Raw genomic sequence first — 54,960 nt, forward strand, 5'->3', positions numbered from 1 at the left:
GAGCGTGAAGAGGACGTGAACGGCAACCTGGCAGCGGACGTCGCGGAAGCCGAAGGCGACAACGCGAGCGCAACCGACGAAGCGCCGGTGCGCACGGCGCATCAGCCGGTCGAGCGCAAGCCGGAAGTCGCCGCGGCGAAGGACGTGACGCCGGTGGAAGTGGTGGTCGCTGCTGTCGCGACTGAAACCGCCGTGGTGACCGAACTGCACGCCGCAACCGAAACACCGGCACTGGCCGTCGAAAAGGCTGCAAAGACGGAAACGGTGGTACCGGTCGCGGAAGCGCCGGTTGCGCCGGCAGCCGTCGAGCCGGTCGCCGAAACGCCGGTGGCGCAAGCCGCTGTCGAGCCGGTCGAAGCGGCGCAAGCCGCGCCGGCCGCTAGCGAAACGGTTTCGCTGGTTGAACCGGTCGCACGTGTTGAGGCCCCGGCTCAAGCGCAGGTCGAGGCACCGGCAGTTGCGCCTGTTGTCGAAGCGCAAGCCGCTGCGCCGGCTCCGGTCGAAACCGTGGCTCCGGCTACGGTGGTTGAAGCGCCGGCCGTTCAGCCTGCACCGCAAGCTGAGATCGTCGAACCGCAGCCGGTCGTGGCAGCGGTGGCACCGGCAGCCGAGCCGGCGGCGATCGAACCGGCGCCTGTCGCCGTTGCACCGCAAGCACCGCAACAAGCGCCCCGTCATAGCGGCGTGTCGGCGGAAGCCCTGAAGCCGGTACTGGAACAAGCCGGTCTCGTCTGGGTGAATACCGACGCCGACAAGCTGCGCGCGGCTCAGGAAGCTGCTGCGCAGACCGTCAAGCCGGCTCGCGTGGTGCGCGAACGCAAACCGCTGCCGCCTGCCGACAGCGCGCCGATGCAACAGGTGGAAACAGGCCGGCACCCGCAGTAAGCCGCCCTGCCGCACTCGAAAAGCCCGCCCTTACCGGCGGGCTTTTTGTTTTCATGGGCCGTGCTCCAGCCCAAACTCGCAGCGCTATGCCACTCCCCGTATACCCCGACACGGCCAGGGGTGCCGCTGCCCCCGGAAGCATTTCCGATAGAATGAATATCTAGCTTTAATTTCAAGCACTAACCGACGCCATTCATCGAAGCAATTCATGTCCCGACGCATCATCCCTGTTGCCGATCTCAGTGCCGTGCCGGTCATCGCCGGCCCCGTGCAGACGCCCAGCGGCGCGCTGCACGACACGCTTGCGCGCCCGCTGCGCGACCTGCGCATTTCGGTCACGGATCGCTGCAATTTTCGGTGCGTGTACTGCATGCCTCGCGCGGTGTTCGACAAGGACTACACGTTTTTGCCGCATAGCGCCTTGCTGAGCTTCGAGGAAATCGAACGGCTGGCGCGGCTGTTCGTCGCACACGGCGTCGAAAAAATCCGTCTGACGGGCGGCGAACCGCTGTTACGCAAGAATCTGGAATTCCTGATCGAACGGCTCGCGCAACTGACCACGCCGGCGGGCCGCCCGCTCGATCTGACGCTGACCACCAACGGTTCGCTGCTGGAACGCAAGGCGCGCAGCCTGAAAGACGCCGGTTTGAGCCGCGTCACGGTGAGTCTCGACGCGCTCGACGACACGCTGTTTCGCCGCATGAACGACGCCGACTTCGCCGTCGGCGACGTGCTGGACGGCATTGCCGCGGCGCACGCGGTGGGCCTCGCGCCGGTCAAGGTCAACATGGTCGTCAAGCGCGGCACCAACGACAGCGAAATCGTGCCGATGGCGCGTCATTTCAAAGGCTCGGGCGCGGTGCTGCGCTTTATCGAATACATGGACGTCGGCACGTCGAACGGCTGGAACATGACTGAAGTGCTGCCGTCCGCCGACGTCGTCACGCGCATCGCCGAGCACTTCCCGCTCGCGCCGCTCGAAGCGCACAGCGCCGCCGAGACCGCGCAGCGCTGGGGTTACGCGGACGGCAGCGGCGAGATCGGCGTGATTTCGAGCGTGACACGCGCGTTTTGCGGCAGTTGCACGCGAGCGCGTCTGTCGACCGAAGGCAAGCTCTACTTGTGCCTGTTCGCGTCGTCGGGTCACGATCTGCGCGCGCTGGTGCGCAACGGAGCGAGCGACGCCGACATCGCCACCGCCATCGCCGAAATCTGGCAGGACCGCGGCGACCGCTATTCGCAATTGCGCGGCAGCGCCTCGGCCGATTCGGGCGCGCGGGATGGCCGCCGCGTCGAAATGTCGTACATCGGCGGCTGAGCGGCGGCGCATGAAGCCGACGCGCGAACACATTACCGGTTTGTTGCTCGCGGGCGGGCGCGGCATGCGCATGGGCGGCGCCGACAAGGGCCTGCAACTGCTGCACGATGAGCCGCTCGCCGCCCACGTGCTCAAGCGCCTCGCGCCACAAACCGGCGCCCTCCTGATCAGCGCCAATCGTCACCCTGAGGCTTACAGCGCACTCGGCGCGCCGTTCGGCGCCACGGTGGTGGCGGACACCCTGGCCGGATTTCCGGGCCCGCTGGCGGGCCTGCTCGCCGGGTTGCGCGCAGCCGGCACCGCCTATGTACTCAGTGCACCCTGCGACTCGCCGTGGCTGCCTGACGACCTCGCCGAGCGCCTCGCGCACGCGCTGGACTCGAACGGGGCCGATATCGCCACGGTCACCACCACCGACGCGCACGGCCAAATGTCCCTGCATCCCGTCTTCGCGCTCTTGCGCACGAGTCTCGCGGACGATCTCTCGGCTTTCCTGGCAGCCGGCGAGCGTAAAGTTCGCGCGTGGTACGCGCGCCACAAGACGGTGGAAGTCGTCTTTACCGACGAGCGCGCGTTTTACAATATCAATTCGCTACAAGAACTCGCCGACCTCCAGCGTGATTGAGGCCCCGGTTGAAATCCCGCTCCGGCCGCACGGCAACCGCCGCTCCCGCCTTCGGTCGCGACGCCCAGCCCTTCATGACCACGCTTAACGAATTTTCCCGCTGCGTCGCGCAGTACGATCCTCACGCGCTACCTGTGCCGGCCGCTCAGGCGATTGTTCGTCAGTGGGCCGCGCCGATCACGGCCGTTGAACGCGTGGCCTTGCGCGACGCGCTCGACCGCGTGCTCGCGGCCGATATCGTGTCGCCGATCGACGTCCCTTCGCACGACAACTCCGCCATGGACGGCTACGCGTTCAACCGCGCGGCACTCGCCACCGGCGCGACCACCGTCGAACTGGCGGTCGTCGGCAAGGCGCTGGCCGGGCATCCGTTCGCGGGCCGCGTCGAGGCCACGCAATGCGCGCGTGTCATGACCGGCGCCTGCATGCCGGCCGACTGCGACACGGTCGTGCCGCAGGAACTCGTCGAGCGCGGCGCCGATTCCGTTTCGATCCGCTTCGCGGCCAACGCCGTGGCGGGCGGCGCAAACCGGCGCCTCGCCGGCGAAGACCTCGCGCGCGGTCATGCCGCGCTGCGGGCGGGCCGCATCATGCGCGCGTCGGACCTCGGCTTGCTGGCGTCGCTCGGCATCGGCGAAGTCAATGTCAGGCGGCGTTTGCGCGTCGCCTTCTTCTCGACCGGCGACGAATTGCGCTCGCTCGGCGAACCGCTCGATCCGGGTTGCGTGTACGACAGCAACCGCTACACGCTCTTTGCCATGCTGCGGCGCCTGAACGTCGACACGCTCGACCTCGGCGTGGTGCGCGACGAGCCCGCCGCGATGGAAGCCGCCTTGCGCAGCGCCGCGGCGAGCGCGGACGTGGTGCTGACCTCGGGCGGCGTCTCGGTCGGCGAGGCGGATTTCACCAAGCAACTGCTGCAAACTTTCGGCGACGTCGCGTTCTGGAGTCTCGCCATGCGCCCGGGCCGCCCGCTTGCATTCGGCCGCGTCTGGTCCGGCGAGCGGCCGGGTGTCGGGCTTCCCGCGTTATTCTTCGGGTTGCCGGGCAATCCGGTCGCCGTGATGGTGGCGTTCTATCAGATCGTGCGAGAAGTGCTGCTGCTGATGTCGGGCGCCACGCCGCAACCGCTGCCGGTCATTCACGCCATGAGCCGCCGGGCCATCCGCAAACGCGCCGGGCGCACCGAATTCCAGCGCGGCGTAGCCGAACAGGATGCGCGCGGACAATGGCACGTCACGCCGACCGGATCGCAAAGCTCCGGCGTGCTGAGTTCGATGAGCGAAGCGAATTGCTTCATCGTGCTCGGGCACGATGAAGGCGAGATCGCCGAAGGAGAGCGCGTCGCTATCATGCTGTTCGACGGTCTCATCTGACGGCTGACGCACGGCTGAGGCAACGTACCCGCCGGCGTTGACTTGCAGCTTTACCCATTACCACTACGACACACGGGTTTGACTTACATGAAAAAACAGATCTCGTTCATTGCACCGGGACAGACGGCCAAAGCACTGATCCTTGTGTACCTGACGTTTTCGGTGCCGATCGTGCTGCTGGGCGTGCTGGTCGCGTTCGTGCGCTATGGTTCGGTGGAACTGAGCACGGTGTTCAGCGCGCTGCTGCTGAACGCGATTCTCGGTTTCATCCTGCTGTGGATCGCATGTCATGCGTACAACTGGGTGGCGTCGCGCTTCGGCGGCATTGAAATCCAATTGACCGACGCGCCGGAAGAGGCGTAATGCCCGCGACGATCCGCGCCGCCGCGCCCGCGGACACCGGCGCCATCTTTGCGCTGATGTACGAACTCGCGCAATTCGAAAGCCTCACGCATGTCTTCGTCGCGACCGAAGACGGTTTGCGCGACGCGCTGTTCGGCGCGCGGCCTTCGATCGAGGCACTGGTAGCGGAGAATGAAGGACGCATCGTCGGCTATGCGCTGTTCTTCCACAATTACTCGAGTTTCGTCGGCAAGCGCGGGCTGTATCTCGAAGACGTCTATGTGCAACCCTCGCAACGGGGTAGCGGTCTCGGCACCGCGCTGTTGCAACGCCTCGCCGCATTGGCGGTGGAACGGCAATGCGGGCGGTTCGAATGGACCGTGCTGGATTGGAACCAGCAGGCCATCAGCTTCTATGAAAAGATGGGCGCCTCTGTCATGCCGGATTGGCGCGTGGTGCGTCTGGCGGGTGAGGCGCTTGAACGGTTGGCGGCTGCAAGCGCCTGAATCGGCGCTGCGACCAAACCGCTAGCCCCACTCTGTTATTGCTCGTCAGGATCCACGCCCGACAGCGCATCGCCGAGCAACCCGCTCGCCTCCTCCCCTGGCAATGCCTCGACATCGCGCAATCTGCGGCTCATGACGCGCGTGCGCGTCTCCGCCGCTTCGATAGAGCGCGTGACGGTTTCCAGTTGCGCCTTGGTCTTGGCCAGCACATCGCCGAATTTGCCGAACTCCGTTTTCACGGCGCCGAGGACCTGCCACACCTCGCTCGACCGCTTCTCGATCGCGAGCGTGCGGAAACCCATCTGCAAGCTATTGAGCAATGCGGTGAGCGTAGTCGGCCCTGCAATCGTCACGCGATAGTCGCGTTGCAGCAGGTCCGTCAGGCCTGGCCGGCGCAACACTTCCGCATACAGGCCTTCGGTTGGCAGGAACAGCAGCGCGAAGTCGGTGGTGTGCGGCGGCGACACGTACTTTTCCGCAATCGTGCGTGCCTCCGCGCGAATCCGCGCTTCGAGCGCGCGTGATGCTTCTTCCACCGCGACCGGGTCGGCGCGCTCCTGCGCTTCGATCAGACGCTCGTAATCCTCGCGCGGAAACTTGGCGTCGATGGGCAGCCAGACAGGCGTGGCCGCAGCGCCTTGCTCCGCGCGGCCCGGCAGCTTGATCGCAAACTCGACGCGCTCCGCGCTTCTTGGCACCGTCGCAATGTTCTTCGCGTACTGGTCGGCAGTGAGCAGTTGCTCCAGCAGCGCTTCCAACTGCACTTCGCCCCACGTGCCACGCGTCTTCACGTTGGTGAGCACCTTCTTCAGATCGCCGACGCCGGCCGCCAGCGTCTGCATCTCACCCAGGCCGCGGTGCACCTGTTCGAGCCGGTCGGAAACCAGCTTGAACGATTCGCCCAGCCGCTGTTCGAGCGTGGCATGCAGTTTTTCGTCGACGGTGCGGCGCATTTCGTCGAGCTTGACCGAGTTGTTCGCCTCGATATCTTTGAGCCGCTGTTCGATGGTCGCGCGCACTTCGGCGAAACGGCGGTCGTTCGCCTCGGTGAGTTGCCCCAGTTGCAGGCTCAGCGTATCGCCGAACTGTTTGAGCGAGCGGCCCTGCTCCTCGCGCGCCTGCTGGGCCTGCGCCTGCAGACTGTGACGCACGGCGTCGAGTTGCTGCGCGAAACCGTCGATCTTGCCGCCCTGCACCGTCGTCATGCTGCTGAACTGCGCGGCCAGCGTCTGCTGAAAATGCGCAAAGCCGCCGCTCTGTTCGATACGCGACACGCGCGCCGTCTCGGTGATGTCGTTGCGCAGTTGCCGCTCAAGCCGTTCGTAAGCGTGGGCTTGCGCGTCGGCCGTGGCGTCCATGCGTTCGTTGAGCAACTCGAACTGCTCGTTGTCCTCCGCGCGGCCATGAGCGCGCATCAGCAAAACCAAAGCGATAACCAATGCGACCGCCAGCACGGCGACGGCCGCCACCAGATACATTGTCATGAACGCGCCTTGCCGATGACGTCGGGGTTGACCGGATTCAGCGGCCGGCCCGCGCGCGGACCTTCACCCAGGCCCGCGATCAGATTGTCCGCGGCGAGATTCGCCATGGCGCGGCGCGTGGCTTCGGTCGCGCTGGCAATGTGCGGCGTGAGCACGACATTCGGCACGCTGAGTAGATCCTGATTCAGATTCGGCTCGCCTTCGAACACATCGAGACCGGCCGCTGCAATCTGCTTCGAGCGCAACGCCTCGACGAGCGCGACGTCGTCGACGATGCCGCCACGCGCGATATTCGTGAGCGTCGCAGTCGGCTTCATCAACGCGAGTTCGGCCGCGCCGATCGTGTGATGGTTCTCCTTCGTGTACGGCAGAACGAGCACGACGTGATCGGCACGCCGCAACAGGTCCTGCTTCGATGCATACTCGGCGTTCAGCTCGGCCTCGATCTCGGGCGCGACGCGCGAACGATTGTGATAAATCACCTGCATGTTGAAGCCCTTCGCGCGACGTGCGAGCGCCTGGCCGATGCGGCCCATGCCGATCACGCCGAGCGTCGAGCCGTGCAGATCGCTGCCGAGAAACGCGTCATACGCCCACTTCTGCCATTGGCCCGCGCGCAGCCAGTGTTCCGATTCGGTGATGCGGCGCGCCGCCGCCATCATCAGCGCCCAGCCGAAGTCCGCGGTCGATTCGTTCAGCACGTCCGGCGTATTGGTGCCTAGCACGCTAGCCGCGTTGAAGGCGGCCATGTCGAAGTTGTTGTAGCCCACCGCCATATTCGCCACCACGCGCAGACGCGGCGCCGCCGCGAGTTCGGCCGCGCCGACCGGGTCGCCCGCGGTCAGCGCGCCGTCCTTATCCGCGAGACGGCGCGTCAGTTCGTCAGCGGACAATACGTCGCCCTGATTCCAGTCGACGTCGAAATACTGTTTGAGCCGTTCGATCACATCGGGAAAGATCGGACGGGCGACGAGGATCTTCTGCATTGCAATTCTCCGTATAGCGCGTCGAGTTCGATTGCCTCGGCGTCAAAAAAAGAGCCAGCCGGTGACGAGAAAAAGCGGCAACAACACCACGGCGGACCAGCCCAGATAGGCGAAAAAGCCCGGCATGCGAACGCCGCGCGATTCCGCGATTGCCTTCACCATGAAGTTCGGCGCATTGCCGATATACGTGTTCGCGCCCATGAACACGGCGCCGGCCGAGATCGCCGCGAGCGTGGTGGCGCCGGTGGTCATGAGCGTCTGCGCGTCGCCGCCGGCCAGGTTGAAGAACACCAGGTAGGTCGGCGCGTTGTCGAGAAACGAAGATAGCAGCCCGGTCGCCCAGAAGTACATCAGATCGTGCGGCTGGCCCGACGCGTCGTTGACCAGATGGACGATGCCCGCGAACGCACCCGCCTCGCCGGCGCGCAGAATCGTGATGACCGGCGCGATCGTCACGAAGATGCCGGCGAACAGTTTGGCGACCTCTTCGATCGGCGCCCAGTTGAAGTCGTTGCCCGCGCGAGCCGCGCGCGGCGTGAGCGCCAACGAGAGTAAGGTGACGCCGATCAGCGCGGCATCGCGCACGGCATTTTGCAAAGCCACGTGCGTGCCGAACACGTCGAACTCCACGCCCGGTTTCCACAGCCCGCTCATCAGCACGAGCGCGATCACGGCGGCGAGCAATACGAAATTGATCTTGCCATCGATGCCGAGCGGCGGCGTGTCGGGCGTCGGATCGAGAAAGCGCGAGCGTTCTTCCTCGCGCCGATGAAAGTAGTACGAGTCCAGCGCATAGAACGCGATCAGTAGCACGCCGCAGACGAACAGCATCGGCAGCGCGAGATGCGTGGTGGTCCAGAAGAAACTCACACCCTGCAGAAAGCCGAGAAAGAGTGGCGGGTCGCCCAGCGGCGAAAGCGAGCCGCCCGCGTTGGCCACCAGGAAGATGAAAAAAACCACCACATGAACGACGTGCTTGCGATTGTCGTTGGCACGCAGCAACGGACGGATTAGCAACATGGCCGCGCCGGTCGTGCCCATGATGCTCGCGAGCAACGTGCCGAGGGCGAGGATCGCCGTGTTCAGGCGCGGCGTGCCATGCAGATTGCCGCGCACGCAGATGCCGCCTGCCACCGTGTAGAGCGCCATCAGTAACACGATGAACGGAACGTATTCTTCGAGCATCGCATGAACGAGCGTGCCAAATGCGACGCCGCTACCGTAGCTCAGCGCGAACGGCACGAGAAATACGAGCGCCCAGGCCGCCGCAATCTTGCCGAAGTGGTGATGCCAGAACGCCGGCGCGATCAGCGGAAATACCGCGATCGACAGCAGCACGCCCGCGAACGGCAGCCCCCACAGCGCCGACAAAGTTGCGCCGTCGAGCGTGGCGGCCGACGCAAATTGCGGCCAGCCGGCCAGCGTCAATGCAGCCGCGAGCCCCATGCCAGTACAAACGGCACGTCCTTTCATAGAATTGAAGTCCTTGTTATTGCCCGCAGCCGCGCATCGGAGCAAGCGTCCCGATGCACCGCCGAGCCGCGCTTGCCGCTCAGGCGCCCTGCACGACGATCACATGCACCCGATAAGGCCCATGCGCGCCGAGCACGATGGTCTGTTCGATATCTCCGGTACGCGAAGGCCCGGAGACGAAATTGACTGCGCGCGGCAGTTCGCCGCGCTCCTTGCGGATCAGTGCGAATGCCTCTTCATGACCCGAGACGATGCGCGAAGCCGGCACAATGGCAATGTGCGTTTCCGGCAGCAGACCGGCCGACGCATACGTTTCCGGCCCGGACAGCAGCACTAGCGTGCCGGTCTCGGCGGTCGCGCAGAAGCAGCCAGTGAGACCGACCACGTCGCCGTCTTGCGGCTTGCGAAATTCGACAATGAGGCCGGCTTCGGCCCATTGCAGATCCTGCAGCGTTTGCCAGGCGATGGCCTGCAGCGGCAACGCGTGTTGCGCGAGGTAGCGATGCGCCGCGGCCGGCACGTCGCTCAGTGCTTGCACCGAGTCGACCGTGGTGGCCAATTTCTGCGCTTCTTCGATGAAGCGCGCGACGAGGTCGACTGGCATCTCCGGCCGCGGGCCAGCAGGATGGCGCGCCAGGTAGTCCGCGGCGGCCTCGCGCTCGGAAACGGACGGCTCGGGTTCACGCCCTTGCGCCGCGCGGATACGCGCCAGGATGTTGCGGCGGGCAATCGATGTGTCCATGTGCGAAATCCTCGTGTCGACAGCCGTGCGATATGGTGAGAATTATACCGGCCGCCCTGCGCGCGAACACCCTGGCCGAACGGGCTATTGCCGCGTGTCGAACACGGGCCTTACGCTATAGCCAGCTACGAACCGCATTACTTCGCCGCCTCTTCCTCGGGCTGCGCAATGCCGAACACTTGACGCAGATATGCGAGGTAAGCCTTGTCTTCGCACATGTTCTTGCCCGGCGAGTCCGACAGCTTCGCCACCGGCTGACCATTGCAGCGAACCATCTTGATGACGATCTGCAGCGGGTTGTAGCCGAGGTCGTTGGTCAGATTCGTGCCCACGCCGAACGCGAGCTTGCAGCGGCCACGGAAGCGCTCATAGAGTTGCAGCACCTTGGGAATGTCGAGCGCGTCGGAGAACACGAGGATCTTGGTGCGCGGGTCGCAGCGGTTCGCTTCGTAGTGCTTGAGCAGGCGTTCGCCCCAGTCGAACGGATCGCCGGAATCGTGGCGCGCGCCGTCGAACAGCTTGCAGAAGTACATGTCGAAGTCGCGCAGGAACGCTTCCATGCCGTAGACGTCCGAGAGCGCGATACCCAAGTCGCCGCGGTATTCCTTGGCCCACATTTCGAAGCCGAAGATCTGCGAGTCGCGCAACCGCGGACCGAGCGCCTGGCACGCCTGCAGGTATTCGTGCGCCATCGTGCCGAGCGGCGTGAGGCTGTGCTTCATCGCGTAGAAGACGTTGCTGGTGCCGGCGAACTGCTCGCCGAGGCCTTCTTTGAGCTTGAGGATCACTTCCTCGTGCCATTGCTTCGAGAAGCGCCGGCGCGTGCCGTAGTCGGCGATCTTGCAGTCGGCGAATTCCGGACGCGCGCCGAGCAGCTTGATCTTATCGACGAGACGGCCGCGTCCTTCGCTGTAGTCCGGCTTCTGCTGGGTGTTGCGGAAGTAGACTTCGTTGACGATCGCGAGCATCGGAATCTCGAACAGGATCGTATGCAGCCACGGACCCTTGATCTCGATGTCGATTTCGCCATTGCCCTTCGGCGACGGTTCGATCGAAATGTATTTTTCGTTCAGATGGAACAGCGCCAGAAACTCGATGAAGTCGCCCTTGATGAAGCGCATGCGCCGCAGGTAGTCGAGCTCGTCGTCGGTGAAGCGCAGCTTGCAGAGCTTGCGCACTTCGTCGCGAATCTCGCCGATATACGGCACGAGATCGACATTCGGCGTACGGCAGCGGAAGCGATACTCCACATTCGCCGCGGGAAAGTGATGCAACACCACTTGCATCATCGTGAACTTGTACAGATCGGTGTCGAGCAGCGAAGTAATAATCATGATGGTGCGAACTGGACTGCGGAAAACGGAAGGTCTGACACGAAAGGCCCGACTCACCCATGCGCGTACGGCACGCCCCGTGCGCGCCGACCTGACGCATGTTACCCGAATGCGCCGGCGTTCAGCGCGCCGGCGGACGCCCGCGCAGCGCGCCCCAAGGACGTCCCAATGCGGACGCCATAAACTAATCACGAAAACGTATAAACGGTCTTGTGCGATGCTGCATGCGCCTCTTGACGTTACGATACAATAGCGCTTTTGGCGTTTCCGCCTCCCCAGATACCGCATGCAGGAGCTGCCTGAATGACTCACGTTGTGACCGAAAGCTGCATCAAGTGCCGCTATACCGACTGTGTCGATGTGTGCCCGGTGGACTGCTTTCGCGAAGGTCCCAACTTCCTCGCGATCGACCCCGATGAATGCATCGACTGCGCCGTATGCGTGGCCGAGTGCCCGGTGAACGCCATTTATGCCGAGGAAGACGTGCCGGGCGACCAGCAGAACTTCATCGAACTGAATGCCGATCTCGCGAAGAACTGGCCGAGCATCACCAAGACCAAGGCGCCGCTGCCGGAGGCCGACGAGTTCAAGGACGTGAAGGAAAAGCTCGAGTTGCTCGTACGCTGAGCCTCGCTGTCTGCCGCGTGCGCAGCCGAATTCGAATGAAATCGAGATGAGCACAAGGTATTGACAGGCGCTTAAGCTCCTCCTACAATTTCGTTTCTCTGCTGTTGTTGTTCTGTTCCTCGATAGCTCAGTCGGTAGAGCGCCGGACTGTTAATCCGTAGGTCCCTGGTTCGAGCCCAGGTCGAGGAGCCAAGAATTGCAAAGGCCCGTTAACCAAGACGGGCTTTTTTATGTAGATCAAGTTGTAGTTAATCAAGCTGTACTGCTGTTCCTCGATAGCTCAGTCGGTAGAGCGCCGGACTGTTAATCCGTAGGTCCCTGGTTCGAGCCCAGGTCGAGGAGCCAAAAAATTTGAAAGGCCCGCATCCGTGCGGGCCTTTTTCTTTTTGCGCGCCGCACGGTGCCGAGCCATGCCACCGTGGTCGATACCAAGCTCGCGCCGTTCCAGCGAACCTGTCGCCCGGGAGCATCGGCCCTCTCACCCACCGGCCGTTATACGATGACGATTTCCTGGCGCACGTCTTGCGCTCAACCCAGGCGCTCAATTTCCGGCAATCCCATCCCATGAAACCCACTTTGTTGCGTATCGCGCTTGCGGCGGCCGCCGCCCTCCTGCTGCCTTCGGCACACAGCGAAGAAGTCGGCAGCGTCAATACCAATTTTCGCGTCACGGGCTCCGATCGCGTAGTCGTCGAGGCCTATGACGATCCCGTGGTTCAAGGCGTGACCTGCTACGTGTCGCGGGCGCGTACCGGCGGCGTCAAGGGTACGCTCGGCATCGCGGAAGACCCCACGGAGGCGTCGATCGCCTGTCGTCAGGTGGGCGAAATCCACTTCACGGGCCCGGTGAAGAAACAGGCTGACGTGTTCTCGGTGAGCATGTCGTTCATCTTCAAGTCGCTGCATGTGGTGCGGGTGGTCGACGCGAAACGCAACTCGCTGGTGTATCTCACCTATAGCGACCGGGTGGTCAGCGGCAGCGCGAAGAACAGCGTGAGCGCCGTGCCGGTGCCGGCCGGAACAACGATCCCGGTCAAGTAGGCGCCGCCCTACGGCAAAACGCAGCCGGCCGACTCATCAGCGCATGAGGCGGCACCGGTCGCGACGCGTTACACTGACCGGTCCAGCCGGACCTTCGCCATGACCGCCTCCCATCGTTTCCAGGATTCCGCCCGCTACTGGCGCACGCCGCTTCTGCCCGGCGCGGACCTGCTCACGGCCGAATATCACGATCACGAGTTCACACCGCATTGGCACGACGCGTACACGATTCCGGTGATCGTGGCGGGCGCCGAGGGTTACCGGTATCTCGGTTCCGACTATGTCGCCGAGGCCGGCAGCGTGCCGATCATCAATCCCGGCGAGTTGCACACCGGCTCGAAGGCGGTCGAGGCGGGCTGGCGGTATCGCGTGATGTATGCGCCGGTGGACTTCATCCACGCTCTCGCCGACGAAGTCAGCGGCAAGCCGCAGGCCTTGCCGTGGTTCGCGCCCGGCGTGATCCGCGACCCGGATCTGGCCGCGCGGCTGGCGCGCGCGCATCGTCTGCTGGAAGCGGGCAACGACGCGCTCGCTGCCGAGGCCGCCATGCTCGACGCCTTGTCCACGCTGCTGGTGCGCTACGCGCAAACGCAGCCGGCGCATTCGCGCCTCGCCCCCGACGACACTCGCGTGGCGATCATGCAGGAGCGCCTGACGGGCGACCTCGTCGAGCCGGTCACGCTCGCTGAAGTTGCCCAGGCGGCGGGACTCTCGCCGTTCCACGCAGCGCGTCTTTTCACCCAAACGACTGGTCTGCCGCCCCACGCGTGGCGCAACCAGGTGCGCTTGCAGCGCGCGCTCGCGCCACTGCGCGCTGGCGTTTCCGTCACGGATGTCGCCGCCGCCAGCGGCTTCACCGACCAGAGCCATTTCACGCGACACTTCCGGCGCATGTTCGGCGTGCCGCCGGGACGCTGGCAAGGCGTCTGACACCGGCGCTGGGGCGCGGCTTGCTGGCAACCTCTGCGTGCCACGCTACGTGCTCATTCCGGCGCAAGATACGGCCTCGCGCCCACGCTCCCGCATCAAACCACCCCCATCCGCAAGAACGTACAAGCCCCGCCCGGCCGCCGCCGCTATGCTTCCCGAATCAAGGAGGCTAGATTGACCCATTCCACCGCAGGCCAGCCCACGAGCTCAGGCCATTTCAAAGAGTTCACCGCCGGCGCGCGCGACATCATTCCGATGATGGTCGGCGCGGCGCCTTTCGGCGTCATTTTCGGCACCCTCGTCGCATCCGGCCCGCTGCATCTATGGCACGGCCAGTTGATGTCGCTCGTCGTGTTCGCCGGCTCCGCGCAGTTCATCGCGCTCGGCCTGATCGCCGGACACGCGAGTTTCGCCGTGATCTGGGCGACCACGCTCGTCGTCAATTTGCGGCACGTGCTGTACAGCGCGACGCTCGCACCGCACGTCGCGCATCTGCCGACACGCTGGCGCTGGGTGCTCGGCGCGCTGCTCACGGACGAAGTCTTCGCCGTCGCGTGGGAGCACTACCGGCATCGGGAACCCGGCACGGTCGGCCCGCACTACTTCTTCGGCGCCGGCTTGGCCATGTACCTGAACTGGCAGCTCTGGACCGTCGCCGGCCTGCTGTTCGGCGCGGCTTTTCCGGGCCTGCAATCGCTCGGCCTCGATTTCGCCATGGTCGCCACCTTCATCGCGATCGTCGTGCCGCAACTCGTCGCGCTGCGCTATATCGCGGCGGCCGTCACCGCGGGCACGCTGGCCTTCTTCTGGCAGGCGTGGCCATACAAGCTCGGGTTGCTCGGCGCGGTGTTCGCCGGCGTGGCGATCGGCGTGCTGCTATCGACGTCGCGGCCCAACCTGCGCGGCACGGGCAAAACCGCGGAGGCGTCGCGATGAACTACGTCGTCCTGATTCTCGGCATGGCGGCCATCACGTGGGTGATTCGCGCCGCCGTCTTTGTGCTCGGCGACCGGTTGGTGTTTCCGCCGCTCGTGCGCACCGCCCTCGGCTTCGTGCCGGTCACCGTGCTGACCGCGATCATCGTGCCAATGGCGGTTTCGCCGCACGGCAGCGACGCCGAGCTGACGTGGCGCAATCCGCAACTGGTCGGCGCGCTGGCTGCGGTGTTTGTCAGCGCGTTGACGCGGCGGCCGCTTCTGACCATCGCCGTCGGCCTGACCGTGTTTTTTGTCTGGCAATGCGTCGTGCTCAAATAGGCGCACGCCGCTTTCATGCCGGCATCGGCGTCGTCCGGCTCGCGCCACCCGCGCGCAAGCACGGCGACGCTTCCCTCTAAAGCGGGCGCCCCGCCCCGTACTCCCTTAAGTTTCCCGTCAATCCGCCGTTATGCAGTCGAGGTCCGCTCGTCGGGATACGTCCCGCTGGTTACGCGGCATCAGGCAGGAATCAAGCGCGCCGGCATCGAACGCCGCGCCTCCCAGGGCCCGCGTGGCCGGGCGGCGTGGCGAGGCCGCGCGGCAGGACCAAACGGGATAACACATGGGTCAAATCACCCTCACGCTCAAAGACGAGACCATCGCGACACTGCGCAAGGATTTCGACGCTTTTCTGCGGGTATCGCTGAAGCTCGATCCGCAGTTCGCGACGCCGTCGTTTGAGGATTTCTTGCGCGCCAAGCTGCTCGACAATATGGTGCCGCTGACCGAACACGCGGTTCAGCGGATGTTGCAGGGCGGCCAGTACGCCTGGGCTAAACGCACGCTGGACAAGGAGTTTCCGGATGTCGTCGCGATTCTGATGCGGCAGGCGGGCGAGTTCGGCTTCGGCTTCGCGGCCCGCTCGGAATGGACGCCGGAAGAACTCGCCAAGCAGTGCCGCGACTGGGCGGCGGCGATCGTCAAGGAAGCGGAAGGCGACGCCGTGCTGATCGACCCGCTCGCGGCGCAGATCAAGAGCGCGGCGCAGGACATTCAGGCGCTCGAGGAAGTCATGCAGACGCCGGCGTGGCGGCTGGTGGAATCGTTGCGTCAGCGCGTCTACGAGGCCAAGGTGGCGTGCGAAACGAGCGTGGGTAGCACCGCGCGCGAAAAGCTCGGCGAACTGCGCGGGCTGCTGCGGCTCGGCATTTCGCACGGCTCGTTCCAGAAGCAGGAAGCGCAGCAGATCATGGAGTTCCTGCGCCTGCTCAAGCCGGAGATTTTCGTGGAAGAGCCGTACGACGTGTTTTCGCGGATGGCGGCCTGGCTGCGCAATTTCTTCGTGCCGCCGCGTCCGGCGCCGCAGCAACAGCAGCAACGGCAGTCGCGCTGACGCTAAAGACCCTCGAAAACCTCCACAGGGTCACCGATAGCCAACGGCGGCAACCCGCCGCCGCTCAAGAGACGTATCGCCTACCAACGGACCAGGCCAACGGTCTTCCCCCGCGTTTGCTGCTCGACGTTGATCGCGTTACCGCTGTCACGCACGGGAGCGCGCGCCGTCGCGCTCTTAATCCCACATCTTCCTGAGTTTCGCCCCGATTTCGATCTTCGCCTGCGCCGCCGCGGCCAGCCCGGCCGCCGTGGGCGCGCTCGGAACCGGCACGCGCGGCCATGCATAGGCGTCGAAGAGCGGCATCAGATGCGCGGGAATGAAGCGCGTACGCGACGCCCACACGTGACGATCGCCCATATGCGTCTGGTTGTGCACGTAAAAGCGCTGCGGCACGACGATATGCAAGTCCTCTTTCGCGCGCGTCATCGCCACGTAGAGGAGGCGCCGCTCCTCGTCGATTTCCTCTTCGCTGCCGGTGCCGAGATCGGACGGAATGCAGCCGTCCACGCCGTTCAGCACGAACACGTTGCGCCACTCCTGCCCCTTCGCCGAATGGATCGTGGAGAGGATCAGGTAATCCTCGTCGATGAGCGGCACACCGGATTCGTCGCTGGTGGCGTCGGGTGGATCGAGCGTCAACTCGGTCAGAAAGCGTTCACGCGATGGATACGTGCCCGCGATGCTCTCCATCTGCAACACGTCCGCATGACGGATCGCCGCGTCCTCGTGATTGCGCTCGAGATGCGGCTCGTACCAGCGCCGCACCATTTCGAACTCGGCGGGCCACGGCGTCTGGCGCCCGTACACGCTCGACATCAGCTTGACGAACGGATGCCAGTCTTCTTGTGCGCGAGCCGGCGCGGTGAAGGCGGCCAATGCGCCGCCGGCGGTGTCGGCGGGATTGCCGCTGCCCGCGCGAGCGACGATCTCGTCGAGCACCTTCGCCGCGGTGGCCGGCCCGACGCCCGGCAGCAACTGCACGACGCGAAAGCCGGCGACGCGGTCGCGCGGATTTTCCGCCCAGCGCAGCACGGCGAGCACGTCTTTCACGTGCACCGAATCGAGAAACTTCAACCCGCCGAACTTCACGAACGGAATGTTGCGCCGGGTCAGTTCGATCTCCAGCGCGGCGCTGTGATGCGCGGCGCGGAACAGCACCGCCTGCGACTTGAGCTTCATGCCCTGTTCGCGCGCTTCCAGCACTTGCTCGACGATGTAGCGTGCCTGGTCGGCTTCGTCGGCGACGGTCACGAGACGCGGGCGCTGCGCCGACGCCTTGTCGGTCCACAAATTCTTCGTGTAGCGCTCGCTGGCCAGTTCGATCACCGCGTTCGACGCCGCCAGGATCGGCGCGGTCGAGCGGTAATTGCGCTCGAGCGTGACCTGTTTGGCCGGCGGATCGAAGTGCGCGGGGAAATCGAGAATGTTGCGCACGGTCGCGCCGCGAAACGAATAGATCGACTGGGCGTCGTCGCCGACCACGGTCAGGCCGCGGCCGTCCGGCTTCAACGCGAGCAGGATCGACGCCTGCAAGCGGTTGGTGTCCTGATATTCGTCGACCAGTACGTGGTCGAAGCGCGCCGACAAGTCGGCGGCGATTCCCGGCTCGGCGGCCATGTGCGACCAGTAGAGCAGCAGGTCGTCGTAGTCGAGCACGCTCTGTTTCTGTTTCGCCTCGACGTAGGCCGCGAACAGCATGCGCAGATCGGCCTCCCATTCACGGCACCACGGGAACGCCTTGTCGAGCACCTGGCCGAGCGACGCGCCGGTGTTCACGACGCGCGAGTAAATCGCAAAGCACGTGCCCTTGGCCGGGAAACGCCGCTCTTTCGCCGACAAGCCGAGTTCGTGGCGCACGAGGTTCATCAGGTCGGCGGAATCCTCGCGGTCGTTGATCGTGAAGGCCGGCGCGAGGCCGATCAGATCCGCGTACTCGCGCAACAGCCGTGCGCCGACGCTATGGAAGGTGCCCGACCACGTCAGTCCTTGCGCCAACGCGGCTCGCGAACCGAGCGCCGCGCCGGCGATGCGTGTGACGCGCCGGGTCATTTCGAGCGCCGCGCGGCGCGAAAAGGTCAGCAGCAGGATGCGGCGCGGATCGGCGCCCTTCACCACCAGATTGGCGACCCGGTGCGCGAGCGTGTTGGTCTTGCCGGAACCGGCGCCCGCGATCACCAGTAGCGCGCCGAGCGGCGCGGTGGGCGTGTCGGCGCCGTAGTCGACGGCTTCGCGCTGCGCGTCGTTGAGCTTCGCCAGCCAGGCGGCGGTGTCGGACGTCGAGGACGTCGGGGACGGCGAGGGAGGCGCGGATTCGGCGACTGAGAGCACGATTGATTTGGGCGTTGGATGGATTCAGAGCGGCGACGCATACTGTATATCCATACAACTAGCGCAGACAAGCGACCCTTTTTTAGCCGCATGCACTGTCTGCATTTTCAAGCGGCCGCACGGGCGAAGACCAGCGCAAAAAATGGCCCGTCGCACGAATGCGCACGGGCCATCTTTCGCAGGCAGAACATCGCGAGGCGTTCATGCGCCCCGCGTCTGCCGCTGCCGCGAAGCCTGTTATTGCTTCTTCGCGTCCTTCAAATTAGCGTCGGCGCTGGCCTTGTCGGCGTCGGCCTGCGCGTCGGTCTTCTTCTTGTCGGCCTTGGCCTGCGCGACAGACGCCTTCTTGTCCGCCTTCGACTGTTCCTTGGCCGCCTTCTTGTCGGCATGGGTAACCGGCGCCGCGGCCGGATCGCTAGCCTGCGCGAACGCACCCGACGACAGGCAACCCGCGATCAAAGCGGCGACAAGCGTGGTCTTCGTGGACTGGGTAATGCTCATGCGATACCTCCGTTGAAACGAGATGCCCGGAACTGAAAGTCCGTTAAAGCGGCCGCGGCGGCAAACCGCGCCGCCACGCCGCTTGATCAAAACTCAGCGTTAGTGCTTGACGTCGGCGCCGTCCGACTGGTCACCCGTCTGGCCTTGCATGTTCATCTTCATCTCATTGTTGGCGGTCTGCTTATCCGCCTTCTGGTTGATCTTGGCGTCACGCACCTGTTCCTTGTACTGAACCTTGGCGGCCTTCTGCTGATCCTTCAGCTCCGCCTTGGATGCCTTCTTCGACGCACGATATTCGGCGTTAGCCTTCGCATTGGCGTCGCGCTTCTGCACCAGCGGATCGGTCGAGCCCGACGCCGTCAGACGCGTCGGCGGCGGCGTCACCGGTTGCACGCCCTGCGCGGCAGGGGCGGTCGCGGTATCGGCGCCTTGCATCTGAACCTGCGGCTGGCCGTCCGTACCCGCTGCCGGTTGCGCGGTCTGCGCAAGCGCGGCCGTGGAAGCAAGAGCCGTAAGGGCGGTACCGATCAGAAGCGTACGAATCTGGGTCATGGCTAATCCTCTCTAAAGTTGTTGTGACGCGGGCGACCTGTCCGGCGCTGCGCATTTGAGCCGCTGCATTTGAGTCACTGCATGAGCGCGCTCTGCGTGCCTCGCCCGGTCTGCTCGCTGCCAGATAAAAATCCAGCAGGCTTTCCCTACTGATCTGCACTTTACGAGTGAAGTTCGTGTTTTACGACCGTCGTTACGGAACGTTTCACTTTCTGACAATCACATAACATCTGCTTGCAGATGCTCACACGACGACGGCGCACACCGCGAACTTCATCCAGGGCAAGCTTCTGGCTTATGATGCGAACCCTTTGCCTGAAGGTGCAAACGCCATGCCCAACCTCGATTTCACGCTCACCGGCGACTACGTCGAACTGCACAATCTCCTGAAGATAACGGGGCTGGCGGACAGCGGCGGGTCGGCAAAAATGATGGTCGCGGACGGTGCGGTCACCGTCGACGGCCGGCTCGAAACGCGTAAAACCTGCAAGATTCGCGCGGGTCAGGTCGTGCTGCTCGGCGATACGCGGATCGCAGTCCACGAGGCTTGACACGCGGCCCGTCGCCCGCAGTCCGAGAACTCGGAGCAACGCGCGCACCAAAATCGTGCCTCTTCCATCGACATCGCCGCGCCCAAGCAATAAGCTGTCAGTTTCGACAAACAAACAATCGGCTGACATACCCGGCTGGCGCCTGCCTCATGCATTCGCCGAGGCTCATCGAGCCGCCGCCCTCGCCTGCGCCCGCGCGCTCGTCGCGCCCGCCGTCGCGCTGTCGCCACTTCCGCCGCCAAGCGCTCCATGACTCAATCCGGCATCACCCGGGTGGCCGCCCGGCCGCCGACCCTGACCCGCCACGCGGCGGATACCGCGCGGCTCGCCGCGCCGCTCGCCATCGCGCAACTCTCGCAAATGGCGATGGGCGTCACCGACACGATCCTGCTCGGTTCGCTCGGCCCGGACGCGCTCGCGGCCGGCGGCCTCGGCGCGAACCTGTTTTTCGTGGTGGTCACGCTGCTGCAAGGCGTGCTGACCTCGGTCAGCGTGAGCGTGTCGCACGCGCGCGGCGCTCAGGACGAAGGCCGCGTGCCGCACATCTACTGGACCGGCTTTGTGCTGTCCGTGCTGCTGTCGGTGCCGGCGTTCTTCCTGCTCTCGTTCGCCACGCCGATCCTGCTCGCTTTCGGCGAACCCGTGCTGCTCGCGCACAACGTCGGCGAATATGCGGCGGTGCTGCGCTGGGGCGCGCTCGGCAGCCTGATCGGGGTCGGCCTGATGCGCTCTTTCCTGCCGGCGATCGGCGCGGCCAAACGGCTATTGTGGGTGTCGCTGGTGAGCGTCGGCGTGAACGGTTTTCTCAATTACGGCCTGATTCACGGCGTCTATGGCCTGCCGCGGCTCGGCTTTCTCGGCTCGGCCGCCGCGACCTCGATCACCGTCTGGTTGAGCGCGCTCGTGTTGATGGCGCTGTTGCATTTGCGCCCGCGCTATCGCCATTTCGTCGTCGCCACGCGGCCTGACGTGCCGCTGATGGGCGAACTGTTCGGCATCGGCTGGCCGGTCGCGATCACCTACGGCGTAGAGTCGACGCTCTTTCTCGCCACCGGCCTGATGGTCGGCCTGCTAGGCGAGTCGCAACTGGCCGCGCATCAGATTGCGTTGAATGTGGCCTCGGTGGCCTTCATGGTGCCGCTCGCGATCGGCCAGGCGGCCAACGTGCGCGTCGGCTTCTGGTCCGGCGCCGGCCAGCCGCTCGCCGCGCGCCACGCCGGTTTTGTCGCGCTCGCGCTCGGCGTCGCCTTCATGACGCTGTCGGGCCTCGTGCTGATCGCCGCGCCGCACTGGATCGTCGGCCTCTATCTGCATCTCGACGATCCGGCCAACGCCGCCACGGTCACGCTCGCGAGTTCGCTGCTCGGCGTGGCGGCGATCTTCCAGATCGTCGATGGCATGCAGACGGTCGGCTCCGGCTGTCTGCGCGGCCTGAAAGACACCCGCGTACCGATGATCGCCGCCGCCTTCGGCTACTGGGTGATCGGTTTTCCGACCGGCTACACGCTGGCGTTTCACTTCGGCCTCGGCGCGCGCGGTTTGTGGTGGGGACTCGCGGCAGGCCTAGCGAGCGTCGCGCTGCTGATGACGCTGCGCTTTCATAAACTGAGCTTGCGGCGCGTGCCGGCCACGTCTAGCGTGTCGCCGGTTAAATCCGCCTGAAGCCGAGCTTGTGGCGCGTATTCGCTGCGCTCGCCACGCCGCCGGGCAAACGCGTTCAAAGCTGAACCAACGCCGCAGTCCACCCACGCTCGCCACACCGCCCGCCAATCCCGTTTGAACGATGCCCGGCTGGTTGCACGCGCAACCATCGGCGCACGGGAAATACGCCGCGAACGGTAAAATGCAGCGTTCCGGCCAATGGACGCGCACCCGCGCCCATGTGCCGAAAACCCGCTCGCGCGCCTCAAAAAGGCCAGCGCCGCCCGAAGGCTCATCACCCGCCATCAAGGCTTGCCGCTCTCACGCGGCAGACTCTCGCAAGCGCGCCGCCGCCGGTGGCGCGCCGCTCGACCGACCCTGCTTCTCGCGCTAAAACATAACCAAGGACCACACGTCATGCTTGCCCGCGTCACCCGTCTTTTCCCGCTCTGGGCCGTGCTCGTTTCGATTGCCGCGTACTTTTCGCCCGCCTCGTTCTCCGGCATCGCGCCGCACGTCACCACGCTTCTGACGATCATCATGCTGGCGATGGGCGTCACGCTCTCCGTCGCCGATTTCCAGCGAGTCTTCACGCGGCCCGCGCCGGTGATCGCCGGCATCGTGCTGCACTATCTCGTCATGCCTCTGGCCGCCTGGGTGATCGCCAAGGCGTTGCGCATGCCGCCGGATCTCACCGCCGGCATGGTGCTGGTCGGTAGCGTGGCAAGCGGCACGGCGTCGAACGTGATGATCTATCTGGCACGCGGCGACGTGGCGTTGTCGGTGACGATCAGCGCGCTGTCGACGCTGGTCGGCGTCTTCGCGACGCCGCTGCTCACGCGTCTTTATGTGGACGCGTCGATCGCCGTCGACGTACACGGCATGCTGATGAGCATCCTGCAGATCGTCGCGTTGCCGATCGTGGTCGGCCTGATCGTCAATCATCTGTTCGGCAAGATCGTGCGCAAGATCGAACCGATCCTGCCGTTGATTTCGATGGTCGCGATCGTGCTGATCATCGGCGCGGTGGTGGGCGGCACACAGAAGAGCATCGCGTCGGTCGGCCTCGTGGTGATGATGGGCGTGGTGCTGCATAACGGCATCGGTTTGCTCGGCGGGTATTGGGGCGGCCGTCTGCTCGGTTTCGACGAAGCCGTGTGCCGCACGCTCGCGATCGAAGTGGGCATGCAGAACTCGGGCCTCGCCGCGACGCTCGGCAAGCTCTATTTCACGCCGATCGCGGCCTTGCCTGGCGCGTTGTTTTCGGTGTGGCACAACCTCTCGGGCTCGCTGCTCGCCGGGTACTGGGCGGGACGTCCCGCGAAAGGCTCCACGCATATGGATGGCGAGCGGGTGTTGAACGCCGAACGCGGGTAACAGCAAGCCGCGAGGCGCGCCGCGCGTGTCGCGATTACTTCACGACCCCGACGCGTGCAGCGTGCACGATCGGCATTCAATAGCAGCTTCTGCCGGTGCGTCCACGACGTATCGGCAGAGAGCGCAACGCGCGCAGTCGAACGCGAAAGTCCCGTCGCCGCGACCGCGTGCAAGAACGAAAGCCCATCGGCCTGATTCCCCTTAGAATGCATTTCTCGACAGCGTGAGCCAGTCACGCGCTGTCGCCATGAGAAGCCTGCAAACTAGGGGAAAAGCGTGCCGTCGCATCAAGATCAAAGCTGGGCCGCACTGAAACGCACGTGCGCGTTTAGCATGCCCCGAAGGAAGTCCCCTTGGGGGACAACGAGACAATTCTTCCTGCTGTGTTGCGCAACGGTATTTTTGACTGCCTGCGCGACCAGGCCGCCCGCCACCGCATTCGACCGCGAGGTCACTCACGCACTCCCCGCCACGGAAACGACTCCGCTGCACACGGCGCTCACGCCGCTCGAAGCGGCACATCCGGGTCAATCCGGCTTCCGGGTTCTCGCGAGCGGCACCGACGCGTTGCAGATGCGCATCGCGCTCGCGCGCGCCGCGACCAGAACGCTCGACATGCAGTACTACATCGCCAACGAGGACACCACCGGCAAGCTGCTGCTCGGCGCCGCGCTCTATGCGGCCGATCACGGCGTGCGGGTGCGCATGCTGGTCGACGACCTGAATTTCAAGGACATCGACCGCGTGATGGCGGGCTTGAACTCGCACGACAACATCGAGATTCGCGTCTTCAATCCGTTCGGCAGCGCGCAGGAAGGCGTGTTCGAACGCACCACCAACGTGTTCACGCAGATCGGCCATTTCACGCGCCGCATGCATAACAAGGCGATGATCGCGGACAACCAGATCGCGATCGTGGGCGGCCGCAATCTCGGCGACGAATATTTCAGCGCGAGCGAAACGCTGCAGTTCCGCGATCTCGACGTGCTGGCCGCCGGCCCGATCACCGCCGACGTCTCCGCGAGTTTCGACGACTACTGGAACAGCAGCATCGCCTATCCGTTGCGCGTGCTGAACAAGCAGAAGTTCGACGCAAAGGAATTGGACCAGACGCGCGACGAGTTGCGTCAGCACTGGCGCACCAACGCCGATCCGTACAACGCAAAACCGCTGAACGCCACTCCGCTCGCCTCGCAGATCGCCAACGATCAACTCGGCTTGACCTGGGCCCCGGCCGAGTTCAAAGCGGACTTGCCCGAGAAGATCGTGCATCCGTCGCCGGATTATGTGAGTCCGCCGATGCAGCGGCTCGGCGAATTGATGCGCGATGCGCAGAAAGACTTCCTGATCATTTCGCCCTACTTCGTGCCGCACGATGCGGGCGTCAAGGCGGCCGGCGAACTGACGCATCGCGGCGTTCGCATCGCCGTGCTGACCAATTCGCTCGCCGCCACCGACGCGGTCGCCGTGCAGGCGGGCTACAGTCCGTATCGCGTGCCGCTCCTGAAACAGGGCGTCGAGTTATACGAATTCAAGCCGCAGCAGAACACGCCGACCGCGGGCGTTGCCGGCTCGCGTTCGCGCGCCAGTCTCCATGCCAAGACGTATGTGATCGATCGCAAGATTCTGGTGATCGGCTCGATGAACCTCGATCCGCGTTCGGCCAATCTGAACACCGAACTGGCGCTGGTGATCCACAGCCCGCCGCTCGCCGAACAGGTCGCGCAAATCTTCGGTCGCGCCACCGGACCCGAGGAAAGCTATCGCGTCACGCTCGCGGACGAGGCGCAGTTCGCTTATCTGCGCTCGATCGGCGCACCGCTCTCGCCGCTCGTGTGGACCGACGTCGAAAACGGCATGCGCCGCACCTACATATTCGATCCGCAGGCCGGTTTGTACCGGAATGCGCTAACAGGTCTATTCTCCCTATTGCCCGTCAACGCAGAACTTTGAACAGCGGAGTGGAACATGACAGAAGACGTACGAATGGAGCGTGACACGTTCGGCGAGATCGCCGTGCCGAACGCTCGTCTATGGGGCGCGCAGACTCAGCGCTCGCTGCAGAATTTCCGCATTTCGACCGAGAAGCAATCGCCTGAACTGATCACCGCGCTGGCCGTCATCAAGCGCGCCGCCGCCGAAGTCAACCTGGGCCTCGGCGTGCTCGACGAAAGCAAGGCGAAGGCGATCATGCAGGCCGCCGACGAGATCATCGACGGCAAGCATCCGGATGAATTTCCGCTCGCCGTGTGGCAGACCGGCTCCGGCACGCAGACCAACATGAACCTCAACGAGGTGATCGCGAATCGCGCGAGCGAACTGCTCGGCGGCGAGCGCGGCGAAGCGCGCAAGGTGCATCCGAACGACGACGTGAATCGCGGCCAGTCGTCGAACGACGTGTTTCCGACCGCCATGCACGTGGCCGCGGCGTATGCGATCGTCAAGCATCTGCTGCCGGCGCTGAAGACGCTGCGCGATACGCTCGACGGCAAGGCGAAAGCTTTCGTCGACATCGTCAAGATCGGCCGCACGCATTTGCAGGACGCCACGCCGCTCACGCTCGGCCAGGAGTTTTCAGGCTACGTCGCGCAACTCGAGCACGGCATCCGTCACGTGGAATCGGCGCTGCCGCATCTGTACGAACTCGCGCAGGGCGGCACCGCGGTCGGCACCGGTTTGAACGCGCATCCGCAGTTCGCTGACAAGGTCGCGGCCGCCATCGGCAAGCTGACCGGTTTGCCGTTTGTCTCGGCACCGAACAAATTCGAAGTGATGGCCGCGGCCGACGCGCTGGTGTTCGCGCATGGCGCGTTGAAGACGGTGGCGGCGAGCCTGAACAAGATCGCCAACGACGTCCGTTGGCTGGCAAGCGGTCCGCGCTGCGGGCTGGGCGAACTGTCGATTCCGGAGAACGAACCGGGCAGCTCGATCATGCCGGGCAAGGTCAATCCGACCCAGTCCGAAGCGTTGACGATGCTGTGCTCGCAGGTGTTCGGCAACGACGTCGCGGTGAATATCGGCGGCGCGAGCGGCAACTTCGAACTGAACGTGTTCCGGCCGATGATCGCGCACAACCTGCTGCAATCGGTGCGCCTGCTCGCCGACGGCGCGCACAGTTTCAACGACAACTGCGCGGTCGGCATCGAGCCGAATCACGAGCGCATCGACACCTTGCTCAACGAATCGCTGATGCTGGTGACGGCGCTCAATCCGCACATCGGCTACGACAAGGCCGCGAAGATCGCCAAGAAGGCGCACAAGGAAGGCACCACGCTGAAAGCCTCGGCGCTCGCGCTCGGCTTTGTCACCGAGCAGCAGTTCGACGAATGGGTGCAGCCGAAGGATATGGTCGGCAATTCGGCGGGCTAATCGACTGCATAATCACGCACGGGGGCGGCCGGCTTGGCCGGGAGCTGAGGCGCTCCCTGCGCTCCAGCGTGATTCGAAACAACAGCAGGCCGCGCGGATATCGACTTCGCGCGGCCCGCGAGCGGCACTTGCGGCGCCGCCTACACCTTCCCCTGCGCCACCTCTTCCGGCTTCAATTCGACGATCGCGTCTAGCGCTTCCTTCACGTCTATCGCGTACCTGGCGAGGCGTTTCTGTTCGTCCGTATCCGGCACGAAGGCCGGCACGGGCACTGGCTGGCCGTTCTCGTTGACGGCGACCATCACGATCAGGCAATCCGTGGTTTGCAGCAGTTCGCCGCCCTTCGGATCGCCTGCCTGCACCGAAACATGAATGTGCATGCTGGTGCGGCCCGTGGCCACGACCCGGGCGCGCAACTCGACCAGGTTGCCGACCAGAATCGGCCGGCGAAAGCGGATATTGCCCACGCTGACCGTCACGCAATAGCGTCCCGACCACACCGCCGAGCACGCGTACGCCGTCTCGTCGATCCACTTCATCAACGCGCCGCCGTGCACCTTGCCACCGAAGTTGACCGAGCTCGGCTCGGCCAGAAAGCGGAAAGTGGTTTCGGAACGGTCCAGCGGCGCTACGGGAGGGGTGCTCATCTTGACTCCGGTCAATCGGATGCATTGAAAGGAGGCGATTATACGAGCGCAATATTGGCCCGTCGTGGGTGGGATGCGGTGCGCGGAAGAATTCCAGTGGGAGTGCGGCCTAAGCTTTCGATAAGCTTTCGTTGTACGCCAGCTCAACTCGCCTCGGCAATCTCGGACGCGACTTCGGAAATGGCCCCGCTTCGCGGCGCGACCGCCGACATGAAGCGCTCGCGATAATCGAGCGGTAGCACGCCGAAACGCCGCAAAAATGCCCGCCGCAAGTTCTGTTCGCTGCCGAAGCCGCAGTCGAGGGCGATTCGCTTGAGCGGCCGGCGCGATTCAGCGAGCTCGCGCGACGCCGCTTCCAGCCGCAGCGCCGAGACGGTTTTAGCCGGCGTGCGGCCGACCTCGTCGACATAGCGTCGCGCGAAAGTGCGCGGGCTCATCCGGGTTCGCTCGGCGAGCCGTTCGACTGACAGGTCGTCGCGTAAATGCGCTGCCATCCAGCTATGCAAGGCCTCGAACGGCCCATTTGCCGAGGCCTGCGCCGCCAACGCCGCGCTGTACTGCGACTGGCCGCCGGGCCGCTTCATGAAGACCACCAGCCGTCGCGCCGCCTGCATCGCGACCGCATGGCCGACGTCCTCCTCGATCAGCGCCAGTGCCAGATCGATGCCCGCCGTCACCCCCGCCGAGGTCCAAACGACGCCATCGCCTTCGTGACGCCCGGCATCGCGGATAAAGATCGGATCGGCATCCACATGGACATTGGGAAAACGGCGCGCGAGCCGTGGGGCGTCGCGCCAGTGCGTGGTCGCGCGGCGGCCGTCGAGCAGGCCCGCCGCCGCCAGATAGAAGGCACCGGTGCACACCGAGCACACCCGCCGCGCACGCGGCGCATGGCGCCGGATCCATGCAACGAGTTCCGGTTGCAAGGTGCAGTGTTCGTCGACGGGGACGCCGGGAATGATGAGTGTGTCGATCGGCTGGTCGTCGAGTGAATCGAGCCGTTCGGTGACGATCGGCAGGCCGGGGAATGTCTGCAATATGCCGCCGTCGATCGACGCGACCGTCGTGCGGTAGGCCACGGGTTGTGGCGTGCTGCGTCCCGAACTGGCCGAACTGATCGATATGCCCGATCGGCCCTCATCGCTGGCGACTCCCTCCTCGCTTTCCGCGGCTTTGGCGACACTCGCTCCCGCTATCCCGGCAACCGTCAACTCAGCGCGCCAGAACGCCTCGAGCGGCCCGCAAGCGTCGAGCAGCACCAGATCCGGTGCGACTGCGAAAACGATATGACGCACCGCCATCAGGACACCTCCGCGGCCAACTGCCGCTTACGCGACCACGCATAGCCGAGCGTGGCGAGCGCCGCCGCCGCGAGCAGCGGAAAAATCGCGACGTTGATCGTCGTCCAGCCGAAGCGCGCCAGCAATTGCCCTGCAAACAGGGAACCCAGCGCGGAAAACGCGAACGTCGTGAATTCGCTGGTCGCTTGCGTCTTGGCGCGCTCCGACGGCCGGTACGACTGCGCGAGCAACGTCGAGCCGCCGACGAACATGAAATTCCAGCCCACGCCGAGACAGGCGAGCGCCGCGTAGAAATGCGGCAGATCGGTCGAACGCAACGCGAGCACACCGCACAGCGCCGACAGCACAATGCCCGCGCCGATCACCCGCAGCACGCCGAAGCGTTTGATCAGCCGCGCGGAAAAGAGCGACGGCGCGAACATGCCGACCAGGTGCCACTGGATGATCGCCGCGCCGTCGCCGATCGTGTGCCCGCAGGCGACCGCGGCGATCGGCGTCGCGGTCATCACGAACATCATCACGGCGTAGCCGAGCGCATTGTTGGCGAGCGCCGCCGCGAAGATCGGCTGCCGCACGATCTCGCCGAGCGGCCGCGCCGCCTCGTGAGTCGCCGCCGTGCTCACGACGGGCGCCGCGTCGCGATACAGGAGCGCCAGCAAGGCAATCGATAAAAGCCCAAAGCCTGTCACCAACGCATACGAACCCGCGAACGCGACCGGCGCCAGCCAGTCCTTGCTCCACGCGGCAAGCAGCGGTCCACAGATGGCGGCCACCACGCCGCCCGCCAGCACGGTCGAAATCGCGCGGCTTTTGTCTTCGACGCCGACCGCATCGGCGGCGGCGAGCCGGTAGTACTGCGCGAACGCCTGAAACACGCCGACCGTCGCGGTGCCGGCGCAGAAGGCCCAGAAACTGTGATGAAAGATCGCCCACACCGAAACCGCCCCGCCGAGCGCGCCGACACCCGCGCCGAGCACGAAGCCCGCGCGCCGGCCGATGCGCGCCATCAGGAACGACGCGAAGATCGTCGTCAGCGCGGCGGCGACGGTGATCAGCGAGAACGGCAGCGTGGCGAGCGCCTTGTCGTCGGCGAGCGTGTAGCCGACCAGACCGGTCAAGGTCAGATCGATCGATACCGATGACGTGTACAGCGCCTGGCAAACGGCCAGCACGCGCGCGGCGCGCCGGTCGTGCGGATCGGAGTCGCGCAGGCCGGCCGGATGGGTGGGAATGGCGGAAGCGGCGGAAGCGGCGGAAGCGGCGGAAGCGGCGGAAGCGGCGGAAGCGGCGGAAGCGGCGGAAGCGGCGGAAGCGGCGGACGGCGGCATCGAAAGGTCCCGGGCGGCGGAAGTGAGATGACCTGATCGTCACATGAGCGTCGATGGCAGAGATGACAATGATGCATCAATTCCTGCCACACGTGAGGAATCGCTGGCCGCTGTCTGTCGAGGCGTGCGCCAGCCGCCTATTTGCGGACCGTGATGCCTTCGTCGATGGTGCCGTACATCGTGATGCTGCCGGTGCCCGCGCCCGAACCGCCGCCGCCCTGTGCACATGCACTGAGCAGCAACGCCGAGGCAACGACGGCCAGAAGAGTTTTCATGACAGCGAGTTTCCTGCTAGGACAGACTTTAATTCTAGCCTGGCAGCCGTGCCCGGCACTGAAGCACGGTGTGCGGCACCGACGGCGGTCCTGCGCGCCGCCAGATCGCGATTTGGCTAGCGGCAGCGATGCTGGCCCGCGGCGCCGCCAAAGCGCGTTTTGGGGCCTGTACTCACCTTCCCTTCCCACGACGCCTGCCAGGTTTTCGTAGCTGCTGCATTCAACACTTCACGCTAAGCTGAAACATCGAATCGCGCAGCCCGATACAGTGGACTGCATGGCGCGCTTGACCGCGCCGCCCTCCGGAGACGTCAAATGCCCGCCACTCTCGCAGACGAACAGAACCACTTTCCCGGCTTGAGCCGCATCGGCGCGTTGCTCGCCGACCCCGGCCGCGCCGCCATGCTGTGGGCGCTGATGGACGGCAGCGCCCGCCCGGCCGGCGAACTGACGATGATCGCCGGGCTCTCGCCATCGGCGGCCAGCGCCCATCTCGCGCGCCTGACCGACGGCGGCCTGCTCGCGCTCGAAGTGCGCGGCCGGCATCGCTATTTCCGGATCGCGTCGCCGGATATCGCCGCGTCGATCGAAGCGCTGGCCAATGTCGCGCAAGTCAGTGCGCCGCAGCGTCCCGTGCCGCGACCCGTGCGCACCGTGCCGCTCGACATGCGTTACGCGCGCACTTGCTACGACCATATGGCCGGCGAATTGTCGGTGCGCGTGTTCGAGCGGCTGGTCGAAGCCGGTCTGCTGACGCTGCACGGCACGTCGCTGGAAGCCACCGCCGAGGGCGCCGCCCGCCTCGCCGACTGGGGCATCGACATGTCGGCCCAGAAAAGCCGGCGCCGCCGCTTTGCCTGCACCTGCCCCGACTGGAGCGAGCGGCGTCCGCACCTGGGCGGCGCCCTCGGCGCGGCGCTGCTGGATTCGTGGACATCGCATGGCTGGGTCGAGCGCACCGAACGGCCGCGAATCCTTCGCATCACGCCGGCCGGGCACCGCCATTTCGATGCGTTCCTCGCCCGTGAGGCACGCCCGACGGTCTGACGGGTTACAGGAAATCGGCTATCAGCTTACGAATCGCCTTATCGAGACCTTTTGTTACACGGTGGTGAGGCAGCCTTACAAAAGTGCGGGCCTTGAAACAAACGCCGCGGGTACAGTGACTGCACGGATGCCGCAAGATGCCGCGTCCGTCGGAGCCAAATCATGAGAACAGTCACCCCACACCGCCATTCGAACCGCCGGGTTATCGGCTATACGCTGATCGCAGCCGCCACGTTCCTCTTTGCAGGCCAGGCCACCTTCGCTCAGGAAATCCAGGAGGCGCCGCAGAACGCCGCCGCCGCCCAGAATACCGATCCGCCCGGCCGCGTCGCGCGCCTGAACTACACGGCGGGCGCCGTGACCACCGAGCCGGCCGGCGCCACCGACTGGTCGTATGCGCAGATCAACCGCCCGCTCACCACCGGCGACCAGTTATGGAACGATCAGAACGCGCGCTCGGAGCTGCACATCGGCTCGACTGCGGTGCGCCTCGGTCCGTCCACCAGCCTCGATCTACTGAATCTCGACGACAACAGCGCCCAGCTCAAAGTCGCGCAGGGCACGTTGTCGGCGCGCGTGCGTGAACTCGCGCCCGGCTCGTCCTATGAAATCGATACGCCGAATCTCGCGCTCAGCCTGGACGGCCCCGGCGACTATCGCGTCGACGTCGCGCCGGACGGCAGCAGCACGACCGTCACCGTGCGCAGCGGCGGCGCCACGGTGTACGGCGACAGCGGCCAGGTGCCGGTCGCGGCCGGCCAGCAGATCCGCTTCGGCGGCACCAACCTGCAACAGGCCGCCGACAACGGCGCACCCGGTCTCGACGGCTTCGATCAGTGGGCCGCCAGCCGCGACGCTGCAGAAGACCGCTCGGTGTCGGCACGCTACGTGTCGCGCGACATTCCCGGCTACCAGGATCTCGACGCCAATGGCACGTGGCAAAGCACGCCGCAGTACGGCGAAGTGTGGGTGCCGCGCGGTACGCCCGCCGGCTGGGCGCCGTATCACGACGGCCATTGGGTCTGGCAGGCGCCGTGGGGCTGGACCTGGGTCGACGACGCGCCGTGGGGCTTCGCGCCCTATCACTACGGTCGCTGGGCCCAGGTCGACGATACGTGGGCATGGGTGCCGGGACCGGTCGCGGTCAGCGAGCCGCCCGTCTACGCACCGGCCCTCGTCGCCTTCGTGGGCGGCGGTAGCGGCGGCGTGAACTGGGGCGTGGATCTGGCGATCGGCGGAGCGGTGGCGGCCGGTGTCGCGTGGTTCCCGCTCGGCCCAGGCGAACCGTGGCATCCGCACTGGGGCAATCACGATCACTGGAGCCCGGGCTACTACAACCGCGTCAACCGGACGACGATCGTCAACAACTACAACCGCAACGTGAATGTGACCAACATTCACAACACGTATATCAACTACCGCGCGCCGGGCGGCGTGACCGCGGTGCCGGCGACGGCCTTCGTGCACGGCCAGCCGGTTGGGCGCTTCGCCCAGAAGGTCGATCCGCGGCAATGGCGCAATGCGCAGATCAACCCGGGCGGGCCGGGAATCGCGCCGGTGCGCGAGAGCTTCGGGCCAGGTCTGCGCAACGCGAATTACCGCCCACCCGCGGCGGTGATGACGCGTCCGGTCGTGGCGACCCGTAGTCCGGCGATGCCGGCGGCTTACCACGACAGTCTCGCGCAGCGTTTCGCGCAAAGCGGCGGGCGGGTGCCGGGCGCCGGTCAGCCTATCGTGCGAACCTCGGTGCCGGCGCATATGGCGGGCGGACCGAGCGCGTTGCCGGTGCAGAACGTGCGGGTCGTGCAGTCGCATATCGCCGGACGTGCGCCGGGGATGGCGCCGGGCGCGCCGGTTGCTGGACCTAACGGCATGCAGCAGCAGGCCGGACAGCGGCCGGGTGAGGCGCCGCATGGCGGCGAACCGCAAGCGCGGCCGGGCATGCCGCCGCAAATCGCCAATCAGCGGCCGCAGCCTGGTGAGATGGGACATCCGTCGAACGGTGTGCCGCGTCCGCCGCAAGCGAACATCGGCAATCCGGCGGCGATGGGGCAACAGCAGCAGCAGCGAGGCATGCCGCAGCAGGCGGGTCAGCAGCCAGGTGTGAACGGGCGGCACGAGCCGGCCTGGACTCAGCCGCATACGCCGATGGCGCAGCAGGCACAGCAAGCCCAGCAGCGCGGCGGTCCGCAGCCGCAAGCGGGACGGCCGGAGTTCGTGCAACAGCCCGGTGCGCAGCAACACGGCGCGCCACGCCCGGTCGAGAACCCGGCGGTCCAGCAACAACAGCAGCAGGCGCGTCAGCAGGAGATTCGGCCGCCACAGCAGCCGCAGGTCCAAGCGCAGCGTCAGCCTGAGCCGCAGGCGCCGCGTCCGGCGGAAGTCCAGGCGCAGCAGCAACCGCGTCAGGAATATCATCCGCAGCCCATGCAGCAACCGACGCAGCAGCCGCGTCAGGAACCGCGCCCCGAGCCACGCCAGCAACAGGCGCAGCAACAGCCTCGGCCGGAGTTTCATCCGCAGCCGCTACAGCAACAGCAACAGCAGCCGCGTCCCGAGCCGCGCCAGCAGCAGGTGCAGCAACAACCTCGGCCGGAGTTTCATCCGCAGCCGCAACAGCAGCAGCCGCCGCGTCCGCAGCAGGCGCAGCAGCCACATCCTCAAGCGCAGCCGCAGCACGGCGAACAGCATTCGGGCGGCGGCAACCGCGACGAGCATCACAAAGGCTGAGCATCTTCCGCCTGCCAACTGGCAGGGAGCATAAAAAAACCGCCGCGATGCGAATCGCTGCGGTTTTTCTTCCTGCGAGCGGGCCGCTTACCGACCCGACCGACGATCAAACAGCCATCGGCGCCGTGAGCGGCTCGTGATGTCGGTAGCCGACCAGCGAGAAATCCGACGGCTCGATCTTTTCAAGCCATTCCGGCTCGTACACACCGGTTTTCGCGTACTCCGGCACGCGCTCCGAGATCGCGAAGGCCGGGCTTTCGTACGGCTCGCGCGTGAGCTGCTGCTGCAACATGTCGAGCTGATTCTCGTAGATATGCGCGTCGCCGATGAAATAGGTGAACCAGCGCGGCGTGTACCCCGTCAGACGACCGACCAGATGCAGCAACGCCGCGCCTTCGGTCAGATTGAACGGCGTGCCGAGCCCGACGTCGTTGCTGCGAATGTACAGGCACAGCGAAATTTCCTTGCGCACCACGTTCGGCAGGAACTGATAGAGCAGGTGGCAAGCCGGCAACGCGATCTGATCCAGCACGGCAGGATTCCACGCATGAAACAAAATGCGCCGATCGGCCGGGTTCTGCATGATCGTGTCGAGGCACTGGCGCAGCTGGTCGATCGCTTTGTACAACAGCACTTTGCGGCTGCCGTCTTCATCGAATTCGGTCACCACCTGGAAGCCGCGTGCAGTCGCATCGGCAAGCTGCGCGCTCGCGGTCGCGTCCAGCACCTTGTAGGCCGGCCACTGACGCCACTGCACGCCATACACGTCGCCGAGATCGTCCGGCCCTTGGCGATAGGGATTCGCGAGCCATTGCGGATTCTGGTTGGCGTTCGCGTCCCACACCTTGCAGCCGAGGTCGCGGAAATCCGCGGCGCTGCGCGAGGCGCGCAGGAACCCGACCAGTTCGCCCACCGCCGATTTGAACGCCAGCTTTTTCGTGGTGACCGCGGGAAAACCTTCCTGAAGGTCGAAGCGCAACATCGCGCCCGGCATGCTGATGGTGCGGATGCCGGTGCGGTTCTCCTGCCACGTGCCGGTGTCGAGAATCGTGCGGACGAGGTCGAGGTATTGTTTCATTCGGGTTCCTTCGACGAGACGCTGACCGGGTCGATCCGGGCGCCACGGAGATTGAGCGGAAAACCCGATTTTAACAAGCGCGACGGGACGACGCCCGGTCACGGCGCGCGGCATCGAAAATATCGAGGGAAAGGTGACGCGAGGTAGTGCGAGGTTGGGGCGAGAGGACGGCACGCGGCCAGTCACAGGACCGCTCGATGCGCGCTGGACGAACCACTGAAATCGTTTACCGGCCCACGAGACCCGCGAGGCCCGTCAAACGATTTACAGATGCGGCACCGAAGCCGGCAATTCGCCGTGCGGCGTGGCGAGCGGCTCCCCTTCCATATGGCGCATGCCGTGCGAGCACAGCAGCCGGTACAACGTGACGCGCGAGATGCCGAGTTCCTGCGCGGCGTCGCCGAGACGCCCGCGGTGACGCAACAGCGCCAGTTCGATCGCCTGACGTTCGGCCGCTTCACGCGCCTGCGCGAGCGACACCGGCACGATCTCCACGTATTCCGCGAGTTCGAGATCGCGCGCCGTGATCGCGCGCCCTTCCGACATCACGATGGCGCGCCGCACGCGGTTGATCAACTCGCGCACATTGCCCGGCCAGCCGTAGTTATGCAGCGCCGCGATCGCGTCCGGCGCGAAGCCGCGCAAGCGGCGGCTTGCATCTTTCTTGAAACGTTCCAGCATGTGCCGCGCCAGCAGTTCGATATCCTTGCCGCGCGCGCGCAGCGGCGGTTCGTCGATCTGCAACACGCACAGGCGGTGGTAGAGGTCGGAACGGAACCGTCCTTCGATCATCGCCGCGGTCATATCCACGTGGGTGGCTGAGATGATCCGCACGTCGACGTCGATCGCGCCGTGCCCGCCCAGCCGCTCCACCTTGCGCTCCTGCAGGAAGCGCAGCAGGCTCGCCTGGCTTTCGAGCGGCAGGTCGCCGATTTCGTCGAGAAAGAGCGTGCCGCCGTTCGCCGCTTCCACCCGGCCGATCTTGCGCTGATTGGCGCCGGTGAACGCGCCGCGTTCGTAGCCGAATAGTTCGGATTGCAGCAGATGCGGCGGAATCGCGCCGCAGTTGATCGGCACGAAAGGCGCATTGCGCCGCGCCGAACGTTCGTGAATCGCGACCGCCGTCAGTTCCTTGCCGGTGCCCGATTCGCCCGAGATGAACACCGGTGCGTCGGTCATCGCCACTTTGCGGATAGAACGGAACAGCGCGAGCATGGCGTCGCACGAGCCGACCATTTCGCCTTCGGCGCCTTGCGAGGCATCGTTGGAAGCCGTTTCGCCGAGGGAGATCATGCCGTAGGCGTGACCGACCGAATCGACGATCCTGTCGCCCGAGTACGGCACCGTCACGTAGTCGAAACAATAGTCGCGCACGAGCCGGCGCAACGCGGCGTCCTGCAATTGCCCCGGCATGGTGGCGGCGACCCAGCCGACGTTCGGCATGGTCAGGCAGGATTCGAAGGCGGCGATTTCGTGTGGCTGAAATTCGCTAGACAGATCAAGCAGGCCGCCAGCCGCCATTCCGGCGCGAACTGCCCGGCGCACGTCGCGCGCCGACCCTACGACTTCCACATGCCAGCCGCGCTGGTGAAACCGAGTATTCAGCTCCGCGCTCGGATCGCGCGAAACGTAAATCAGTTGCCGCGTTGCGGGTTCCATTATTCAGATCCTCTCGTCAACGAACGTTAAGGATGACGCACGCACCTGAAACAAGTTCAGACACGCTGACTCGTTCGGGATTCGCGATATAGCAAAAACCGAACGGCCATTCCATTCCGTGCGGACAGCTGATCCCCAAGAAAGCGGCGTGTGTGTTTGAGACGGCCCGTTAGCGGGCTTTTTTAAATCTGAAGCTCTTTTTCGAGAGCTTACTATACGCGCGCCGCTTGGAAAACAATTATGCGAATTTAATCGCGCACTCCTTACCCAGCGCCGCTCCGCGGGCGATAAAGACTTATTCAGCCGACGAATAAATCATTAGTGGAAGCGCTTTTCCTGGCGTAGACCCCATGGTAGTTCGTACCGGCCGGATTAACGAATTACAGGTATTTCCTGCTCATCGTTTCAACGCTGAAACGTTTTTGTCCGTTTTCTCAATTGTGACTCCCGCGTTTTGACTCGCCTGCCGATGCATCAATGGATTGCGAGCGATGGCACACGTTTCGCTAAATGTCATGCACCAAGGAGACACATCATGCGACTCGCTTTCCGCATCGGTCTGGGCAAGGTTGCACCATGCGCGGCACTTTGCACCGCAATCGCACTAATCGTGCTGCCCATTGGCGCCAACGCACAGGAAGCCGGAGAGGCTCCATCCGCCACGCTGACGGAATCCGCCGACCCAGGCTCCGCCACCTTCGCGAACACCGCGATCGCCGCGCCCTCTTCATCCGACACGACGACGCGCGCCGCCATCGCTTTCCCCCAGCTTGCCGCCAACGTGCTGAGCATTCCGGCCGATGGTGCATCCATGAACGATTTTTCGCTCGACGACCAGGTGCTCTCGCGGCAACGCGGCGGCGCGGTCGGCATGGTGATGGTCGCCACTAGACCGCAACTCATGCGCGGCAACGGCGGCAGCGGCAAGAGCGTGACGCTGTGGGACGAGATCGCTCCGCCCTCGCCCTTGCCGATTCCGATCGACGCGGCGCGCGCCGCACAGGGCAACGTCGCCAACTACCAAAGAAAGTAGCCGAACAAAATAACGAAGCAAAAAACAGGGGTGGCGGTGTGGCGGACACACCACCCGCGAACAAGAAGACACAAGACGCAAGCAAGGACCGACATGACTACCTCCATCCGGACGCCGCGCGCACTCAGGTCGCGCGTGTCGGCGCACACCTCGTTGTCGGCGGCACTGGCAAGCGTCCTGGTCCTGCTCAGCGCCTCTTTTACCGTCGACGCCATCGCGCAGCAGGCCGTCAATCCGGTCGACATCATCGTCGAGCGCACGATTACACCGCGCGATGCATTCGCACCGGTGCCGAAGAGTCAGGACCCGGTCGCCGTGCGCGCCACCACTTTCCCGGCCAACTCATTCAATCCGGCGGTCGCCACGATCGTGGGCAATACCGATCTGACGAATGCGCACGGGTCCAGCGGAGTGGCAGCCGGCGGCATGCTCGGCGGCACCGGCATGCAGGCGGTCACCCAGATCCTCAGCGGCAAAGCCACCGGCAACAACGTAGCGCTCAATTCCGGCGGCATCGGCCTGCCCGCGCCGGGCATCGGCGGGACCATCAGCTCGTCGGTGACGGGCGCGCTGGCACCGCTGTCGAACACGCTCACCGACGCGCTCGGAGGGTTGAAATGAGCCCGCTCGTGAATCCGCTCATTGGCCGACTCAAGCTCCGTTCGCTGCAAGCGGCGCTGTGCGTCTGCATGGGCGCCGCCCTGGTGGCGAGCCACGCCCACGCGCAGCTGGTGCCGACGATCGGCGCGACCTCGACCATCGCCAACGGCGCGGCAGCCGGCGTGACGGGCGCGTTCGCCGTCAACGAAACGGCCGGTCTGAACAACGCGCAGGCCAACCAGATCACGGTGTCGACCGGTGGCGTGGTCGGCAACGATAACGCCAGCGTGCAAAGCGCCACGGTGGCCGCGAAGGTCACGAACGCGCGGGCGTCGATCGAAGCCAATGCTTTCTCGAATTCTTCCGGTGCCGTGCTGGTGAACCAGTCAGCCGGAGCAGGAAATCTGCAGCGCAACAGCACTCAATTGGGCACTGCGGCGCTCGGAGTCGAGACCGTCTCGGATGGGGAGCTATCCGCGACGGCCCCGAAAAACGGAGGTCTCGGGCAATCAGTCGGGGTTCATAGCGTACGCGAGGCAACCATCTCCAGCGATGCATTCAAGAACGTCAGCGGGATCGTGCAGATCAACCAGACGGCCGGCGCCGGTAATGCCACGGCAAACAGTTTTGTGCTCCGTCCCCCGGCGGGCACTTTTTTTTTAACTGATGACATTTAAAGTATCGGAGCGAATCATGAAGCGCACTCTTAGTGCCGCAGCCGTTCTCGTTGCCGCATCCGGCAGCGCGTTTGCCGCGCGCGTACACCGGACGGCGCGCTGATCGCCCATCTGAAAAGCCGCGGCTGGCACGTCGTGGCGGCGCGCTCGGCGCATGAGCTGGGCCGTCTGGTGAATCCCGATGCGGCTTGCGCGGGCATCGTCCATCTGGCGAGCTTTCCGCCGCGCCGCAAGGCGCCGTTCATCGCGATCAATTGCGGCGCGATTCCGCACCATCTGCTGCAATCCGAATTATTCGGCTATGAACGCGGCGCGTACACCGGCGCGAATCAACGCAAGATCGGTCGCGTCGAAGCCGCCGACGGCGGCACGCTGCTGCTCGACGAAATCGGCGACCTGCCGCTCGAGAGCCAGGCGAGCCTGCTGCGCTTTTTGCAGGAAGGCAAGATCGAGCGGCTCGGCGGACGCGAATCGATTCCGGTCGACGTGCGGATCATTTCCGCGACGCACGTCGATCTGGAAGATGCGATGCGCACCGGCCGCCGCCGGGCCGAAACCCGCCGCCGCGGCGCGGGGCCGCGCGTCAGGTAGAATCAGTCCGGTTACGTTCCCCTTTCCATTCGATGACGACGCTCACCTTGATCGTCGCTCGCGCCAACAACGGCGTGATCGGCCGCGACAACCAGTTGCCCTGGCGACTTCCCGAAGACCTCGCGTTCTTCAAGCGCACGACCATGGGCGCGCCCATCATCATGGGCCGCAAGACGCATGAGTCGATCGGCCGGCCGTTGCCGGGACGCCGCAACATCGTCGTGACACGGGATGCCACGCGGCGCTTTCAGGGCTGCGACGCGGCCACCACGCTCGAAGACGCGCTCAAGCTCGCCGCTCAGGATCAGGCGCCGGAAGCGTTTCTGATCGGCGGCGCGCAGTTGTATGCGGAAGGTCTGCGGCAGGCGGACAAGCTGATCATCACCGAGATTTCCGCCGACTTCGAAGGCGACGCCACATTCCCCGAACTCGATGAAAACGAGTGGGTAGAAGTCGCGCATGAAACGCATCGCGCCGATGCGCCGAACGATTTCGACTACGCGTTCGTGACGTACAAGCGCAAAGGCGCCTGACATAAAAAAAGCCACGCAATCAATTGCGTGGCTTTTTCGTTTCTACGGGCCCGCAGGCCAATGAACCGGCCCGCCGAACAGCGGCTGAAACCCTGTTATTGCCCCGCGATCGTCATCCGCTCGATCAACACCGAGCCGGTCTGCTTGGTGCCGCGCGTGATCGTATCCGCGCCGATCGCGACGATGTGGTGGAACATCTCCTGCAGCGTGCTCGCCACCGTGATCTCCTCGACCGGATACTGGATCTTGCCGTTCTCGACCCAGAAGCCCGACGCGCCGCGCGAATAGTCGCCCGTCACGTAGTTCACGCCCTGCCCCATCAGTTCGGTCAGCAACAGGCCCGTGCCGAGCTTGCGCAGCATCTCTTCGAAGTCGTCTTCCGGACGCGTATTCGAGCTCCGCAGCGACAGATTGTGCGAGCCGCCGGCATTGCCGGTGGTTTGCATGCCGAGCTTGCGTGCCGAGTAGGTAGACAGGAAATAACCTTCCACCACGCCGTCCTTCACCACCGAACGCTGTTTGGTGCGCACGCCTTCTTCGTCGAACGGCGCGCTGCCCATGGCACGGGCGACGTGCGGGTCTTCGACCACCTGCACGTGCGGAGCGAACACCGGTTTGCCCAGGCTATCGACGAGGAACGAGGTCTTGCGATACAGCGCGCCGCCGCTCGTGGCCTGCACGAAGGCGCCGAGGATGCCCGCGGCGAGCGGCGCTTCGAACAGCACCGGCACCTTGCGCGTATCCAGACCGCGCGCGCCGATGCGCGCCAGCGCGCGTTGCGCCGCGTAACGGCCCACGGCTTCCGGATCGGCCAGCTCTTCGGCGCTGCGGGTGGACGTGTACCAGTCGTCGCGCTGCATGTTGCGGGCGCTGCCCGCAATCGGCGCGCACGCGATGTAATGGCGCGAGTACGGATAGCCGGCCAGGAAGCCGCGCGAGGTGGCCAGCACGAACTGCGAGTGCTGTGCCGAAACGCTTGCGCCTTCCGAATTCTTGATCTGCGGATCGGTCGCGAACGCGGCGTCTTCCGAGCGGCGGGCGATCTCCACCGCTTCGTCCGCGGACAGATTCCACGGGTGATAGAGATCGAGATCGCGTGGCGCCGTTTCCAGCAACTCCGCTTCGGCGAGACCTGCGCAATCGTCTTCCGCCGTGAAGCGGGCGATGTTGTAGGCCGCCGCGACCGTGTCCTTCAAAGCCTGCGACGAGAAGTCCGAAGTGCTCGCATTGCCGCGCTTGTTGCCGATGAACACCGTCACCCCGACCATCTTGTCGCGGTTGTGCTCGATCGTCTCGACTTCGCCGCGCCGCACGGAGACGGACAGGCCGTCGCCTTCGGAAATCTCGGTCGCCGCGTCGGTACCGCCGAGCGACTTCGCGTGACGAAGGATGTCCGAGGCGATTTCCTTCAGTTCATCCTGGGTATGCGGAAAAAAGCGCTGCTTGACGTCCATGTCTGCTGCCATTGTCGTTGCCGTCCTGTTCGGGGCCGAGTGGCCCAGTGTGTTCGCTGTGTTCGCACCGGTTACGCACATGCCTGGCGCCTGCGCGCGCCGATGTCCGCGCCTGTGTCCGCGCCTGTGTCCGATTACGTATCCCGCGATCATAGCAAGGTACGCGATGCCGTACCTGGCATTCGCTGCGCCTCGCCTCACCGCCGTCTCACCGCCGCCTGAGCGTCGCGTCGCCATCGCTTCGCAAGGCGCGAGGCACTAGTGCGCGGCAGCACCGCGGGTGCGGTGGGCGCGGCACGCTACAATATCGGAATGACACGCAAAACCCGCATTCAACCCATCGAATCCGCCGAGCCGGAAGTCGACGAGAACGGCTACGACCGTCCCAGCAAGTCCCAGCTCAAGCGCGAAATGCACGAGCTGCAGGAACTGGGCTCGGCGCTGATCGCGCTGCCCAAAGACGCGCTCAAGCGCATGCCGATGCCCGAAAAGCTCGACGACGCCGTGCGCGAAGCGCGCCGCATCACCGATCACGAAGGCAAACGCCGCCAGGTGCAATACGTCGGGCGCGTGATGCGCTCGCTGCTGGACGAGGAAACCGCCGCGCTGCGCACCGCGCTCGACACCTATAACGGCGTCAACAAGGCGGAAACGGCCAAGCTCCACTGGATCGAGCGCACCCGCGAAAAGCTGCTCGCCGACGACGCCGCGCTGACCGAGTTCATCCGCCAGCACCCGAACGCCGACCCGCAGCAGGGCCGCACGCTGATCCGCAACGCCCGCAAGGAAGCGCAGCAGAGCAAGCCGCCGCGCTACTTCCGCGAACTGTTCCAGTGGATCAAGAACGCGGACGGCCCGTCCGCTGAGGCCGATTCCGATGCCGACGACGCACTGGACGAAGACGACGATGACGACCGCGACGCCTAAGGCGGCACGTAAACACCCCGACGAAATCGTGATCGGCCTCGTGTCGATCAGCGACCGCGCGTCCACCGGCGTGTACGAGGACAAAGGCATTCCGGCCTTGCAGGAATGGCTCGGCGCGGCCCTCACCTCGCCGTGGCAAGTGGTCACCCGCCTGATTCAGGACGACGCGCCGACGATTTCCGCCACGCTGACCGAACTGGTCGACGAGGTCGGCTGCGATCTGGTGTTGACCACCGGCGGCACCGGTCCGTCGCGCCGCGACGTGACGCCCGAGGCGACGCTGGCCGTCGCCACCAAGGAAATGCCGGGGTTCGGCGAACAGATGCGGCAGATCAGCCTGAATTTCGTGCCGACCGCGATTCTGTCGCGCCAGGTCGCGGTGATCCGCGAAACGGCGGAGCACGCGGCGCTGATCATCAACCTGCCGGGTCAGCCGAAGTCGATCAAGGAAACGCTGGAAGGCTTGCGCGACGCCGAAGCAGGCGGCGCGGTGAAGGTGCCGGGCATTTTCGCCGCGGTGCCGTACTGCATCGACCTGATCGGCGGACCGTACGTGGAAACCAACGCCGACGTGGTGAAGGCGTTCCGGCCGAAGAACGCGCAGCGCGCGCCCGGGCCGGCTTAGGCGCGCTTTTTCTACTGCTGCTATTCCGCAGTTTTATTCCGCGCCGTCTGCGGCGTCCGGTGCCGACGGGATCAGGAAGTGCTCGCGGTAGTACTTCAGCTCGTCGATCGACTCGTGGATATCGGCCAGCGCCGTGTGCATCGCGCGTTTCTGGAAGCCCTTGTAGATGGCCGGCTGCCAGCGGCGGCACAGTTCCTTCAACGTGCTGACGTCGAGATTGCGGTAATGGAAGAAGCGCTCCAGATCCGGCATCCAGCGTGCCATGAAGCGGCGGTCCTGGCAGATCGAGTTGCCGCACATCGGCGATTTGCCCGGCGGCACGTAGACGCTCAGGAAATCGCGGATCTGTTCGGTGGCGTCGGCCTCGCTCACCGTGGACGCCTTCACGCGGTCGATCAGCCCCGAGCGGCCGTGCGTGTTCTGATTCCACTGATCCATTTTGGCGAGCGTCTCGTCGCTCTGATGAATCGCCAGTACCGGGCCTTCGACCATCCTGTCGAGCGTCGAATTCGTCACCACCACCGCGATTTCGATGATGCGGTCGGAGTCGGGCTCGAGCCCGGTCATTTCCATGTCCAGCCAGACGAGATTCATGTCGCTGCGCACGAGCGGCGGCTGTTCGGTGGATGCGAGGATGTCAGTCATGAAGGCAGCCCTGATGGCCGGGCAAACGGCTTCTCTGCAAGCCCGCCTGCCGCGGCAATTGTTCGTTTGAGATTGGATTAAGCTGGTTTGGGCTAGTTTGAGCCCATCCCCCGCCGCGAGGCGGGAAGAAACATATAATTCTCGCATAGATACCACGGAATCCCCGGATGCCTACCCTGTACTTCACTGTTCTGTTCGTCATCGCCGTCGTGGCGATGGTCGGCACCAAACTGTGGCTCGCGTCGCGGCAGATCCGCTTCGTAGCCGGCCATCGCGAGCAGGTGCCGAGCCAATTCGCCGGCACCATCGCGCTGACCGCGCACCAGCGCGCCGCCGACTACACCGTCGAGCGCACCCGCCTCACCATGATCGAGATCGTCGTCAGCGCGGCGGTGCTGATCGGCCTCACGCTGCTCGGCGGCGTGCAAGCGCTCGATCTGGGCATCTCCGACTGGCTCGGCCGTGGTTACGTCGGCCAGATCGCACTGGTCGCGGCGGTGATTGCGATCACCAGCGCGATCGACCTGCCGTTCGATTACTACCGGCAGTTCGTGGTCGAGCAGCGCTTCGGCTTCAACCGCATGAGCAAAGGCATTTTCTTCGTCGACCGGATCAAGGGCGTGCTGCTCGGCGCCGCGTTCGGCCTGCCGCTGCTGTTCGTCGTGCTGTGGTTGATGAACCAGGCCGGCAGCCTGTGGTGGCTGTGGACGTGGATCGTGTGGGTCGCCTTTCAGATGCTCGTGCTGGTGCTGTATCCGTCGTTTATCGCGCCGCTTTTCAACAAGTTCGAGCCGCTCAAGGACGAAGCGCTGAAAAGCCGCATCGAGGCGCTGATGCAGCGCTGCGGCTTCGCCGCCAAGGGCCTCTTCGTGATGGACGGCAGCCGCCGTTCGGCGCACGGCAACGCCTACTTCACCGGCTTCGGCGCGGCCAAGCGGATCGTGTTCTTCGACACGCTGCTCGCGCGCCTGTCGGGCAGCGAGATCGAAGCCGTGCTCGCGCACGAACTCGGCCACTTCAAGCGCCGTCATGTGATCAAACGCATGCTCGTCACCTTCGCGATCAGTCTCGCGATGCTCGCCCTGCTCGGCTGGCTCACGCAGTGCGTGTGGTTCTACGAAGGGCTGGGCGTGCGGCCGTCGCTGATCGGCGGCAATAGCGGCCTCGCGCTGGTGCTGTTCTTCCTCGCGCTGCCGGTGTTCCTGTTCTTCGTGACGCCGCTCGGCAGCCTCAGCTCGCGCAAGCACGAGTTCGAAGCCGATGCGTTCGCCGCGACCCAGACCGATGCGCAAGACCTCGTCAACGCGCTCGTCAAGCTGTACGAGGACAATGCGTCGACCCTGACGCCCGATCCGCTCTACACCGCGTTCTACTATTCGCATCCGCCGGCGTCGCAGCGGATCGACCGCCTGCTGCGGCACGCATGAGCGGCCGCTCCTCGAAAGCGCCGCGCGCGCCGTCCAGCACGCGCGTAGGCGGCCTCGTGGTGGCCGCGCATGGCCGCCACTATCTGGTCGCACCGGATCACGGCGGCGCCATGCTCCAATGCTTTCCGCGCGGCAAGCGCAGCGAGGTGGCGGTCGGCGATCGCGTGATTTATGAGCTGGCCTCGGCGGACCAGGGCGTGATCGTCGAAATCGGCGAGCGGCGCAATCTGCTGTATCGCTCGGATCAGTACAAGTCGAAACTGTTCGCTGCAAACCTCGATCAGCTATTGATCGTGCTCGCCACTGAACCTCATTTCAGCGAAGACCTGCTCGGGCGCGCACTCGTCGCCGCTGAGGCGAACGAGTTGAAGCCGTTGATCGTGCTGAACAAGACCGACGTGACCGAAGCGCTCGAAGGCGCGCGCAAGCGGCTCGAATCGTATCGCGCGCTGGGGTATACGGTCGTGGAAGTGTCGATCAAGATGCAGCCCGAAGCCGCGCGTGCCGCGCTGATCGAACATCTGCATGGTCATTCGACGCTGTTGCTCGGCCAGTCCGGCATGGGCAAATCGACGCTCGTGAATCTGCTGATTCCTGATGCCGAAGTCGCCACGCGCGAAATTTCGACTGCGTTGAACAGCGGGCGCCATACGACGACCTTCACGCGTCTCTATCCGCTGCCCGACAGCGCGGACGGCGAAGGCGGCGCGTTGATCGACTCGCCTGGCTTCCAGGAATTCGGCCTGCATCATTTGACCGAAGGCCGGCTGGAGCGCGCGTTTCCGGAGTTCCGGCCGTTGCTGCCGAACTGCCGGTTCTACAATTGCCATCACCTGCATGAGCCCGGTTGCGCGATTCTCGAAGCGGTGACGGATGGCCGCATCCGCCGCGAACGGCATGCGTTGTATGCGCAACTCGTGCATGAAGCCAGTCAGATCGTCCGCTGACATGAAACTGATGCGCGCGCCGAATCTGATCATCGGACAGCATTGGGTCAATGTGCTGGCGACCGCGGGCATTGCTTGCGAGCTGCACAACCGCTATCTGAACGGCGCGCTCGGTGATATTCCCGCGGATCAGTGCTCGCCGGAGCTTTGGCTCGTCGACGAACGCGATGAGGCGATGGCGCGGCGGTTGATCGACGCGGCGTTGCATGGGCCGGCGGCAGGGTCGCCTGGCTGGCGATGTCGTCAGTGTGGTGAGACGCTCGAAGCGCAGTTTACGGTGTGCTGGCAGTGTGGGACGGCGCGCGATCCGCGGGATGGGTGAAGGGCTCGTTATTGACCGTGCTGATCGAGGCAGCGGCATGAGCGGATAAAAAAAGCCGGACATTGTTTGTCCGGCTTTTTTCGTAGCGAGCAGCACTTAGCGTAGCGGCGTCAAGCCAGCCAAACCGCGATCGTCAGCATCAGCAGCAAAATCATCCACAACACCACCGCGCGCCACACAAGACCCACGGCCGATTGCAGCGTGCGCGGCGTGCAGTCGTCGCCGACCTGCATCGGGCCGCCGTCGCCGGTGGCGAGCGCGTCGAGGCTCGACGGTTCAGCCAGCGGCCCGCTCAGACGCGCGCCCAACGCACCGCTGCCCGCGGCCAGCAATACGCCGTCGTTCGCATCCGGCCATTGGCGCGCATGGTTGCGCCATGCATAAATCGCGTCTTCGAAATTGCCGACGATCGCGAAGCCCAGCGACGTCAGCCGCGCCGGCACCCAGTCGATCACGAAGAAGGCGCGCTGCGCGAAGCTCGAAAACGCGACCGTGCGGTCGTCGACCGGCCGTGCCCACGTGCGCGCCAGATATTCGGCAATCCGATACAGCACCGCGCCCGCCGGGCCGACCGGAATCAGAAACCAGAAGAACACGCCGAACACGTGCCGATGCGAAGCGACCACCGCATGAATCAACGTATGGCGCACGATCTCGCTGACAGGCATGTCGACGGTATCGAGCCCGGTCCATTCGTTCAGGATCTCACGCGCGCGCGGCACGTCGTCGTTATTCAACGCGAGGTGGATGTCCGTGAAGTAGTGGCTGAACTGGCGGAAGCCCAGCGTGAAGTACAGCACCGCGACGTTCCACAGGAACGCCAGCGCAAAGTGAATGTGATAGAGCACGTAGTAGACGAGCGCGACGACCAGCGTCCAGGGCACCACCACCACGAGCCAGGCGAGCAAGCCGTGCTTCGGCTTGCCGGCATCGAATCCGTGCGCCGCCGACTCCGCATGGTATTGAAGCAACGCCGACACCGGATTGTTCGGCGACAACGCGCGTACCTGTTCAATGATCAGAGCCAGCAATACGGAGAAAAAAGTCATGCGATGCGCCGTGCTTTTCGAGTTTTACGATTGTTTTATAACGATAGCACAGGGTCGGATGCCACTGAGCGCGGACGTCGACAAACACCTGTCAACTGCACAGTCCGGTGCAACTCAGGCCGCAAGGAAGCGATAGAAGTTGCGCAGCATCGCCGCCGTCGCACCCCAGATGAAATAGTGGCTGCCGACTTCGCTGCCGTTCTCCTCGGGTTCAGCCGATGCGGCGCGCGGATACGGCATCGCGAAGAAACGGCGCTCGCCGCCTTCATAGCGGAACACGCGCACTTCGTGGTGCACGGGGTTCATCAGGAAGGCGAGCGGCACTTCGAAGACTTCGGCCACTTCGAACGCGTCCGCCTTTACCGTGAAAGGCGGATGCACGAGGCCGATCACCGGCGTCACACGAAAACCGGTGCCCGTCAGATAGTCGGGCAATGCGCCGAGAATTTCCACACGCGATGGATCGAGGCCGACCTCCTCTTCCGCTTCCCGCAGCGCGGTGGCCGTGGCATCGGCGTCGAACGGTTCGTGGCGGCCGCCTGGAAAGCTCACCTGGCCAGCGTGATCGTTCAGATGGTCGGCACGCTGCGTCAGCAGCACGGTCAGGCCGTGCTCGCGGACCACCAGCGGCACCAGTACCGCCGCGACGCGCGGATCGGCGTGGGCATCGCGCCAGGGCGCATCGACGACGAGCTCAGGGGTCCAGGCAAGACGCTGCTCGAAGCGGGCGCGCAGGCCATCAGGCGTGAGACGCGCGCCCGCCACCGGCGGCAGATCGGCGCCTGTCGCTTCGACAGGCAGGGTTTCAGGCTCAAAGACGGGGCGGGTCAACGGGTCTCTCGAAATGAGCGGATAGGGGACATTCCGCTATTTTGACCTGGCAAACAAAAAAGCACCCGCGAGGGGTGCTTTTTCTTACAGCATTTACGCTTGGGAAGCAGCGCGGTCTTTCGAGACCAGCTTTTCCTTGATCCGGGCCGACTTGCCCGAACGGTCGCGCAGGTAGTACAGCTTCGCACGACGCACATCGCCACGACGCTTCACGACGATGCTTGCCAGCAGCGGCGAGTACGTCTGGAACGTACGCTCGACGCCTTCGCCCGACGAAATCTTGCGGACGATGAACGACGAATTCAGACCACGGTTACGCTTGGCGATCACGACGCCTTCGTAAGCCTGAACACGCTTACGCGTGCCTTCAACCACGTTCACGCTGACGATCACCGTATCGCCGGGAGCGAATTCGGGGATGGTTTTCTCGCCGAGAGCGCGGCCGATTTCTTCCTGCTCGAGAATTGCAATCAGATTCATCACTGACTCCTAAGTCCATCTTGTCGACGTTCGTACCTGCCTCGTGAAAACACTTGGCTACGGCCCCGATAGAGGATGGGTTCACATCTGGCGCCGTGCACGCATGCGCGGCGCCGCCTAATGTCCGCTCGAAAGACCCAAGGCTTTACGCCTTCGACTCTTCCTTCGCGAGACTCGCAAGCCATGCCTCGTCGGCACGGCTCAACATCTTGTTCTTTCTGGCCTTCACGATCAGATCGGGCCGTTTGTTCAACGTGTTGCGCAAGGCTTCCCGCCGACGCCACGCTTCGATCTCCGCATGATGGCCGCCGAGCAGCACATCGGGCACACGCACGCCAGCGTATTCCTCGGGGCGCGTGTAATGCGGGCAATCCAGCAGCACGTCGACAAAACTATCCTGCACCGCCGACTGCGAGTCGTTGAGCACACCGGGCAACTGACGCACCACGGCATCCATCAAGGCCATGGCCGGCAATTCGCCGCCCGACAGCACGAAGTCGCCAAGGCTGACTTCTTCATCGACGACACGGTCCAGCAAACGCTGATCGATCGCTTCATAGCGCCCGCACAACAGGATCAGACCGGGTTCGGCCGCGAACTGCATGACACGGTCGTGATTCAGAGTGGCGCCTTGCGGCGACATCATCACGACGCGCGACGCGCCGATGCCCTGCTCCGCCTGCGCTGCTTTCGCCGCGCCGATCGCGTCTTCCAGCGGCTTGGCCAGCATCACCATGCCGGGGCCGCCGCCGTACGGGCGATCGTCGATCGTGCGGTAGTTGTCGGTGGTGAAATCGCGCGGATTCCACGTACGCAACCCGTAGCGCTCCTGCTTCGCCGCACGGCTGGTGATACCCCAGTCGGTCAGCGCGCGAAACATGTCAGGAAAGAGCGTGACGACATCGAACTGCATCGCTCTCTCCATTCAGCGAATTATTTAGTAATCGGCTTCCCAGTCGACAGTGATCTGCTTCGCCGCCTGGTCCACCGTTTTGACAAAGACGCCGACGAACGGGATCAAACGCTCGCCGGTTGCCGGCTTGCCGCTTTTGTCGGTAGCCGGATATTCGATACGCATCACCGAGTGCGCACCGTTGTCGATCATGTCTGCAACCTTGCCGAGATTGACCCCGGCAACGTTCACCACATCCAGGCCAAGCAGGTCGACCCAGTAGAATTCGTCGGCTTCGAGGGCCGGAAATTCGCTGCGGCTGATATAGACGCGGGAGCCGCGCAGTGCCAGCGCCACATCACGGTCAGTGACGCCGCCCAGATGGGCAACCACACTGTCGCTATGCGTTTTCGCTTGCAACGATGGCGCCGACTTGCGCTCCTGGCCTTTGAGCAGCCACCAGCGCTTCGCGCTCAGCAAAGCGTCGCCGCCATGCCCGGCATCCGCATGAGCGGCTACCTTGACCCAGCCCTTGAGGCCGTATGCGTCGACGATTGCGCCAACCTCAACCGCGTCGGCCGGCCAGCTTTCCACCGTTTCCATGCGCATTGCTGCTGCACCGGAACCGGCGTTTGCAACATTGGCTTTCGCCTTGCCTTCGGCTTTTTCGACCGGCTTGCGGACGAATGCACCGAACGGCGCCTGATCAGACGTCTTCGCGCGCGGGCCTGCTGCCTTTACGCGACCGGAACTGCCGGAATCACGCTCAGACATAAGAGAACCTCGCTGCCAGCTTCGACGCCTGCTTCAGCAAAACAACTCGCGCATCGGACTGCTCACGCACACCGCGCGAGCCGCCGGTCGACCCGACGACGATACGCATGCTAGCTACCATTAAGCAGCCGGCTGCGCCTTTGCAGCTTCCTTCACGAGACGCTCGACGGTCGGCGACAGTTGTGCGCCAACGCCTTGCCAGTACGTCAGGCGGTCCTGAGCGATACGCAGCGACTCACCCTTCGTAGCGACCGGGTTGTAGAAGCCAACGCGCTCGATGAAGCGGCCGTCACGACGGTTACGCGAATCGGTTGCGACGATGTTGTAGAACGGGCGCTTCTTGGAGCCGCCACGAGCCAAGCGGATGATGACCATACTAGAATCCTTGAAAACCGGGGTTCGGAACGACTGAAACACGCGATTATAGCGGGAAACCGACGCCATAACAAACACTTACCCGGATAAACTGAGCGACGGGGTTGCGCCGGCCATACAGGCGGGAGCCCGGAACCACGTCGAAACGCCCGAATCACCTGACGGAGCGCCCGTGAAACTCCTGCTGCCAATTGTGTTTTTGCGCGCTTTTTTTGCCGCCACCATGCGGATTGCCGTCTTGGCGCTCGCTTTGCGAAGCCGGGGCCTGCGCGCAGGCGCCGCCGTGTTGCTCGCCGCAACCGCCCTGCCGGCGCTCGCCGCTTTGCCGGTGGACCGAATCAAACTGCCGCCAGGCTTCCATATCGCGGTCTTGTCGGACGCCGTGCCGAGCGCGCGAGCCATGGCGCTCTCGCCGAAGGGCATTCTTTATATAGGCAGCCTCGACGGCCACGTGTACGCGCTCGAATTGCAAAACGGACGCGTCACGGCGCGCCATGTGATCGCGTCCGGGCTGGAAACGCCAGCGGGCGTGGCGTGGCACGATGGAGCGCTCTATGTCTCCGAGGTGTCGAAAATCGTACGCTTCGATGCGATCGACACCCACCTGAACGATCCGCCCAAGCCTGCCGTCGTGATCGATACATTGCCCACGGAGACGCACCACGGCTGGAAATTCATAGCGTTCGGCCCGGACGGCAAGCTATACGTGCCGCAAGGCGCGCCCTGCAACGTCTGCCTGAAAGATCGCAACCGCTTCGCACTGATCGGCCGCATGAATCCGGACGGCAGTCACTACGAAGTCGTGGCGCGCGGCATCCGCAACTCGGTCGGCTTCGCCTGGCATCCGGTGACGCACGAACTGTGGTTCACCGACAACGGCCGCGACCTGCTGGGCGACGACGTGCCGGACGACAAGCTCAACCGCGCGCCGCGCGCCGGGATGGATTTCGGCTTTCCGTACTGCCACGGCGGCGACACGCCCGATCCCGAGTACGGCAAGGACCATCCGTGCAGCGCGTTTACGCCGCCCGTGGTCAAACTCGGTGCGCATGTCGCGGCGCTCGGCATGCGCTTTTACAGCGGATCGATGTTTCCGCCCGCTTACCGGGACAGTATTTTTATCGCCGAGCACGGATCGTGGAATCGCAGCAAGAAGATCGGCTATCGCGTCGTCCACGTGACTACGGACCCGGACGGCAGCAACGCGCGCCAGCAAGTCTTTGCCGAAGGCTGGCTTCAGTCCGGCGAGAGCGAGTGGGGGCGCCCGGCCGACGTGTTGCCACTGCCCGATGGTTCACTCCTGATCAGCGACGATTACGCTGGCGCCGTCTATCGCGTCACCTATTCGGCGCCGTAGCCTGCCTCAAGCGACTCACCGCTTTGAACGCCGGGCGCTCGGAAAGTCCGGCCAGTCAGACGAATCTCGCCGCCCTTGCAACCCCTCGTTCCGGCGCATCTCAAACAACCCGCTCGGCCGACCGACTCGATCCAATGCCTCTCGCACCACCCGCCTCGCGACCGCGACCACCCGTCACGTGACCGGCGGCCCGCGGCGGGCGTAGAATGCGCGTCGGTCCGCGCGAGCCTGCGCGCCGCTCCTTTCGACCGCCTGTCACTCTGCTCTGGCCTACATGTCCACCCTTGTTTCGACTTCCCCGCGTTTCAGATCCAAGACGATTACCGCCGCCCTGGCGTTCTTCTTCGGCAGCCTTGGCGCGCATCGCTTCTATCTGTACGGCATGCGCGACATCTACGGCTGGGCTCACGTGATCAGCACGCTGATCGGCATTCCGGGCGCCATGCTGCTGGTGGCGAGCGAACGGTCGTCGATGCTCGGCTGGGCGCTAGCCTTTCCCGGCGCGGTCTCGCTACTCGCGGCGTTTCTTGCCGCGATCGTCTACGGGTTGCGCCCGGACGAAAAGTGGGACGCGCAGTTCAACGCTCAGAACCAGCGCAAAAGCCGCTCCGGCTGGACGGTCATTTTCATCGTGATTTTTTCGCTGCTGATCGGCGCCTTCCTGCTGATGACCGGCCTCGCCATTTCGTTCCAGACCTACTTCGAAAGTCAGGTGCAGGCGGCGAAAGCGCTCTCGCAGTGATCCGGCGCGCGCCGCGCTAAAAAAGATCCAGTTGAGGATCATCGCGTGCCGGTTCGGCGGGACGCGCCGCCTCGACCCGGCGAAAGTGCGACATATCCAGAATGCCGCGGTCGCGCCGGTTCAGGCCCAGGCGGCGCACCGCCTTGTGGAATCGCTGCTTGAGCAGATCCGCCCACAAGCCTTCGCCCTTCATGCGCGTGGAGAAGGACGAGTCGTAGTCCTTGCCGCCGCGCATGTCCCGCACGCGGCTCATCACCCGGTCAGCGCGATCGGGAAAGTGCGCGGCGAGCCAATCCTTGAATAGCGGCGCGACTTCCCAAGGAAGACGCAGCACGATATAGCTCGCATTGCTTGCGCCGGCCTCCGCGCAGGCCTCCAGCACGCGTTCCATATCCGGTTCGGTGACGAACGGAATCACCGGCGCGATGCTGACGCCGACCGGAATGCCCGCCTCGCTCAATGTGCGGATGGTGCGCAGCCGCCGCGACGGCGTGGCCGCCCGCGGTTCCAGCGTGCGAGCGATGTCCGCGTCCAGCGTAGTGATGGTGATGGCCGCCATGAATTGCCCGCGCGCCGCCATGGGCGCCAGCAAATCGAGTTCGCGTTCGATCAGCGACGACTTGGTGATCGCCGCAAACGGATGCTGACGCTCGCTGAGCACTTCGATCACCCTGCGCGTGAGCCGCAAGTCGCGCTCGACCGGTTGCCAGGCGTCCGTATTGACGCCTAGCGCGATTGGCTCCGGCACGTACGACTTCTTCGACAGTTCCCGCTCGAGCAACTCCGGCGCATTGACCTTGGCGTAGATCCGGCTTTCGAAGTCGAGTCCCGGCGACAGCCCCAGATAAGCGTGCGTGGGCCGCGCAAAGCAATAAATGCAGCCATGCTCGCAGCCGCGATAGGGGTTCAGCGACACGCTGAACGGAATATCCGGCGACGCGTTGCGCGTGAGAATGGTCTTGGCCCGCTCTTCGAAGACCTGCGTGCGCAAGACCTTGGGCTCGTCATCGTCTTCCGGCGACGACAGCCAGCCGTCGTCCACCGCTTCGCGCTGGTCGACTTCGTAGCGGCCTTGCAAGTTCGTCACCGCGCCACGGCCCTTGCGAGGCACGGGCGGTGCGATCGGAAATTCGTTGACGAAGTGGGGGTTGGAGTCGGTCACGGCTGGCACATGCAAAAAAAACGGCGCAAAACACCTGTACAAATATACAGTGTTTACGCCGTTTGTCGAGCCCCGCCCTGCGCCGTCGCGCCGCCTAATCGCCGACCGCGATCGTCAGCGTTTCCTTGATCTCTTCCATCACCACGTAGCTTTTCGACTGCACCGCGCCGGGCAGTTGCAGCAGGATGTCGCCCAGCAGCTTCCGGTAGTCGGCCATTTCGCCGATGCGCGCCTTGATCAGATAGTCGAAATCGCCCGACACGAGATGGCATTCCAGCACTTCCGGAATCTTCTGCACCTCGCGTCGGAACTGGTCGAACATGTTGCCGCTCTTGTGATCCAGCGTGATCTCGACGAACACGAGCAGTGCCGCGCCCAATTCCGCCGGGTTCACGCGCGCGTGGTAGCCGGTGATCACGCCGTCGCGCTCCATCCGCTTGACGCGCTCGATGCACGGCGTGACCGACAGTCCAACCTGTTCGGCCAGGTCTTTCATGGCCATGCGGCCGTCCTGTTGCAGCAGCCGCAGGATCTTGTGATCGAGTTTGTCGAGAGCCCGGACCGGTTGGCGCTGTGTACGCATGGTGTTTTTTCTGAAAATCTTGAAAATACAATAACAAAACCTACCTCACTGTTAATAGTATAGCGGTTAACACTGGGCGAGCCGCATTACACCTCGTGAATCGAACGAATTCCAACGTATCGACGAGCGCATCGCCCTCAGATTTCATTTTGAATACCTGGAGCAGCTATGCGAGTCGTCGTTTTGGGCAGTGGCGTCGTCGGCGTGACCAGCGCGTATTACCTGGCGCGCGCGGGGCACGAAGTGACCGTGATCGATCGCGAGGCCGGCCCGGCGCTCGAAACCAGTTTCGCCAATGCCGGCCAGATTTCGCCGGGCTACGCGTCGCCGTGGGCCGCGCCTGGCGTGCCGCTGAAGGCCGTCAAGTGGATGTTCCAGAAGCACGCGCCGCTGGCAATCCGCCTCGACGGCACGCAATTCCAGTTGCAATGGATGTGGCAGATGCTGCAGAACTGCACGTCGTCGCGTTATGCAGTGAACAAGGGCCGCATGGTCCGCCTCGCCGAATACAGCCGCGACTGCCTGCAAGCGCTGCGCGCTGAAACCGGCATTCAGTACGAAGGCCGCG

55 protein-coding genes, 2 tRNA genes and 1 pseudogene (2 of these 58 only partly in view) are annotated in these 54,960 nt (G+C 64.6%); 34 read left to right on the plus strand and 24 right to left on the minus strand.

Annotated elements, in window-relative coordinates:
* The 6 genes from ACQKRQ_RS19355 to ACQKRQ_RS19380 form a co-directional block, all read left to right on the plus strand.
* Positions 1 to 885 carry the 3' portion of an Rne/Rng family ribonuclease gene (locus ACQKRQ_RS19355; RefSeq protein ID WP_427478804.1) on the plus strand. The gene continues 2,394 nt to the left of window position 1, outside the view, so 885 of the gene's 3,279 nt are visible here — the last part of the coding sequence; the start codon falls outside the window, past its left edge; it ends in the stop codon at positions 883 to 885.
* Positions 886 to 1,093: 208 nt separating this feature from the next.
* The gene (gene moaA, locus ACQKRQ_RS19360; protein WP_408181054.1) at positions 1,094 to 2,203 is read left to right on the plus strand and encodes a GTP 3',8-cyclase MoaA; all 1,110 of its coding nucleotides are present in this window, start codon (positions 1,094 to 1,096) and stop codon (positions 2,201 to 2,203) included.
* A gap of 10 nt (positions 2,204 to 2,213) precedes the next feature.
* Positions 2,214 to 2,828: a molybdenum cofactor guanylyltransferase MobA gene (gene mobA, locus ACQKRQ_RS19365; RefSeq protein WP_427478806.1), complete on the plus strand. Its 615-nt coding sequence runs from the start codon at positions 2,214 to 2,216 to the stop codon at positions 2,826 to 2,828.
* A 74-nt stretch (positions 2,829 to 2,902) separates the two neighbouring features.
* Positions 2,903 to 4,204: a molybdopterin molybdotransferase MoeA gene (moeA, locus tag ACQKRQ_RS19370; protein ID WP_427478808.1), complete on the plus strand. Its 1,302-nt coding sequence runs from the start codon at positions 2,903 to 2,905 to the stop codon at positions 4,202 to 4,204.
* An 87-nt stretch (positions 4,205 to 4,291) separates the two neighbouring features.
* Positions 4,292 to 4,567: a hypothetical protein gene (locus ACQKRQ_RS19375; RefSeq protein ID WP_006053283.1), complete on the plus strand. Its 276-nt coding sequence runs from the start codon at positions 4,292 to 4,294 to the stop codon at positions 4,565 to 4,567.
* Entirely contained in the window at positions 4,567 to 5,052 is a 486-nt protein-coding gene (locus ACQKRQ_RS19380) for an N-acetyltransferase family protein (protein ID WP_427478810.1), read from the plus strand. The genes ACQKRQ_RS19375 and ACQKRQ_RS19380 overlap by 1 nt, the downstream gene beginning before the upstream one ends.
* 35 nt (positions 5,053 to 5,087) lie before the next feature.
* Here the strand turns inward: ACQKRQ_RS19380 and ACQKRQ_RS19385 are convergent, their stop codons facing one another.
* The 5 genes from ACQKRQ_RS19385 to pncB all read right to left on the minus strand — a co-directional run bounded on the left by ACQKRQ_RS19385 (position 5,088) and on the right by pncB (position 11,071).
* On the minus strand, positions 5,088 to 6,536 hold the full coding sequence (locus tag ACQKRQ_RS19385; protein WP_427478812.1) for a DNA recombination protein RmuC: 1,449 nt from the start codon (positions 6,534 to 6,536) through the stop codon (positions 5,088 to 5,090).
* Entirely contained in the window at positions 6,533 to 7,522 is a 990-nt protein-coding gene (locus ACQKRQ_RS19390) for a 2-hydroxyacid dehydrogenase (RefSeq protein WP_427478814.1), read from the minus strand. Before ACQKRQ_RS19390 ends, ACQKRQ_RS19385 begins: the two co-directional genes overlap by 4 nt.
* Before the next feature lie 42 nt (positions 7,523 to 7,564).
* A complete protein-coding gene (locus ACQKRQ_RS19395) occupies positions 7,565 to 8,995 on the minus strand; it encodes a sodium:proton antiporter (RefSeq protein WP_427478816.1) in 1,431 nt (476 codons plus the stop codon).
* 79 nt (positions 8,996 to 9,074) lie between these two features.
* Entirely contained in the window at positions 9,075 to 9,737 is a 663-nt protein-coding gene (locus tag ACQKRQ_RS19400) for a LutC/YkgG family protein (protein WP_427478818.1), read from the minus strand.
* 137 nt (positions 9,738 to 9,874) lie between these two features.
* Positions 9,875 to 11,071, minus strand: a complete 1,197-nt coding sequence (pncB, locus tag ACQKRQ_RS19405; RefSeq protein WP_132373554.1) for a nicotinate phosphoribosyltransferase — start codon at positions 11,069 to 11,071, stop codon at positions 9,875 to 9,877.
* Positions 11,072 to 11,374: 303 nt separating this feature from the next.
* On the opposite strand from pncB, the gene fdxA reads away from it, so the two are divergent.
* From fdxA to ACQKRQ_RS19445, 8 genes are all read left to right on the plus strand, one after another.
* A complete protein-coding gene (gene fdxA, locus ACQKRQ_RS19410) occupies positions 11,375 to 11,698 on the plus strand; it encodes a ferredoxin FdxA (RefSeq protein WP_064268471.1) in 324 nt (107 codons plus the stop codon).
* A gap of 116 nt (positions 11,699 to 11,814) precedes the next feature.
* Positions 11,815 to 11,890: transfer RNA gene (locus tag ACQKRQ_RS19415), tRNA-Asn, on the plus strand.
* Positions 11,891 to 11,967: 77 nt separating this feature from the next.
* Positions 11,968 to 12,043 (plus strand) — tRNA-Asn (locus tag ACQKRQ_RS19420).
* Positions 12,044 to 12,262: 219 nt separating this feature from the next.
* Positions 12,263 to 12,739, plus strand: coding sequence for a CreA family protein (locus ACQKRQ_RS19425; protein ID WP_132373553.1), 477 nt, complete (start codon positions 12,263 to 12,265; stop codon positions 12,737 to 12,739).
* 99 nt (positions 12,740 to 12,838) lie between these two features.
* Positions 12,839 to 13,669 (plus strand): AraC family transcriptional regulator, encoded by an 831-nt coding sequence (locus tag ACQKRQ_RS19430; protein ID WP_427478821.1) that lies wholly within the window; start codon positions 12,839 to 12,841, stop codon positions 13,667 to 13,669.
* Positions 13,670 to 13,843: 174 nt separating this feature from the next.
* A complete protein-coding gene (locus tag ACQKRQ_RS19435) occupies positions 13,844 to 14,605 on the plus strand; it encodes an AzlC family ABC transporter permease (protein WP_132373551.1) in 762 nt (253 codons plus the stop codon).
* Entirely contained in the window at positions 14,602 to 14,925 is a 324-nt protein-coding gene (locus tag ACQKRQ_RS19440) for an AzlD domain-containing protein (RefSeq protein WP_427478824.1), read from the plus strand. Before ACQKRQ_RS19435 ends, ACQKRQ_RS19440 begins: the two co-directional genes overlap by 4 nt.
* A 283-nt stretch (positions 14,926 to 15,208) precedes the next feature.
* Positions 15,209 to 15,979 (plus strand): DUF4088 family protein, encoded by a 771-nt coding sequence (locus ACQKRQ_RS19445; protein WP_132373549.1) that lies wholly within the window; start codon positions 15,209 to 15,211, stop codon positions 15,977 to 15,979.
* Between the two features lie 177 nt (positions 15,980 to 16,156).
* Here ACQKRQ_RS19445 and ACQKRQ_RS19450 read toward each other — a convergent pair whose 3' ends face one another.
* From ACQKRQ_RS19450 to ACQKRQ_RS19460, 3 genes are all read right to left on the minus strand, one after another.
* A complete protein-coding gene (locus ACQKRQ_RS19450) occupies positions 16,157 to 18,310 on the minus strand; it encodes an ATP-dependent helicase (RefSeq protein WP_427478826.1) in 2,154 nt (717 codons plus the stop codon).
* Between the two features lie 237 nt (positions 18,311 to 18,547).
* Positions 18,548 to 18,811: a hypothetical protein gene (locus ACQKRQ_RS19455; protein ID WP_408181067.1), complete on the minus strand. Its 264-nt coding sequence runs from the start codon at positions 18,809 to 18,811 to the stop codon at positions 18,548 to 18,550.
* A gap of 99 nt (positions 18,812 to 18,910) precedes the next feature.
* Positions 18,911 to 19,363, minus strand: coding sequence for a hypothetical protein (locus ACQKRQ_RS19460; protein ID WP_132373546.1), 453 nt, complete (start codon positions 19,361 to 19,363; stop codon positions 18,911 to 18,913).
* A 332-nt stretch (positions 19,364 to 19,695) separates the two neighbouring features.
* Between ACQKRQ_RS19460 and ACQKRQ_RS19465 the strand changes: the two genes are divergently transcribed.
* The 5 genes from ACQKRQ_RS19465 to fumC all read left to right on the plus strand — a co-directional run bounded on the left by ACQKRQ_RS19465 (position 19,696) and on the right by fumC (position 26,301).
* Entirely contained in the window at positions 19,696 to 19,914 is a 219-nt protein-coding gene (locus ACQKRQ_RS19465) for an RNA-binding S4 domain-containing protein (protein ID WP_168669560.1), read from the plus strand.
* Between the two features lie 249 nt (positions 19,915 to 20,163).
* Positions 20,164 to 21,576 carry an MATE family efflux transporter gene (locus ACQKRQ_RS19470; RefSeq protein ID WP_427478829.1) on the plus strand — a complete coding sequence of 471 codons (1,413 nt, stop codon included), beginning with the start codon at positions 20,164 to 20,166 and terminating at the stop codon, positions 21,574 to 21,576.
* 396 nt (positions 21,577 to 21,972) lie between these two features.
* Entirely contained in the window at positions 21,973 to 22,932 is a 960-nt protein-coding gene (gene panS, locus ACQKRQ_RS19475; RefSeq protein WP_427478831.1) for a ketopantoate/pantoate/pantothenate transporter PanS, read from the plus strand.
* 333 nt (positions 22,933 to 23,265) lie between these two features.
* The gene (locus ACQKRQ_RS19480; RefSeq protein WP_427478833.1) at positions 23,266 to 24,885 is read left to right on the plus strand and encodes a phospholipase D family protein; all 1,620 of its coding nucleotides are present in this window, start codon (positions 23,266 to 23,268) and stop codon (positions 24,883 to 24,885) included.
* 15 nt (positions 24,886 to 24,900) lie between these two features.
* Positions 24,901 to 26,301, plus strand: a complete 1,401-nt coding sequence (gene fumC / locus ACQKRQ_RS19485) for a class II fumarate hydratase (protein WP_132373542.1) — start codon at positions 24,901 to 24,903, stop codon at positions 26,299 to 26,301.
* Between the two features lie 140 nt (positions 26,302 to 26,441).
* On the opposite strand, the gene ACQKRQ_RS19490 is transcribed toward fumC, so the two are convergent.
* The 4 genes from ACQKRQ_RS19490 to ACQKRQ_RS19505 form a co-directional block, all read right to left on the minus strand.
* Entirely contained in the window at positions 26,442 to 26,948 is a 507-nt protein-coding gene (locus tag ACQKRQ_RS19490) for an acyl-CoA thioesterase (RefSeq protein ID WP_132373541.1), read from the minus strand.
* Between the two features lie 143 nt (positions 26,949 to 27,091).
* Positions 27,092 to 28,249, minus strand: coding sequence for a GlxA family transcriptional regulator (locus tag ACQKRQ_RS19495; protein ID WP_427478835.1), 1,158 nt, complete (start codon positions 28,247 to 28,249; stop codon positions 27,092 to 27,094).
* On the minus strand, positions 28,249 to 29,577 hold the full coding sequence (locus ACQKRQ_RS19500; protein ID WP_427478837.1) for an MFS transporter: 1,329 nt from the start codon (positions 29,575 to 29,577) through the stop codon (positions 28,249 to 28,251). The genes ACQKRQ_RS19495 and ACQKRQ_RS19500 overlap by 1 nt, the downstream gene beginning before the upstream one ends.
* Before the next feature lie 137 nt (positions 29,578 to 29,714).
* Positions 29,715 to 29,852, minus strand: coding sequence for a hypothetical protein (locus tag ACQKRQ_RS19505; RefSeq protein ID WP_408290530.1), 138 nt, complete (start codon positions 29,850 to 29,852; stop codon positions 29,715 to 29,717).
* Positions 29,853 to 30,167: 315 nt separating this feature from the next.
* Between ACQKRQ_RS19505 and ACQKRQ_RS19510 the strand changes: the two genes are divergently transcribed.
* Together ACQKRQ_RS19510 and ACQKRQ_RS19515 are read left to right on the plus strand one after the other, a co-directional pair.
* Positions 30,168 to 30,899: an ArsR/SmtB family transcription factor gene (locus ACQKRQ_RS19510; protein ID WP_427478840.1), complete on the plus strand. Its 732-nt coding sequence runs from the start codon at positions 30,168 to 30,170 to the stop codon at positions 30,897 to 30,899.
* Positions 30,900 to 31,061: 162 nt separating this feature from the next.
* Entirely contained in the window at positions 31,062 to 33,629 is a 2,568-nt protein-coding gene (locus tag ACQKRQ_RS19515) for a DUF6600 domain-containing protein (RefSeq protein ID WP_427478842.1), read from the plus strand.
* Between the two features lie 106 nt (positions 33,630 to 33,735).
* On the opposite strand, the gene ACQKRQ_RS19520 is transcribed toward ACQKRQ_RS19515, so the two are convergent.
* Both ACQKRQ_RS19520 and ACQKRQ_RS19525 read right to left on the minus strand, forming a co-directional pair.
* On the minus strand, positions 33,736 to 34,707 hold the full coding sequence (locus ACQKRQ_RS19520) for a thymidylate synthase (RefSeq protein WP_408181077.1): 972 nt from the start codon (positions 34,705 to 34,707) through the stop codon (positions 33,736 to 33,738).
* Between the two features lie 264 nt (positions 34,708 to 34,971).
* Positions 34,972 to 36,366 (minus strand): sigma-54 dependent transcriptional regulator, encoded by a 1,395-nt coding sequence (locus ACQKRQ_RS19525; RefSeq protein WP_106283797.1) that lies wholly within the window; start codon positions 36,364 to 36,366, stop codon positions 34,972 to 34,974.
* A gap of 535 nt (positions 36,367 to 36,901) precedes the next feature.
* On the opposite strand from ACQKRQ_RS19525, the gene ACQKRQ_RS19530 reads away from it, so the two are divergent.
* The 5 genes and pseudogenes from ACQKRQ_RS19530 (at position 36,902) to ACQKRQ_RS19550 (ending at position 39,800) form a co-directional block, all read left to right on the plus strand.
* On the plus strand, positions 36,902 to 37,399 hold the full coding sequence (locus tag ACQKRQ_RS19530; protein ID WP_427478846.1) for a hypothetical protein: 498 nt from the start codon (positions 36,902 to 36,904) through the stop codon (positions 37,397 to 37,399).
* A gap of 93 nt (positions 37,400 to 37,492) precedes the next feature.
* The gene (locus ACQKRQ_RS19535; protein WP_427478848.1) at positions 37,493 to 38,020 is read left to right on the plus strand and encodes a hypothetical protein; all 528 of its coding nucleotides are present in this window, start codon (positions 37,493 to 37,495) and stop codon (positions 38,018 to 38,020) included.
* Positions 38,017 to 38,676, plus strand: coding sequence for a hypothetical protein (locus ACQKRQ_RS19540; RefSeq protein ID WP_427478849.1), 660 nt, complete (start codon positions 38,017 to 38,019; stop codon positions 38,674 to 38,676). The genes ACQKRQ_RS19535 and ACQKRQ_RS19540 overlap by 4 nt, the downstream gene beginning before the upstream one ends.
* Positions 38,677 to 38,901: 225 nt before the next feature.
* Positions 38,902 to 39,243 (plus strand): annotated as a pseudogene (locus tag ACQKRQ_RS19545) (sigma-54 factor interaction domain-containing protein); the annotation flags it as partial.
* Positions 39,244 to 39,299: 56 nt separating this feature from the next.
* Positions 39,300 to 39,800, plus strand: coding sequence for a dihydrofolate reductase (locus ACQKRQ_RS19550; protein ID WP_132373534.1), 501 nt, complete (start codon positions 39,300 to 39,302; stop codon positions 39,798 to 39,800).
* Positions 39,801 to 39,895: 95 nt separating this feature from the next.
* Here the strand turns inward: ACQKRQ_RS19550 and pmbA are convergent, their stop codons facing one another.
* Positions 39,896 to 41,266 carry a metalloprotease PmbA gene (pmbA, locus tag ACQKRQ_RS19555; protein ID WP_132373533.1) on the minus strand — a complete coding sequence of 457 codons (1,371 nt, stop codon included), beginning with the start codon at positions 41,264 to 41,266 and terminating at the stop codon, positions 39,896 to 39,898.
* 300 nt (positions 41,267 to 41,566) lie between these two features.
* Between pmbA and yjgA the strand changes: the two genes are divergently transcribed.
* Both yjgA and mog read left to right on the plus strand, forming a co-directional pair.
* Complete coding sequence (yjgA, locus tag ACQKRQ_RS19560; protein ID WP_132376822.1) at positions 41,567 to 42,181, plus strand: ribosome biogenesis factor YjgA; 615 nt, start codon at positions 41,567 to 41,569, stop codon at positions 42,179 to 42,181.
* Positions 42,162 to 42,806 carry a molybdopterin adenylyltransferase gene (gene mog / locus ACQKRQ_RS19565; RefSeq protein ID WP_427478852.1) on the plus strand — a complete coding sequence of 215 codons (645 nt, stop codon included), beginning with the start codon at positions 42,162 to 42,164 and terminating at the stop codon, positions 42,804 to 42,806. Before yjgA ends, mog begins: the two co-directional genes overlap by 20 nt.
* A 33-nt stretch (positions 42,807 to 42,839) precedes the next feature.
* On the opposite strand, the gene orn is transcribed toward mog, so the two are convergent.
* The gene (gene orn, locus ACQKRQ_RS19570; protein WP_408181083.1) at positions 42,840 to 43,451 is read right to left on the minus strand and encodes an oligoribonuclease; all 612 of its coding nucleotides are present in this window, start codon (positions 43,449 to 43,451) and stop codon (positions 42,840 to 42,842) included.
* Between the two features lie 167 nt (positions 43,452 to 43,618).
* On the opposite strand from orn, the gene ACQKRQ_RS19575 reads away from it, so the two are divergent.
* Genes ACQKRQ_RS19575 through ACQKRQ_RS19585 form a run of 3 tightly spaced genes read left to right on the plus strand, consistent with a single transcriptional unit; the run spans position 43,619 to position 46,147 of the window.
* Entirely contained in the window at positions 43,619 to 44,878 is a 1,260-nt protein-coding gene (locus tag ACQKRQ_RS19575) for a M48 family metallopeptidase (protein ID WP_132373530.1), read from the plus strand.
* Positions 44,875 to 45,825 (plus strand): ribosome small subunit-dependent GTPase A, encoded by a 951-nt coding sequence (gene rsgA / locus ACQKRQ_RS19580; protein ID WP_427478854.1) that lies wholly within the window; start codon positions 44,875 to 44,877, stop codon positions 45,823 to 45,825. Before ACQKRQ_RS19575 ends, rsgA begins: the two co-directional genes overlap by 4 nt.
* 1 nt (position 45,826) lies before the next feature.
* Positions 45,827 to 46,147 (plus strand): putative signal transducing protein, encoded by a 321-nt coding sequence (locus ACQKRQ_RS19585; protein ID WP_408290562.1) that lies wholly within the window; start codon positions 45,827 to 45,829, stop codon positions 46,145 to 46,147.
* 110 nt (positions 46,148 to 46,257) lie between these two features.
* On the opposite strand, the gene ACQKRQ_RS19590 is transcribed toward ACQKRQ_RS19585, so the two are convergent.
* The 6 genes from ACQKRQ_RS19590 to rpsP form a co-directional block, all read right to left on the minus strand.
* On the minus strand, positions 46,258 to 47,196 hold the full coding sequence (locus ACQKRQ_RS19590; RefSeq protein WP_012433946.1) for a CobD/CbiB family protein: 939 nt from the start codon (positions 47,194 to 47,196) through the stop codon (positions 46,258 to 46,260).
* A gap of 114 nt (positions 47,197 to 47,310) precedes the next feature.
* Entirely contained in the window at positions 47,311 to 48,027 is a 717-nt protein-coding gene (locus ACQKRQ_RS19595) for a CoA pyrophosphatase (protein WP_427478856.1), read from the minus strand.
* A gap of 93 nt (positions 48,028 to 48,120) precedes the next feature.
* A complete protein-coding gene (gene rplS, locus ACQKRQ_RS19600; protein WP_074765043.1) occupies positions 48,121 to 48,507 on the minus strand; it encodes a 50S ribosomal protein L19 in 387 nt (128 codons plus the stop codon).
* A 145-nt stretch (positions 48,508 to 48,652) separates the two neighbouring features.
* Positions 48,653 to 49,420: a tRNA (guanosine(37)-N1)-methyltransferase TrmD gene (gene trmD / locus ACQKRQ_RS19605; RefSeq protein ID WP_132373527.1), complete on the minus strand. Its 768-nt coding sequence runs from the start codon at positions 49,418 to 49,420 to the stop codon at positions 48,653 to 48,655.
* A 24-nt stretch (positions 49,421 to 49,444) separates the two neighbouring features.
* The gene (gene rimM, locus ACQKRQ_RS19610) at positions 49,445 to 50,173 is read right to left on the minus strand and encodes a ribosome maturation factor RimM (protein WP_427478859.1); all 729 of its coding nucleotides are present in this window, start codon (positions 50,171 to 50,173) and stop codon (positions 49,445 to 49,447) included.
* Between the two features lie 120 nt (positions 50,174 to 50,293).
* Positions 50,294 to 50,548 carry a 30S ribosomal protein S16 gene (gene rpsP / locus ACQKRQ_RS19615; RefSeq protein WP_007180912.1) on the minus strand — a complete coding sequence of 85 codons (255 nt, stop codon included), beginning with the start codon at positions 50,546 to 50,548 and terminating at the stop codon, positions 50,294 to 50,296.
* 223 nt (positions 50,549 to 50,771) lie between these two features.
* On the opposite strand from rpsP, the gene ACQKRQ_RS19620 reads away from it, so the two are divergent.
* Both ACQKRQ_RS19620 and ACQKRQ_RS19625 read left to right on the plus strand, forming a co-directional pair.
* Positions 50,772 to 51,905, plus strand: a complete 1,134-nt coding sequence (locus ACQKRQ_RS19620) for a PQQ-dependent sugar dehydrogenase (RefSeq protein WP_427479265.1) — start codon at positions 50,772 to 50,774, stop codon at positions 51,903 to 51,905.
* A 274-nt stretch (positions 51,906 to 52,179) separates the two neighbouring features.
* The gene (locus ACQKRQ_RS19625; protein ID WP_427478860.1) at positions 52,180 to 52,647 is read left to right on the plus strand and encodes an NINE protein; all 468 of its coding nucleotides are present in this window, start codon (positions 52,180 to 52,182) and stop codon (positions 52,645 to 52,647) included.
* Positions 52,648 to 52,663: 16 nt separating this feature from the next.
* Here the strand turns inward: ACQKRQ_RS19625 and ACQKRQ_RS19630 are convergent, their stop codons facing one another.
* Both ACQKRQ_RS19630 and ACQKRQ_RS19635 read right to left on the minus strand, forming a co-directional pair.
* Positions 52,664 to 53,809, minus strand: coding sequence for a PA0069 family radical SAM protein (locus ACQKRQ_RS19630; protein WP_408434866.1), 1,146 nt, complete (start codon positions 53,807 to 53,809; stop codon positions 52,664 to 52,666).
* Positions 53,810 to 53,903: 94 nt separating this feature from the next.
* Positions 53,904 to 54,392: an Lrp/AsnC ligand binding domain-containing protein gene (locus tag ACQKRQ_RS19635; protein ID WP_007180908.1), complete on the minus strand. Its 489-nt coding sequence runs from the start codon at positions 54,390 to 54,392 to the stop codon at positions 53,904 to 53,906.
* A 168-nt stretch (positions 54,393 to 54,560) separates the two neighbouring features.
* On the opposite strand from ACQKRQ_RS19635, the gene ACQKRQ_RS19640 reads away from it, so the two are divergent.
* On the plus strand, positions 54,561 to 54,960 hold the 5' portion of the coding sequence (locus ACQKRQ_RS19640) for a D-amino acid dehydrogenase (protein WP_427478863.1). Its footprint extends 887 nt past the window's final position; only the first 400 of its 1,287 coding nucleotides appear in the window; its start codon is at positions 54,561 to 54,563; its stop codon lies beyond the right edge, outside the window.

Source organism: Paraburkholderia sp. NPDC080076 (assembly GCF_050281145.1).
GTDB lineage: Bacteria > Pseudomonadota > Gammaproteobacteria > Burkholderiales > Burkholderiaceae > Paraburkholderia.

What these genes read in the sequence shown, in the direction of transcription:
- moaA (WP_408181054.1), top strand. Translation starts at nt 1,094, where the DNA reads ATGTCCCGACGCATCATCCCTGTTGCCGATCTCAGTGCCGTGCCGGTC.
- mobA (WP_427478806.1), top strand. Translation starts at nt 2,214, where the DNA reads ATGAAGCCGACGCGCGAACACATTACCGGTTTGTTGCTCGCGGGCGGG.
- moeA (WP_427478808.1), top strand. Translation starts at nt 2,903, where the DNA reads ATGACCACGCTTAACGAATTTTCCCGCTGCGTCGCGCAGTACGATCCT.
- ACQKRQ_RS19375 (WP_006053283.1), top strand. Translation starts at nt 4,292, where the DNA reads ATGAAAAAACAGATCTCGTTCATTGCACCGGGACAGACGGCCAAAGCA.
- ACQKRQ_RS19380 (WP_427478810.1), top strand. Translation starts at nt 4,567, where the DNA reads ATGCCCGCGACGATCCGCGCCGCCGCGCCCGCGGACACCGGCGCCATC.
- ACQKRQ_RS19385 (WP_427478812.1), bottom strand. Translation starts at nt 6,536, where the DNA reads ATGACAATGTATCTGGTGGCGGCCGTCGCCGTGCTGGCGGTCGCATTG.
- ACQKRQ_RS19390 (WP_427478814.1), bottom strand. Translation starts at nt 7,522, where the DNA reads ATGCAGAAGATCCTCGTCGCCCGTCCGATCTTTCCCGATGTGATCGAA.
- ACQKRQ_RS19395 (WP_427478816.1), bottom strand. Translation starts at nt 8,995, where the DNA reads ATGAAAGGACGTGCCGTTTGTACTGGCATGGGGCTCGCGGCTGCATTG.
- ACQKRQ_RS19400 (WP_427478818.1), bottom strand. Translation starts at nt 9,737, where the DNA reads ATGGACACATCGATTGCCCGCCGCAACATCCTGGCGCGTATCCGCGCG.
- pncB (WP_132373554.1), bottom strand. Translation starts at nt 11,071, where the DNA reads ATGATTATTACTTCGCTGCTCGACACCGATCTGTACAAGTTCACGATG.
- fdxA (WP_064268471.1), top strand. Translation starts at nt 11,375, where the DNA reads ATGACTCACGTTGTGACCGAAAGCTGCATCAAGTGCCGCTATACCGAC.
- ACQKRQ_RS19425 (WP_132373553.1), top strand. Translation starts at nt 12,263, where the DNA reads ATGAAACCCACTTTGTTGCGTATCGCGCTTGCGGCGGCCGCCGCCCTC.
- ACQKRQ_RS19430 (WP_427478821.1), top strand. Translation starts at nt 12,839, where the DNA reads ATGACCGCCTCCCATCGTTTCCAGGATTCCGCCCGCTACTGGCGCACG.
- ACQKRQ_RS19440 (WP_427478824.1), top strand. Translation starts at nt 14,602, where the DNA reads ATGAACTACGTCGTCCTGATTCTCGGCATGGCGGCCATCACGTGGGTG.
- ACQKRQ_RS19445 (WP_132373549.1), top strand. Translation starts at nt 15,209, where the DNA reads ATGGGTCAAATCACCCTCACGCTCAAAGACGAGACCATCGCGACACTG.
- ACQKRQ_RS19455 (WP_408181067.1), bottom strand. Translation starts at nt 18,811, where the DNA reads ATGAGCATTACCCAGTCCACGAAGACCACGCTTGTCGCCGCTTTGATC.
- ACQKRQ_RS19460 (WP_132373546.1), bottom strand. Translation starts at nt 19,363, where the DNA reads ATGACCCAGATTCGTACGCTTCTGATCGGTACCGCCCTTACGGCTCTT.
- ACQKRQ_RS19465 (WP_168669560.1), top strand. Translation starts at nt 19,696, where the DNA reads ATGCCCAACCTCGATTTCACGCTCACCGGCGACTACGTCGAACTGCAC.
- ACQKRQ_RS19470 (WP_427478829.1), top strand. Translation starts at nt 20,164, where the DNA reads ATGACTCAATCCGGCATCACCCGGGTGGCCGCCCGGCCGCCGACCCTG.
- panS (WP_427478831.1), top strand. Translation starts at nt 21,973, where the DNA reads ATGCTTGCCCGCGTCACCCGTCTTTTCCCGCTCTGGGCCGTGCTCGTT.
- ACQKRQ_RS19480 (WP_427478833.1), top strand. Translation starts at nt 23,266, where the DNA reads ATGCCCCGAAGGAAGTCCCCTTGGGGGACAACGAGACAATTCTTCCTG.
- fumC (WP_132373542.1), top strand. Translation starts at nt 24,901, where the DNA reads ATGACAGAAGACGTACGAATGGAGCGTGACACGTTCGGCGAGATCGCC.
- ACQKRQ_RS19490 (WP_132373541.1), bottom strand. Translation starts at nt 26,948, where the DNA reads ATGAGCACCCCTCCCGTAGCGCCGCTGGACCGTTCCGAAACCACTTTC.
- ACQKRQ_RS19495 (WP_427478835.1), bottom strand. Translation starts at nt 28,249, where the DNA reads ATGGCGGTGCGTCATATCGTTTTCGCAGTCGCACCGGATCTGGTGCTG.
- ACQKRQ_RS19500 (WP_427478837.1), bottom strand. Translation starts at nt 29,577, where the DNA reads ATGCCGCCGTCCGCCGCTTCCGCCGCTTCCGCCGCTTCCGCCGCTTCC.
- ACQKRQ_RS19505 (WP_408290530.1), bottom strand. Translation starts at nt 29,852, where the DNA reads ATGAAAACTCTTCTGGCCGTCGTTGCCTCGGCGTTGCTGCTCAGTGCA.
- ACQKRQ_RS19510 (WP_427478840.1), top strand. Translation starts at nt 30,168, where the DNA reads ATGCCCGCCACTCTCGCAGACGAACAGAACCACTTTCCCGGCTTGAGC.
- ACQKRQ_RS19515 (WP_427478842.1), top strand. Translation starts at nt 31,062, where the DNA reads ATGAGAACAGTCACCCCACACCGCCATTCGAACCGCCGGGTTATCGGC.
- ACQKRQ_RS19520 (WP_408181077.1), bottom strand. Translation starts at nt 34,707, where the DNA reads ATGAAACAATACCTCGACCTCGTCCGCACGATTCTCGACACCGGCACG.
- ACQKRQ_RS19525 (WP_106283797.1), bottom strand. Translation starts at nt 36,366, where the DNA reads ATGGAACCCGCAACGCGGCAACTGATTTACGTTTCGCGCGATCCGAGC.
- ACQKRQ_RS19530 (WP_427478846.1), top strand. Translation starts at nt 36,902, where the DNA reads ATGCGACTCGCTTTCCGCATCGGTCTGGGCAAGGTTGCACCATGCGCG.
- ACQKRQ_RS19535 (WP_427478848.1), top strand. Translation starts at nt 37,493, where the DNA reads ATGACTACCTCCATCCGGACGCCGCGCGCACTCAGGTCGCGCGTGTCG.
- ACQKRQ_RS19540 (WP_427478849.1), top strand. Translation starts at nt 38,017, where the DNA reads ATGAGCCCGCTCGTGAATCCGCTCATTGGCCGACTCAAGCTCCGTTCG.
- ACQKRQ_RS19550 (WP_132373534.1), top strand. Translation starts at nt 39,300, where the DNA reads ATGACGACGCTCACCTTGATCGTCGCTCGCGCCAACAACGGCGTGATC.
- pmbA (WP_132373533.1), bottom strand. Translation starts at nt 41,266, where the DNA reads ATGGCAGCAGACATGGACGTCAAGCAGCGCTTTTTTCCGCATACCCAG.
- yjgA (WP_132376822.1), top strand. Translation starts at nt 41,567, where the DNA reads ATGACACGCAAAACCCGCATTCAACCCATCGAATCCGCCGAGCCGGAA.
- mog (WP_427478852.1), top strand. Translation starts at nt 42,162, where the DNA reads ATGACGACCGCGACGCCTAAGGCGGCACGTAAACACCCCGACGAAATC.
- orn (WP_408181083.1), bottom strand. Translation starts at nt 43,451, where the DNA reads ATGACTGACATCCTCGCATCCACCGAACAGCCGCCGCTCGTGCGCAGC.
- ACQKRQ_RS19575 (WP_132373530.1), top strand. Translation starts at nt 43,619, where the DNA reads ATGCCTACCCTGTACTTCACTGTTCTGTTCGTCATCGCCGTCGTGGCG.
- rsgA (WP_427478854.1), top strand. Translation starts at nt 44,875, where the DNA reads ATGAGCGGCCGCTCCTCGAAAGCGCCGCGCGCGCCGTCCAGCACGCGC.
- ACQKRQ_RS19585 (WP_408290562.1), top strand. Translation starts at nt 45,827, where the DNA reads ATGAAACTGATGCGCGCGCCGAATCTGATCATCGGACAGCATTGGGTC.
- ACQKRQ_RS19590 (WP_012433946.1), bottom strand. Translation starts at nt 47,196, where the DNA reads ATGACTTTTTTCTCCGTATTGCTGGCTCTGATCATTGAACAGGTACGC.
- rplS (WP_074765043.1), bottom strand. Translation starts at nt 48,507, where the DNA reads ATGAATCTGATTGCAATTCTCGAGCAGGAAGAAATCGGCCGCGCTCTC.
- trmD (WP_132373527.1), bottom strand. Translation starts at nt 49,420, where the DNA reads ATGCAGTTCGATGTCGTCACGCTCTTTCCTGACATGTTTCGCGCGCTG.
- rimM (WP_427478859.1), bottom strand. Translation starts at nt 50,173, where the DNA reads ATGTCTGAGCGTGATTCCGGCAGTTCCGGTCGCGTAAAGGCAGCAGGC.
- rpsP (WP_007180912.1), bottom strand. Translation starts at nt 50,548, where the DNA reads ATGGTCATCATCCGCTTGGCTCGTGGCGGCTCCAAGAAGCGCCCGTTC.
- ACQKRQ_RS19620 (WP_427479265.1), top strand. Translation starts at nt 50,772, where the DNA reads ATGCGGATTGCCGTCTTGGCGCTCGCTTTGCGAAGCCGGGGCCTGCGC.
- ACQKRQ_RS19625 (WP_427478860.1), top strand. Translation starts at nt 52,180, where the DNA reads ATGTCCACCCTTGTTTCGACTTCCCCGCGTTTCAGATCCAAGACGATT.
- ACQKRQ_RS19635 (WP_007180908.1), bottom strand. Translation starts at nt 54,392, where the DNA reads ATGCGTACACAGCGCCAACCGGTCCGGGCTCTCGACAAACTCGATCAC.